We start from the raw sequence: 57671 nt of genomic DNA on the forward strand, positions 1-57671 counted from the left end.
AATACCCCGAAGAATTCTTATTTCCTACCTATAGCTTCCTTAATTTTCTCGGTTGCTATGTTATTGTTGGTAGGCCGCGCTGGTGCTAATAACGCTGTTTTGCGTTCCATATTTTCTTGCCAAGCACAGGGTTTAGGTGGAGCAATACCTACGATCGACATTTGGTATCAACAAGGAACAAACTTAAGCTTTATTCCGGCTGGAGAAGTAATTAAAAAAGTTTGGTTAAACGATCCATCACAAGTAACTATAGACTTTGATGGCCCAGTATGTATGCAGTTTGGTCAAGATTCTAATAGTAATGCAGGAGATTGTACAAACTCCTCAGCGAATGTAATTCAACTCAGACGAATTCAAAAACTCGATATTCCTGGGCTTCCTCCCACTAGCAATACACTTTTGACAGTTGTTACCGAAGGGCAAGGTAGAAATAAGCTGTATACTTTTCGAGTGATATATAAAACAGATAACCCTGAATATCACACTTTAGCAGTTTTTGCCGATCCTTCTGGTCAGGAAGGAGCTTGTGCTACAGTTTCACAATAAACTTTTAGCAAAAAGCACCCGACAGTTTCCTTCTACAGCGTTGCAGAACAATGGGATGAATTGGGTCAAGCTCTTGAGGCAGGTGAGGCAGCACTTCTCTGCGAGACGCTGCGCGTAGCTTGCTTCCTAAAAGGGGTACGACTACCCTCAGCGACCGGGAGTAGGGAGGGAATTTTGCAAGTTGCTAAATCATCCCACTTTCTCTGCAATGCCCCTTCTACAAAAAGCGCCGATGCCCACGCATATCTGCATTGTGGCGTTTCAAAAGCCTTGCTCAAATTCTTTACTTAGACAAAAGTGTTAGAAAGCATCTAAGTCTTTAGGCAGTTTTCTTTCTTTATAAAGCACGGTTAGGATCAGGCGTAGGTAGTGCTGTAGTTCAATCAATTGAAAAACCCCATAACTCAACTGATTTAACTGACTCATGCATTAAGCTAATCGTCATTTAAATTACACCATTTTCATGGTAATAAAACCTGCAAACCCTCTCCCTTGCTCCCCTGCAATCTCAATGTGCAAATTAAATCTTTAACAGCTTATCAGCCTATATGTTTATAAATCTTTAAGTGAAAACTAACCGAAAATTCTAAATTCGTGTAAATATAAAGAAAAGCTTAAGAGGTTACAGACTCATGGTCACTACCAAAATGATGCAACAGCTTTGGGCTGTAATCGAGTCTACCCAGGTCAACACCCTGCTGCATTTTGACGATGCGGCTTTAGTACAATTGCTCCTCCAGCAGCTAAAAGCGAAGCAGGCTATTGATCCTCAGGCAGATAGCACCCTAAATACTTACATAAAATCTAAACTGCCCCTTATTCGTGATACAGCTGAAGGACGATTATCCTTCGGGCAAGGCGGCAATCAATAGTACGAGAAATCATCAAATGATTGCTCGCCAAGCATACGCTCAGAGTTCAAACAGTGGAATATTATGAATAACTGGCTAGTAATTGCCCTAGTAGCTTATCTAATTGGAGCAGCGATTGAAGGGGTGAGTACAGCCAGTCAGCTATCTCATTCAGTGCCAGAATTAGCTAAAAGTACACAAGCTCACCCTTCAGAGTCTGCCACTGAGTCTAGTTCAACTTGGCGAATTGTGGCTGCGATCGCCTCAGTAAGTATATGTGGAGCTTTTTGGTGGCCTTGCCGCCTTTTCCACCGTTTAATTAAAGGCAAGGTTAATTCGTAAGCTTAATCCTCATCTGTAGAATAAAACTGTTGGGCATAAAAACGGGCATAGCGTCCTTCCTGAGACAGGAGGGAGGTATGAGTACCAGCTTCAACCAACTGTCCTTGTTCTAGTACGAGAATGCAGTCAGCCCTACGAACGCTGCTCAAGCGATGGGCGATAATAAACACGGTACGGTTTTGCATCACTCGCTCGATCGCTTCTTGAACTAGTGCTTCTGACTCCGAATCTAAGGCAGAAGTAGCTTCATCTAGGATGAGAATTCGAGGATCGTTGACGATCGCTCTGGCGATCGCTAATCTTTGGCGTTGTCCTCCCGATAGGTTAACTCCACGTTCGCCTACCCAGGTATGATAACCCTGGGAAAACTGGGTGATAAAGGAGTGAGCATTGGCAATCTTTGCTGCTTCTTCAATTGCTGCCAAATCTAATTCTTCCTGACCATAGCCAATATTTTGGGCGATCGTTCCCGAAAAAAGGGTAACATCTTGGGGAACAATGCCAATTTGACGGCGCAGGCTAGTGAGTGTAACGTCGCGGATATCAATATTATCAACCAGAATTTGACCCCTCTGAGGGTCATAAAAGCGAAGTAAAAGGTTAATTAATGTCGATTTGCCCGCACCAGAAGAACCAACTAAAGCAATGACATCACCAGGAGAAGCTTGCAGACAAAGATCCTTGAGTACCGGCTGGCTGGGATTGTAGGCGAAATCGACATGACGATATTCTACCTTGCCCATAACTCTTGGCATTTCCTTTGCATTCGATTTTTCGCTGAGGCTAGGCTGCTTCGCCATCAGTTCAAAGATGCGTTCGACGGAAGCTTCAGTCTGTTTGTACTCGTTGTAATTGCTAATCATCATGTCGATTGGCTGAATCAGTAAAGCCACAGCAGCTAAGAAACTGATAAACCCTTGAGATGTCAGCTGATTCTGAGAAATCTGCCATCCTCCCAATAAAAATAGCAGCATAATACTAACTGCTTCCAAAAACCCAACAACAGGAAACTGAATGGATTTGAGTTGTTGAGTGCGATACTGAGCCTGACGATTGTGTTCTGCTTCCTGATTGAATCGCTTCACTTCATACTCTTGTGCCGCAAAAGCCTGAACCACACGAATACCGCCAAATACTTCTGTTAGCAGCGCTGACAAATTGGAAACCTGATTTTGACTCTGACGAGATAGCACGAGTAATCGCTGACCAAATCCTCCGATCAACCAAGCCATCAAAGGAGCCAAAATCAAACCTGTAAGCGTGAGCGGCCAATTCAGGTAGAGCATATAAAGCGGAATCACAATTAACTGCAAGAGATTGGAAAGAAACTGATGGGATAACTTGTCAACAATCTCCCCTACCCGGTCGATATCTTCAGTTAGGCGATAAGTGAGGTCTCCCGTCTGTGTGGTTTCAAAGTAATCCAATCCGAGTTTGTGCAGGTGAGCGTAAACTTGCTTACGCAAGTTTAAAACCATTTCCAGAGCAGCAGCTATCATAAAGACATTCTGCCCGTATTGACAAAACCCTCGAACCAAAAATACTAAAGTGGCTAGTCCGAGCCAGTAGGCAATCTGGGTAACATTTCCCTGACCAAGAAACAAAGCGACCTTACCTGCTAAATAGGGTATTGCTAGGGTGAACAATACAAACCCTAAAATACAAGCTAATCCCCGAACTAACCGCGGCCATTGGGGCCAGAGATAAGGCAACAGTTGCCAGTAGCTAGAGCGGACTTTCATAGTTCAATTCTGTATGCTTATATTGTGCTAGCGCTGCAAAGTATCCCTTCCATGATTTATCCAACAATCTCAAAACTTGTTGTGCAACCTTGGCAGATAAACTTTTGTACTCTTGAAATTTGGCAGTAGCAGTAATTTCTACTAAGTTTCTCCTAAATAGGTTAGCAGAAGGCGGGCAATTCTCTCAGATGCACCGGGCAAGCCAAATCGCTCACGGCCATTTACTTTGCACTTAGCGAGGTAGTCTGAATCTTGTAAAGTCTCGACTACTCGTCGAGCTGCTTGCTTGAGAATCTCAGGGGTTGCTGGCTTGGTGCCGATGGTTTGGACATTTGTGCCCAACAGCCGTGTTTGCGCCTCTGCAAATTGATAAGTAAATTGAGGGCCCTCTCCGGGAATCTGGATGATAGGTTTCCCGATCGCTACAGCTAGCTCCACTGCCAACCCTGCCATACCAATGACGAGAGTAGAGTTACATAGGATGTCGCTGAAGGCATCTGAATAACATCTCACTTCCACAATCGGTGATTCGTCAGGAGAATTTCCTGGAGGAGAATAAGTGAGTATGCCTTCAGTTAGCTGCCAACCTTGGCTTTTGGCGATGTCGTCTAGTTGCTTCATCAAATCCGGTATCAAGGCTGCGCGAAACTGTAATCCTGATTCAGGCATCACCTTGGCGATTTCTACCACTAGTTGCAACTGCAAACAAAAATTTCGCGCGGCTTCAGGCATCCGTGACCCTGGTAGGAGAGCGATCGCTCTCTCGTCCGGTTTCAGGTGCAAGTCTTTGCCAGTAGGGACGAGCCAATCTAAAGCCGGAATGCCAGCCAATTGAGCTTTAGTTAAACCTTGCCGTTGGAGGTCATAAGCCGTATAGGATTCTTTGGTGAAAACTGCCAGACATCTGGAAGAATTAAGGTCGTGCCACAGAAGCGGATTGAGCCGTAACCGCCCTTCGTAGAGTGCAGAAAGACAAGAGATAAAGGAGACGAAGGGGCGCTTTGTTAAGTAAGCAAATGTCTGGGAGACAAAATCCCCAGTAGCCATAATCAAATCGCAGTCGGGAGCATACTGCAACACTGCTTGTAACTGTCGCCACGTTAACCCAATCAATCCCGATTGAAAATCTTTGAGCATATAGAGGCGCTTCATATAAAAGAATCCTCCAGAGGGCATTGTTTGCGTCGGGCCAATAATGGGAATGTTCAAGTTGCGGTAAGCTTTTCCTTCCCCCACAATCGGCATTGCTGCCATCTCCAGAGAAGGACACAATTGGCGCAGGGTCTGAATAACATAAGAGGTATGGTTGTCCTCTCCGTGGCCGTTACTGATAAATAAGATTCGCTTAGAGGGCATCTTGGGATTTGGATAGGTCTAAAATACTTGGTAATTGGAGACTGGATTTAAAGCTACCGTGAGCCGTTGATTGACCTTTTTCAACCCGCAAAAAATAGACTACTTTCTTATAGCACTATGCGTTGTGCCTTATTACAAGATTATGAAGATTATTCCGTCTGTCTGAGCAAATTCTTTAATATACAACCAAATACTAGAGAAACTGTTGGGTTAGATGGCAAAGTCCTTAAAGGTTCATATCAGATTAAATCTTGTTGCTTAGTCTAAACTCCAGAAGAGATACCAAACTCACCCAACGGCCTGCTCAGGGCATCGTTTGGGGCGAAGTATGTAGCAAAAACTCTTTATCAATTTGCAGTTGGTCAATTATGTAGTTTGTTCTGGTGTCGCTACATTTTGCCCAATCTTTGGCTCAGTACCAGCAAGCAGCCGTTCAATATTAGTGCGATGGCGCAAAATCACATATAATCCACCGGCAATCCCAAACAGAATATATGGTAAAGGTTGATGCAAAAGTACCATGAAAATGGAAACAGCGATCGCACCTGCAATTGAACTCAAAGAGACAATCCGCGATATTGCTACGACAACAGCAAACACACCTGCTGTTGCTAAACCTACCTGCCAACTCATAGCCAACAAAATCCCCAAGCTGATGGCAACGGATTTACCACCAGTAAAGCCCAAAAAAATTGATTTACTATGTCCCAAGATGGCAGCTAACCCAGCTAAAGTTATTAACCAAGGTTGCCACACTTGTGCATCTACCGTTGGAGGGATATAATTTTGAATTGGGTTAAAATTGAATAACCAGTAAACTAGAGCGATCGCTAATACTCCCTTTAAAGAATCAAGTACTAAAACGAATGCTCCTGGCCCTTTTCCCAAAGTTCTTAGTACATTAGTTGCTCCAGTAGAACCTGAACCAACTTCTCGAATATCAATACCTTTTAACTGCTTCACAGCAATGTAGCCAGTGGGAAAAGAACCCAACAGGTAAGCTATAACCACAATTGCTCCGCACAGAGTTAACCAAATAGCCATAATATTCAAAATTCAAAATTTAAAAAAGTCAAGAGTAATACCTCTTGACCAATGACTAATGACCAATGATTAATGACTTATTTAAAAGTCATCATCATAGTTTCTCATGATTTTGGGGTCAGGGGCAAAGGCTAACCACAGGGGGAATTGCAGCAGTGACAAACTGATTTGCTCCTCTGAATCGTCAATGATAATTAAGGGCAGTTGATTAGCTTTCGTCAATCGGTCTGCCTTCTGAGCTAGAGCATCAGACGCCTCAAATAGTACCACGCCCCGGTCTGGGCCGAAATCTGGGCGACCGATTCCCAGACAATCTTGCAAGCCGCGCCGCCATTCACCCAATCGCTCAGGTGTATTAGCTAAGACTAAAGTACGGACGCGATCGCCATATAGCTTGTGTAATATCGAAATTGCAGCTGAGGCAATTAAAATATTTTGTAAGCGGCTACCCATTGTCCGCAAACCACCCCGTCCCCCTTGGGTAAAAAACCAGTTAGAGATTCGTTCTGCGTGAATTGGTTCAAAGGTACGGCGTAGTTGCCAGGCTGGTCCGTAGTAATCTGGTTTATTGCGGTATTGGTCAATTAGGCGGCGAATTTGCTTAGTAGTATCTTGAAACTGCTGTTGGGCAAATTGCGGTATTCCAGGTTGGGTTTCAACTGGTTTAGCCTCTTTTTCTTTTACAAATGGTTTTTCTCGTTCTACCACAGTTGGCGTCAGTTGCAACTGTTCAGCCGCAACGGCTAAATCTTGTAAGCTACCAGTGAGATAGTCTTTAAAACCCTGCACCCGAATTGCCAAGTCTTGGGATGTTCCAGCAAAAGTGGTTCGCATCTCGTTGCGAATACGTTCTTGACGGCGTTCTAGTTGTTCTACAGAAATTTGCAGGGTTTGTTTGCGTTGTTCTAACTGCACTAGCGATTCTTGCACCAGTCGCCCCAGTGAGGTTTGAGTTTCACTCACTTGTGCTTGAAGGTTTTGGTAAGAAGCTTGCAGCTTGGCTATTTCTTCCTTGAGAGACGCTTCAGCGCTCTGCAACTCTGCCACTCGCTGCTCTGCTTGTGTATATAAAGAATGGTTTTCTGAACCCAGTGCGGTATTATTTTCCGGTTGCGACTGCGCTACAAACTCGCTATTTGAATTTTCTGTTAGCTCTAGTGTAGAATCTACCACTTCTGCATTGGAAATGAGTGGCTCAAAAGTTGTGTAATCCTCTGATGAGCTAATGGCTCCTGTTTCTCCCACTGACTCAACAGATGGATTGACTGGATGTTCAACTGCATTGTTCTGTTCTTGTTTTTCTGCCAACCGCTCATCAATTGGTTCTGGGGTTTGAGATGCCTCTGGGTTCATAAACAATAGTGTAATTCCTATGACGCGAATAAATAGCTTTCAGAAATATTACAATTGACCTGCCATAAAAGTCCTGAGTTATGAGTGCTGAGTTATAAGTCTAGAGCGAAACGACTCAGCACAGATGGAACTTAGAACTAAATACGCGGACAACGTTGTTCTAAGCAACTTTTCAAGGTATTGGGATCAAATAAAATCGGCAAAAAGTGAATACTTTTAATTTCTTTAAAGTAAAACAGGATGGGGACTTCATTCCAGAAGATCCGCCAGTTTTGCCATTCCTGGTAGGGAAAACGCCGAATCAATTTTTCGCCTCTGTAAATATCTAAATCGGTGGCGGTAAATTGCAAACGCAGCGTTAACGCCTGAAACATGAGAAACAAACCAAACAGTGTAAAAACAGAGCCTACCAACGGTTGTACCAACAGTAGTGGAATAGCGGCAATCACCAACACTATAGGTATATTGTAACTAGGCTTGAGTTCCACAGTTGATGTGGAGTTAGGAGCAAATGAACTGGTCACAGTCTTAAATCCTGCTTTATTTACTAGGCATCTCTCCTATTTTAGGAGTCAGGAGTTAGAAGTTAAGAGTTAGGAGTGAGGAGTTTTAACTGATAACTCATAACTCCTAATTCCTCACTTTTACATCCCTAGAAATGCACTGCCAGTCCCCTGAAACATTAACCAAGAAAGAAAAAAGTTGAAAACAAATATAATTAGCAAGGCAGTCACAACAGCAGTTGTGGTTGACTGTCCTACGCCTTTAGCTCCTCCTGTTGTCGTCAACCCCCAACTGCAACCAATTACGGCGATTAAAATGCCAAAGCAACACGCCTTAATCATGGCGCTAACAATATCCCAGATACCAAGAAAGTTACGGGCTGAGTCTAGGAATACCGTATCAGACAGGTTGTAGATATTTGTCGCAATTATTAATCCCCCAAACATCCCTGTTACCAAAGACAGGAGGGTTAAAATTGGTAGCATTAAACAGCAGGCAAGAACGCGGGGGATAACCAGGTAATCGATTGGATCTGTTCTCAACATCAACATGGCATCGATTTGTTCTGTGACTCGCATGGTACCGATTTCGGCTGCAAAGGCAGAACCGACTCGCCCAGCCAAAATCACTGCTGTCAGCACGGGAGATAGTTCTCGTGTCAACGCGACAGAAAGCACTCCGCCGATAATGTTTCCTGCGCCAAAGTTGATAAATTCCCGCGCCACCTGAATGGTAAACACTGCACCAACAAAAATAGCTGTCAATAGGGCAATAAATAGGGAATCTGGCCCAACTGCTGCCATTTGTTGCAAGGTGTTGCGCCGATGGATTTTGCCCCTCAATAGGTGAACTAGTACTTGCCCACCCAGAAAAATCGCCGCCAGCAGCCGCTGACTCCATTCTCCTAAACTGGATTTGGATGTAGTCTGGTTCAATGTTCTGTAGCTAACTCGGTAACTGCCTTAAGAATAGCGGAAGTCAACCCCTTGGGGGAATTCAAAATTCAAAATTCAAAATTACAATTCCCATCCCCCAGTCTCCAATCCCCAATGGGGCTAAATATTAACTTAGATTAAAGATGCTCTCAGAAAATGAAGCTGTTATTGAACGTGCTGCCAACCAATAAATAAGTGTTACTCTTGGCTATAACCTTTATTTTGCAAAGGTTTTGCAGATTCAAATTCTTTTTGATAACCCCAGCATGTGCTGTAACGGGTAGCCGTTTATTTTAATGAAAACTTAAGATTTTTGACAGATTGGTTGTTCAAGAGCGATCGCACGTATTGTAGAAAATGACGAACTGCTATCTAGCTCTTGTCATATCTACTCACGGAGTTTGTCTTAAATGACTATTTTCAGTAACTTTCTCCGCTCTTTACTACTCACAATCATTTTTAGTTTTGTTGCTCCCATATTCCTAGTTGGCGGTGGACTGCTCCTTTTACCCCTCATCGGTTACTTCCCAGGTTTACAAGAGTTAACTGAAGCGATCGCTACTCAGATTATGCATTTTCTCGCCACCTTTGGCAGTGGAACTCCCCTCCGGGGATTATTTGTGATTAGTTTTACCTGTAGTTTCGTCGGGGCACTGTTTGATATGTACGTTTATTATCGGTGCCAAATTTTACGAATTAATTCCTAAACAGTAGAAATAGCTTTGTCAGGCGCTAATGGGCTGTACAACATAGGGAAACGCAATATCCCAAAAGTCAAAATACTACTGGTCTTAAGCTAAGTAGAAATTAGTGTTGCTGAATGAATTTTTTAATTAAATATTTATTAATTATTAGTTATTAGTTATTGATTACTGGCAACTAGTACAGGTGCGCGACTGTAGTAAATCAATCCTCAAAAAGTCAAAAATTTGATAATACCAAGGGTTGTAGGATTTTGAACCCTGTAGAACAACTAAAATAGTGTGTGCTAAATCATTATGCTGAACGCTAAACTAGAGTTTGGCATTTTGGGCTAGCTGTAATTTTTAAGGACTTGATTAGTATTCATTGAGAATATCAAATAAAACCCACTGCAAAATATAAAAATTTCCTTAAAATTCTGATGCTCAGAATGTCTGCTTATGTTTCTTAACAGAGCAAAGCAGGTCGTCTGACTGCTGGGCATCTTATATTAAGTTTATTACGAGGTATGTTGACAGCTCATGATTTGGCCGTTTAAGCCCAAGTTTAGAAAACAAATTGCGCGGATTGAAATTACTGGTGCGATCGCCGGTGCTACCCGCAAACGCGTCCTAGAAGCCCTGAAAACTGTAGAAGAAAAAAAGTTTCCGGCATTATTGCTCCGGATCGATAGCCCTGGTGGTACAGTCGGAGATTCCCAAGAAATCTACAGCGCCCTGAAGCGTTTGCGCGAAAAAATTAAAATCGTCGCTAGTTTTGGGAATATCTCGGCTTCTGGAGGAGTCTACATCGGCATGGGAGCCGAACACATCGTAGCTAACCCAGGAACGATTACGGGTAGTATTGGTGTGATTTTGCGTGGGAATAACTTGGAACGCTTGCTAGAAAAAATTGGTGTTTCTTTCCAGGTAATTAAGTCTGGCCCTTACAAAGACATATTGTCTTTTGATCGGCAACTGACTCAACCAGAAGAAAACATCCTGCAAGAGTTGATTGACACAAGTTATCAGCAGTTTGTCCAAACGGTAGCTGATGGTCGTTCTTTAACAGTAGAAGCTGTGAAAAGTTTCGCCGATGGCCGGATTTTTACTGGACAGCAAGCCCTAGAGTTGGGTGTTGTAGATCGCCTGGGCACAGAAGAAGATGCCCGTCGCTGGACAGCAGAACTAGTCGGACTTGATCCAGAAAAAACTCTCTGCTATACCCTAGAAGAACGTAAACCCTTATTGAGTCGCCTTTTACCAGGGAGTCGTCAGTTTTCATCAGGAATTCGATCTGGAATTGATTGGCTCGAATTTGAAGTGTCTACTAGTGGTTTACCGTTGTGGTTATATCGACCTTAATATGAGTTAGGAGATAAGAGTGAGGAGTTAGAAGTTAAAACTCTCAATTTGTCACTCTTAACTCCTAATTCCTAACTTTTTTGTTTTAAGGAGGATTTGGGCGTGGAGTGGCAAATGCGGGCTATTCGCGGAGCAACAACCGTTTCAGAAAATACCGTTGAGGCAATGCGAGAGGTAGTGACAGAACTGCTAGATGAATTAGAAAACCGGAATCAATTCCAGCCGAAGGACATGATTAGTGTGACTTTCTCAGTGACACGCGATTTAGATGCTATTTTTCCAGCTGCGATCGCTAGATCGCGTCCTGGTTGGGATAATGTGGCCATGTTGGATGTGCAGCAAATGCACGTCGAAGGCAGCTTACAGTGCTGCATTCGGTTCTTAATCCACGCTTATCTGCCAGCTTCCGCCTCAATTCATCATATTTATTTACGCAATGCTGCTAGCTTGCGTCCCGACTGGAGTTTGCCCCAGTCTTTACAAACATCACAGCCAGTAGTGAAGTCAAAAGTGTAAATATACTTAGAATAAAATATATGTAATAAACAGCACAAAAATATCATTGTGTGCTGATGTGTTTGTTCAACCTGCTGCTGGTAGGAAAATATTACTAGTTTGTCATAGTAATTTGGAGTCATTGGTGAGGCGATCGCGGCCAAAATCAAGATGTTGAGTTGTGAAGGGAGTTTGAAATGAATTATCAAAAAGAACTCACTGCAATGCTTGTTCCATTCTATTTAGGGGAGCAACAAGATTCAAAAGGTCGCACAATTCAAGAGATGTGGACTTGGGATTTTGAAGAATTGGAGTGTGTCCATGATTATATTCAGTGGTTGTTCCCTTTGCCTGAGCGAAGTGCATTCAATCGTGATGCACCCATTGTTGATGAGAAAGTAATTCAAGCATTTCAAAGCAACCCACACCTACGTCAAAATTTGCTGCGTTCCTTCACAGTCATGCTTAAATTTTATGGGTTGCAACGCCATCAGAGTAATGACGGAAAAATAGTTGTCAGCCAGTCAGAAAACTATCCGAATCGTAAGCGTGAATGGGTCTGTATATTTGACCACAATTATCTTCGCATCACCCGTATATTAAAATGCTTAATGACATTTGGATTGGAGAATGAAGCCCAAGCATTTTATGAATGCTTGCAGCAAATCTACCAGGAGAATAGCGATCGCATTGGAAGTGAAACATTTCAGTATTGGACAATTGCAGTCAAACCCAATGCGACAATGTAACAATAATGATACTGTTCAGCGATCGCCCTTTGCAAAGGGGAATAAAATATATGCGGAGATTTCTGAGACAACGAGAGTTAGGATCGGAAGGTAGGCTGTAGCTGACAAGCTAAGTATATGACATCCACATCGCGTGTTATTTATAGTGACCCCGATATATTGGGGGGAACCCCTGTTTTTGTTGGCACTCGTGTGCCGATAAAAACCTTGCTCGATTATCTAAAAGCGGGTGACTCACTAGATGAGTTTTTAGATCACTTTCCTAGTGTCAGCCGTCAGCAAGCAATCGCCACTCTCGAATTAGCAAAGGAAATGCTAACGGTCTATGCGAATTCTGCTTGATGAGTGTGTTCCACGACCCTTAAGGCGTGAACTCACTGATTATGAGGTACGCACAGTTGTGGAAATGGGATGGTCGGGCAAAAAGAATGGCGAACTGTTGCAACTGATGATCCAGGAGAATTTCACAATTCTCCTCACAACAGACCAAAACTTACGATATCAGCAAAACTTGCAACAGGCTGGAGTTGCAGTCGTTGTTCTAGTAGCATCTAGTAATCGCCTACCTGATTTGCTTCCATTGATACCCAGTGTTCGTAGTGTCCTAGCAACGATCACTCCAGGTGTAGTTGTTGAAATCAGAGATTTTTGACGCGAGCTTAATACAACAACTCTATTCTTTTTGATGATGAAACCGAATTCCTAAAAAGATGTCATAAACAAACTCAAAAAAGTCCTTTTTCTGTAATAATCCTGAAGTTTGATAACAGCCTTTTTGATCTAAAAGTGGCTTCATGACATAATATGCAGGCTGATAATTATACCAAGGAATAGAAGGCCACAAATGATGAATTAAGTGGTAATTCTGCCCCATGATCAAAATATTAAGAACTTGGTTTGGGTAGACACGAGCATTTTTCCAGCGATCGCGCTCTGCAAAAGGACGATGCGGTAAATAATCAAAAAATAATCCCAGTGCTATCCCCACCACAAAAGCTGGTATAAACCAAAAATTCAGAATGTAACCCAAAAAGTGGTATTGCACCGATATATAAACAATTACACCGACAATTAAACGGCTAATGAACCATTCTAATAGCTCATATTTCCGCCACAGTCGCCGTTGAAAGAAAAACACCTCATGGTATAAAAACCGCACTGCAATCAGCCAGAGTGGACCACCCGTAGAAACATAATGATCTGGGTCGTCTTCGGGATGATTGACATGACCATGATGCTGTAAATGCACCCGCGTAAACACTGGAAAAGCAAAAGCTAGCATTAATGCACTGCCATGTCCTAACATCGCATTCATTACCCGGTTGCGATGGGCAGATTGGTGACAAGCGTCATGAATTACCGTCCCAGCACAATGCAAAGCAATAGTGTTAAGGCTAAAGCACAGCCAGTGCGGCCATTCCCAAAGCCAGTAACCAAAGTTAGATAACACTAGCATTGTTACAGCTACCAAAAACAGCAGTAGCGTGGGATTAAAATCACCAGGAGGCGCTAAAAATTCCTTTGGCGGGATTGTCAGTGGCTTTTTTGCCTCCGATGCGATCATCTCTAACATTGACTCCTTCTTAATCAAACATTACAAATATACGATAAAGATTAGGAAAGAATAAATTTATGTAAAGTTTTGTATAGCAAGATTTATCTACAGCTTTAAATATCAGTAGATGAATAACGCTATGATTCCAAACAAAGCCTAATCTTTACTAATAATTGGGATATGACAATCGGCAAGGAGTTAAAGGGATAAACTCCTTAGTGAGGAGGATGGATACAAGATTGTTGTAATATATCAAGTCTATCCCACAGAACCCACTCTCCCAAGAAACACTCTCTAGCTGCTTATATCTATTGGTATAGCAGTAACTGAAAAGGAGATGCCACTTAAGTTACGATGACTTCCCAGATAGCTCCCTAACTTCAGCCCTTATGCAATTAAGAGATTCTCTGCGCCGGACAAAAATTGTCGCTACTATTGGCCCCGCTACTAGTAGTCCTGAAATGCTCAAGGCGATTATTGAAGCGGGAGCCACGACGCTACGACTCAATTTCTCCCACGGAACTCATGCCGACCATCAGCGTAGTATTCGCTTAATTCGGCAAACGGCTTTTGAACTAAATCAACCAGTGGCTATTCTCCAAGACTTGCAGGGTCCAAAAATTCGCTTGGGGAAGTTTGACAACGGGTCTATAGTTGTGGCAAAAGGCGATCGCTTCACCTTGACAAATCGCCCGGTGGTAGGTACGCAAGAAATTAGCTGCGTCACCTACGATTATTTAGCCGAAGAAGTTCCAGTTGGCGCAAAAATCCTGCTTGATGATGGACGAGTAGAAATGGTTGTGGAGGAAATTAACCGGGACAAAGGTGATTTGCATTGTCGCATCACTGTACCTGGTAAACTTTCTAACAACAAAGGCGTGAATTTTCCCGGTGTTTACCTGTCAGTTAAAGCAATGACCGACAAAGACCGAGAAGATCTTATGTTTGGTCTAGATCAGGGTGTAGATTGGGTGGCACTTTCCTTTGTCCGCAATCCGCAGGATTTGATCGAAATTAAAGAGTTAATTTCCAGTACAGGCAAGCAAGTGCCGGTAGTTGCCAAAATTGAAAAGCACGAGGCCATAGAACAAATGGAGGCAGTTCTGGCTTTGTGTGATGGTGTAATGGTTGCTAGAGGCGACTTAGGTGTGGAACTACCAGCAGAGGATGTCCCAGTACTGCAAAAGCGGCTAATTGCTACAGCAAATCGCTTGGGGATTCCCATCATCACCGCCACCCAGATGTTAGACAGCATGGTGAGCAATCCCCGTCCCACTCGCGCTGAAGTATCGGATGTAGCAAATGCGATTTTAGATGGCACGGATGCGGTAATGCTCTCTAATGAAACCGCTGTGGGTAGCTTCCCTGTAGAAGCAGTGGCGACGATGGCGCGAATTGCCGAGCGTATGGAGCAGGAAGAAGCCCAACACTTAAACTTACGTTCTTTGAGAGATTCCCGGCGCTCCATTCCCAATGCGATTAGTCAAGCTGTAGGGCAAATTGCCGAACAACTAGGCGCAGCAGCAATCATGACCCTAACGCAAACTGGGGCAACAGCTCGCAATGTATCTAAGTTCCGTCCCCAAACACCGATTTTGGCAGTGACACCCCATGTGAATGTGGCGCGGCAGCTACAGATGGTGTGGGGAGTAAAACCGCTATTGGTGCTAGGATTACCTTCGACTGGTCAGACATTTCAAGCTGCGATCAACGTGGCTCAAGAGCTTAAATTACTGTCTGAGGGAGATTTAGTAGTAATGACTGCTGGCACACTCCAAGGAATTTCCGGCTCCACAGATTTGATTAAAGTCGAGGTGGTGACGGCAATACTAGGTCACGGAATTGGGCTGGGACAAGGTTCAGTGAGTGGTCGCGCACGAGTAGCTAATACTGGCATGGATGTTAGTAACTTTAATCCTGGAGACATATTAGTTGCACCTCGCACTAGTGCTGATTTTGTTGAAGCAATTCGTAAAGCTGCCGGAATTATTACGGAAGAAGAAAGTCTCACAAGTCACGCAGCAATCATCGGCTTGCGTCTCGGTGTGCCAGTTATTGTCGGCGTGAAGCAGGCAACGCAGGCGATTCGGGATGGGGCGATCATAACACTGGATCTGCAACGGGGTTTGATTTACTCTGGGGCGGTGAGAACGCATTAGGATTGGTGAAGAAGCAGGGGGGCAGGGAGCAGGGGGGGCAGGGAGCAGGGGGCAGGGGGCAAGGGGGAGAATTAATAACCAATACCTCATGCCCAATGCCCAATGCCCCATGCCCAATCCCTTTATCAAACAGTTGCGATCGCTACCCCAAGCCATCCAGCAAAGTTTTGCTGCTGTGTGGAGTCAGGATGCTCAACAGGCTTTACCTGATATCGAGTGGGACGTGGTGAGGCGAGGGTAATGGAATAGGTACGCAGTTCGTCTTGGTGAAAAACTGTGACTTTGATTGCATCACTTGGTTGGTAATCTTTGAGGCGATCGCTTAAGCCACCTGCTGTTACCTTAATCCCATCAATTGCTAACAACTCATCACCTGCATCAATTCCCCCTATTTGTGCAGGTGAACCCGCCTCCACAAACTTAATCATCTCGCGCCCATGCTCTGTATTTATTCTTACGCCCAGGTAAGGTTCTTCCTGCTGTTCAGCTACTAACTGCAAGCCAAAAGTTTCTAAATACTGATTAAAAGGCAAATCATCAATGCCATCAATATAACGTTTAAAGAAATCAGTCAAATCGATTCCGGCAACAGATTCTATAACTTCTTGCAACTGTTCTGGGGTATAGCCAATTTCATCTTGTCCAAATTGCTGCCACATTTTCAACATCACGTCATCGAGGGAACGTTGATTGTCATGAGTAGAGCGAATCAACAAATCCAGCAATAACGATACCATTTCTCCCTTTAAATAGTATGAGATTTGGGAATTACCGCTATTGGCATCCGGGCGATAGAGTTTTATCCAGGCATCAAAACTCGACTCGGAAACGGGTTGTACCTTGCGCCCCGGTGTCATTTCATATCTGGTAATTTCCTTGCTCAATTTATTCAAATAAGACTGAACATCATAAATTTCCGCCCGCAAAGGAATTAACAAGTCATAGTAACTAGTAGTACCCTCACAAAACCATAATGATGGTGTGTAATTTTCTTGGTCGTAATCAAAAACCTCTAATGCTTTTGGGCGAATTCGCTTAACATTCCATAAGTGAAAGAACTCGTGTGCTACCAATTGCATAAAGCGATCGTACTTTTCCTGAGCGCGAAATCCAAAACGCTGGTAAATTAGGGAGCAAGAGTCTTTATGTTCCAAACCGCCAAAAGCCTGGCTAAATAAATGTAGTAGAAACACGTATCGTTCATACGGCAAACCGCCGAACATCTGCGCTTCTACCTGAATAATTTTTTGAATATCAGCAATCATCTGGTGGGCTTCGAAATTTCCTTGCCCCCAAATTGCCAATTCATGGGGTTTTCCCAAAACCTCAAAATTATACAATTGGTGGCGACCAATCTCAAACGGAGTATCAACAAGAGTATCAAAATTGGCAGCCAAGAAAATATTTGTTTTCTCACCAACAGGTGGCAAGGCAGTAGTTACCTGCCATTCTGGGCGTGGTGGTACAATAGTGACGCGAATTGGTTGGTTTTCCCAGCCCGTTATTCTAAAAAATAGTGCCGCACCGTTCAAATAACCGTGGGTAGCATCTAAGTGATTTGTCCGTACCGATAGTTCATTCGCAAAAACACGGTAGCGTACAGTTAATTCTGAAATACCCTTTTTATCTATCTGCCAGTGATTTTTACTGATCTTCCGCCAAGGTAAAGGTATATCCTCTGTAAAAGCCACAAAATCCTGTAAATTCTTAGCATATTCACGGACTAAGTAGGAACCGGGTGTCCACACAGGCAATTTTAAATCGAGAATCGGTGAGGGGTAATCGACAAGGTGTAAAGTCACCTCAAACAGATGGGTTTCTGGTTGGGACATTGTCACCAGATAATGAATGGTTGGCCCGGTTTCCTGGACGTAGGCGTTGGGACGAGTTGCTGTTGCTTCAGTCATCTTGTGTGCTGAGTTAATACTCAATGGTTAATGGGATTGGTTATTTCTCCTATCATGACAAATTCGCCTTTTAACTTTTGGCTTCAACGAAGAGGCAGTTATTGAAGGGGGCAAGGAGAAATGACCCCTTCAATAACTGCTGTGGAATCAAAGGAAAAAAATGGGTCTAAATCCCCCACTTCTACTAAATGGCTCTCGTAAAGAGCCGGAAGCTAGCCCAACAGACGGGATCGAATCCCCACTTGAAGCATCCCCCTTGTTCCCTGCTCCCTTGCCTCTTTTTCAAATCGAGACGGCGGCTGTTTGCTGCGGCTGATAGTCAGAACCAAGTTTGCTGGCACAAAACCCAGTATCTCGTACTTGATTTGGTTCAATTGTTTTTCCCCAGTCCAAAGGAGTCACTACATACTCTATAGCTCCTTGCTGCTTAAAATCTGCGTTCCAAAAGTTATTAATCTTAGCTTGATTCATGTTAAATGCCAGTTGCCAGTTATTAACCTTGGTATTACCCTGATTTGTAATTTTGAAGCTGACACAAAATCCGGTTTCCCAGTTAGAACTGATTTCAGTAGTGACTTTTAGTTGGACAGTACTAATAGTAGATGGGGAGATAGAAGGAGTAGGAGTTGGGGAAACAGGAGGATTACTAGGTTGATCTAGAGGTTGAACTTGTACTGGTGGGAGCAGTTGGGACAGTAATTGCTGCTTGGGTAGATCAACACTTTGCCAATCATCTAATAAAATTCCGCCTGTATCACTACTATTAGGATTCCAACTCCAGTAAGTAAAGCTCAAGTTATTTTTTTGAATGTATTTTACCAACTCATTTTGCCAAATACCTTCTTTGGAATTTAAGTCTACTTGCCGTCCCCCAAACTCCCCAATCAAGATGGGAGCGATATTCTGACTAGCGATATAGTTAAATCCTATCTGCCAGCGATCAATCAGATTGTTAGGAAAGTTAGAGTCAGAAAAGTAGGGCTGATTGTACACCCCAGCGCCGTACTCATGAGGAGAATAGACTAGCTTATTAGAACGAGATAAACGTACTGGGTATTTTTTTACACCTTCTAGATTTCCACCATACCAATGCTGTGGCAATTTTTGACCGGGGACATTCTTTTCCACTCCTTCAACGACAATCAGCCAATTAGGATTAACGCCCAGAATCGCATTGCCTGCACGTTCTGCTGCTAATCGCCAGTCAGTACTTATATTGTTATCACCCCAGCTAGCTTTTCCGTAAGGTTCATTTTTTAAGTCTGCGCCAATAACGTTAGTTTGATTCTTGTATCGGATTGCTAACATTTTCCAAGTATCGATCCAGTCTGCTTCCGTAAAGCCGTCTCCATACCACAATTCTGGAATTTGTTGGTCGTTGAGGCGGTGGCTGTCGAGCAAGATTAGCAATCCTTGACGTTCCGCTTCCTGAATAACTAAGTCCATTACCTCCAAGGGGGTTTTACCTTGAAGTTCTTGGTTACTGCCAATTCCAAAGTTAATGCCACTTACATTAAGCGATCGCAATGCTGCCACAGAATAAGGTAACCGGATGACGTTATATCCTAAGCTTTTAATCTGAGCCAGCATTTCTTTATAGTCTCGTTGCCATAGACCGTGAGGCACGTGCGTATCAGTTTCCATACCAAACCAATTAACACCTCTGAGCAATACAACCTTGCCTTTTGCATCCACAATGGTTCTACCAATTGTTGAAAGTGGTAGCTCTATTGGCGTTGTAGCCCTAGCAGCATCTAGCTGAATACTAGCAGGTTCCTTAGTGAAAATAATTGCTAAAAATACTACTACACTTAAGGAAAATATGAGTAATTGTTTATGTAATCTCAATGTTTTTGGTTTATTTTTATAATTAACTTGCATACTATTATTACTTTTTTTATCACAATATCAAAGTTGAATCAGCATAAAAAACATATGATGCTTTTTATGAGTAAGAGAACTTTACAGGATGCTTACATAAAAAGCATTTTTGTAAATATAATTTTTAGCCGACGGTAAATCTTTGTAGTCTGATTACAATGCATTTATTTGACAGTTATTTGTATTACTGAATTAACCTTCATGCATTTGACCATCCCAGTAATCTTAGAGCAATACTTAACTACTATTGTTTCTGTATCCATAAAAATTGGGTAGTAAAAGTTAAGAACGCTGAAAAGTTTGGCTAGCAATACGTATAAACTTCTAATCATGTTTTGCATTAGTTGCTTAATTTACAAAAAGTTTACGTAGTTTACTGAGTTCTTCATCAGTTTCCTATTGAAACTATTTGGTATAGAGAATAGTTTAGATACTAAGGCAGTACACATATTGAGTGACCGTGAAAACTCTATACAAAATAGATGTTATGAGCGGTAATTATATCTGCTGGAATCTATCCATAGTCTTTTATTTAACAAAAGCTTTCTGATATGACACTTTCTGCACTGCAAAAATTTTTACTACCACCTGCGATCGCTTCTCTAAGTGTATTTTCTTTGATGTCATTGCCCCTTGCTACACTAGGCGATAAACAAATAGCTATCAAATTTCAGGAAGAACCTATTTTTTATGGCAAGCTTAGAGATATTGCTATTCCTTATGTAGTTTTTGCAACAGCACTTAGTGTAGGGTCTGGGATTTCAGCACTAGCTTTCTGTGGTTGGCGAAATTCTTCTTCCAAATCAGCAAAAATTCAGCAGGAACTGTCTAACTTAGAACAACATCTACAGCAGAAAGAGGCATTACTAAAAGAATGGGAAGTTTCCGAGCCTCGACTACAAATTTCTGGCTTGAACGCTTTTTTAGATGACAAATTGCCTTTTGACCAAGTTCTTAACTCAAAAAATGCAATAACTTCATCTCAACCTATTGGAGCGCAAATCCCAACGCCAGGGCACACACAACCAGTAAATACTGCACCAAAGGTTGCAACTCAAAAAAATACCACTACCGCTATCGGAGATATTGCTGCTACTTCTGCGTTTGCATCTGCCCAAACTTTCCTTGGCTATGCTCAAGAGAATCCCAACAATATCAAAGAAATTACTGCTGGTGAAGTTAATCAAACAGCAATTATGCCATCAGAATTTGAAGATTTGCAAAAACAAATCAAAGAGATGATGTTACAAATGCAAGCAATGCAGGACAATTTGCAACTAACGTCTGAACCAACAAATGCTAAAGTAGAATCCCCAGCTAAATTTCAGGTTTACTATAATACTGTCCTTTAAAATCTACTCAAATCTGTTTATCAGAAAGCAAAAGCTGAAGATAAACAGGTTTAATTCCCCTTTGTGTGATGAGAAATAACTAAAACAAGCAAAAGCTTAAAGAAGCAGAGGAAAATATTTAAACCACTCAATAGCAAGCATATAGCATTCCTAAATCATTTATTTGCCAAAATAACCTGAGTTCGGGATAAGCTGAAACCCTTATTACAGCGTTGCTTGATTCTGAGATATGTCAACGTGTTTGCGTTGTTTCCGTCAACTAACGCTGAATAAATCTTCTTAACCCGAACTGACGTAAAATAAATCAACCACAGAGGCGCAGAGAACGCAGAGTGAAGAATCGGAGATTTTTAGGATTCCTATAGAAGTACAGAGCAATTGACTTTAGGTATAAATTTTACCTCTGCTCTTTCGTGAAGCTTCCGAAATTGCACAAATCTCTTAATGAGGACAAAGCACTTTTCTCCAGAAACAATGCCATTGAATTGGTGTTTATTAGGTAATTAATATCTGGATGCCAGCGCTCATATTGAGGCTGGTATTCCAGTTTTTATCTATCAAAAGGGAGTGTTTGCGTAAGCAAATATGGGTTGAGGTTCAGACTGTATTCCACCAAAGTGAGAACCGCTATAGAATAGACAGGATTATTTATCAGTTTGATGATCATCTTATAGCGGTTCCCATTCAAATGCGGTATAACATTATATTCCAAGGTGTAGGGAAAATGCCGTGCCCCTACGGGTGTACCTCACGTAAACGAGAACCGTTATAATTTTCACCTGAGAAACTCTGAAGGAGTTACATAGGCATTCGTTTGCCTGTTTTTAATCGGTGGAGGTAAGGTAGTTTTAGAAGTTATGGATTGCGGCGGAATTTGATATCGGTTTCCCCAACCACCATTCAGGTCTTCCGGTTGCGGACGAGGTGGTATTGTTTTCCCCGTAGGTAGAGGTATTGTTAAGGTTTGGCTAACTTGTAAATACTTTTCACCTTCGTTAGTAAAGCGAATCAACTTGCTTTCAAGCGTGTCAAACTGTTGATTTTCTAACTTTAACTTTTGAGAGTTTTGATTATCTGGCTGTTCCCACTTACTAGCAGGATCGAAAATAGCTACAAATGTAACACCATCTTCTGGAAAGAGTCGTATTTGTGCTGGATTTGCTTGCCAAACTTCTTGAAAATGACCATCGGGTGAAACTTGCCACAGATTTAGTGCAGCCTCCCATTGTCCCTGTTTCACTTCCACAATTTGACGAGCCAGAATTGAACGGTTAGTATTCGCGTCTGAATTCAGTAAAGCTTCTGTTTGTCGTGATATTGGACGCAAATAACGCACAGCGGCCACTGTAATCTTGCTAGACTCCGGCAGATTAGTACTTCCGACGATATTGTATACACCTTTACTTGATATAGGTTGTACATCTCCAATTTTCATCTCTACCTTTTCTTGTGCTTTTTGAACACACCCATAACTGGTAGTTAAAAGCATTAGGCAAATGCCTGCCTGGAGATTAGTAGTAGATAGAGCTTTAAATCTGGGCAAAAAAGCCTTTAAATCAATAATATTCATAATAAATGGCAAATTTTTTGGTTTGTTTGCAAACTTTAGCTCAGGTTTTTACCTATTATGCCCACTTTTATTTTAAAAACAACAACTTTTATCGACTCTTAATTAATTAATTGAAAATTAAGAATTTTATTGGATCTAGTGGTTAATACTCATTAAGTTTGCTAAAGTAGCGACATTCAATAACCTAAATATGTAGTTGTTACCCAACTAGGCTGATGAGGCAAACAGTACTCGATTGTTATAAATTTACTTTTTCAAGCCAGTACCATAAAGTTTATCCAGTGCTTTGCATTGTCGTCTCGATTTGCTGGGTACTGGCAGTGAGCGAAAAGTCTTCAGCTCAAGTTAACCCATCTCAGCTACAAACTATCGACTACCAATTGGGTTTAGCAGAACCGCTACCAGCGCCTAAATTACCCGTCAAGAAAAGTCAATCGCAGTTAGGATCGCAGACATTGCCTCCTCCACGCGTAACGACTGGTGTAGCAACTGCACCGATCGCTAATCCAGTGTCCAAAGTTGTAGAACCCAAACGAGTCAACGACCTCCAACAGTTGGAGAGTGTCTTTATCCAGCAACAGGTAACTGGAAAAGCCCCGGCAGCAGCACGTAGTTCTGTTGCACCACGAGTGGCAGCAGGTGGGGACACTTCTGACGTGAATTTAGGATTGCAGGGACAGGTGAATGGCCCAAAGCCATCAAGTAGTTCAGCACCACTGCCACCACTCGCCAACTCGGCTGCAACGCAAGAATTCACTGCACCAGCAGCACCAACTTTTAATCAAGTACTCGGTTCTCAAACAGCGCCCCTGCCACCACTTCCCAACTCGGCTGCAACGCAAGAATTCACTGCACCAGCAGCACCAACTTTTAATCAACAATTACTCGATCCACAGACAACACCATCAGTTCCTACTACAGCTCCCACTCCAGTACCAGTTACCCAATCGGTAACTACTCAACAACGCCGTCAACTCGATAGCAGTAGTTTAAGGGAACCCTCTTTACAATTCCAAGGAGTTTATATCACCCAAGGCGGTGACACCTCGGCGCGGGCGAGACTTAGTGGCATCTATCCACTGTCTCCTCAAGCTTTGGTTGGAGCAACTCTGGACTTAACAAGCCAAGGCAGCAGCTTGGATGACTCCCGAAATGAGGGTTTGAACATTAACGAGCTTTATTTGGCAACTTCACTAGGAGGAGTACCTAATCTGCGGTTTGTGATCGGTCAAATAGATTTAACGTCTTATTTTGATCGCAACAGCTTTGCTAAAGATGGAGCTAGTCAATTCTTTAATCCGGTGTTTCAAACCAACCCAGCACTCGCGGCGACAGGGATTAGTTCACGCACCGGTTTGTTAGCCGATTGGAGTGTCACTGACAATATTGAAGCGAAAGCGGCAGTCTTTTCATCAGCAGATAAAACCGGTGACTTCTCTTTAGATGGATTTGCTGGCGAAATCGGCATCCGTTACGGCAATGCGATTATTCGTGGTACTTATGCCAGCGATCGCGATGCTGGTGTCCGTGATAGCTTTCTTGAAAGCTTTAGCATTGCCAGAGGTAACAATCAATTTGGTCCTGATGAAAACGATCGCGAAGAAGCATACGGTGTCAATGCCGAAGTCTTTATTCCTAATCTGAAATTAGGTTTGTTTGGGCGCTATGGTCGTTACGAAAATCGCACTTTAGGAGAGGGTGCAAATACTTACGTTTTGGGAGCTAGTTTTTTGGATCTGTTTACCCCAGATGACCGACTAGGAATAGCTTATGGGCGCGCTCTCTCTAACGATCGCCTGCGTCGTGGAGAGCGTCCCGATGTATTGGAAATGTTCTATGATTTTAAATTTATTTCCAATCTACGGGTAGGCTTTTCGGTTCAAGCACGTGATGATTTCTCAGAAACAGTCTTCGGTATCAGGGTGAAATCAGAATTTGATGTGACTCCCACAGGGAGAATTACCCAATGAGTCAAAATAATAAGGAAAAAGCTAAAAAAATTCAATATCGTTCTCTTTTTATTTGTTCATTTTTCCTTTTTACTTACTTGCTAACCGTGCCACCCTTGGACAGCATTGCCCCTGCTCAAGCACAGAACTTATCAGCATCGGCACAAAAAGGTTTTGCATTTTTAAAAAAAGGCTTTATCAATGATGCGATCGCAGCCTTCCAACAAGCCCTCAAAAGTCAACCGCAATCTTCGCAAGTTAGGTTGGGATTAGCGATCGCCTATCGTCGAGCCGGACGTATCCCCGAAGCTTGGAGTGCTTATCAACAAGTACTGGCAATAGACTCCAACAACCAACTAGCTTTAAAGACAGTTGGTCTATTGGCTACTTATCGTACTGAGTGGAACTTAAAAGGGATTGAGGCTCTGACAACTTTATTAGAGTTAAATCCCAATGACTTAGAAGGTCGTGGTTACCGTGCTCTACTGTACTCCTATCAAGGACAATTAAGCGAGTCTTTGGCAGACTACCAAATAGCACTGAACAACAACCCCACACCAGAAACAGTCATTGGTGCAGCTCAAACTTATAGTTACAGTGGGGATTTTCCTAAAGCACTAGAGTTGTTTAACCGCTATCGCTCCGCTGGCAAAGCCATTACAGGCTATGCAGCAGTAGCCTATGGTCGCACCTTACGAGAAACAGGCAATCCTGCGGGGGCAGTACAGGTATTAGAAGCGCAATTGCAGCGCTCCAATAAACTTGACCAGATAGAGTTTGAAACTCGTAAAGAACTGGCTGTAGCATATCTTGTCAATCAACAACAAGCTCAAGCATTGGCGGTTTTAGATGTATTACAGGGAAGGCCAGAGGCGATTTTGCCCTTAGCACGATCGCTCAATGAAATTCGCAAGTACACCAATAACCCCACCCTCACCCAACAAGTTTTCAATCTCTACCGTCAAGCACTCCAAACCGATCCCAATCCTTCCCCCAAACTACTGCGCGAAGTCGCTGATGTCTTTACTGGGTTCCCCGAAGGACGACAAACAGCGCTGCAACTGTATCGACGGGTGGCGTTAGAATTTCCCAACGATCAAAGTTTGCTGGTGCAGCAATTAGCTTTAGAAAATCAGCTAGGTTTAATCGGTAAAAATGACTTAAAACAGCGTTTGGCGACTGCAATACAATCAGTACCGAGCGATCGCGTAGAGTTGCAACAACTAGCTAATGCCTTAGTAAACATTGATGCTCCCGACCCAGAATTTTTACCTGTGTACCAAAATCTCTTACAAATGGGGGTTAACGTCCCGTTTTTGAATTTCCGGGTAGCGCAGATGCATGTGCAGCGCCAAGATTTAAATGGTGCAAGGCAAGCCCTGGCAGCTTATACAGCTACCCCGGCAGGTGCTAAAGACCTTGCACCCCAATTATTAGCAGCAGAAATTGAGCGTCGTGAGGGTAGCCTTGAAGCGAGTGCCCAACGTTATCAAGCTGTGCTTGGTAGCAAGCCAAATAGTAGCGATATTATTGATGCTGCTTTTGGCGGACTAGCTGGAGTGCGACTGCAACAAAAGCGTTTTGATGAGGCTGTAACAGTTTATGATCAATTGATAGCCCGCAATCCTCAAAATTTATCGATTCAACTAGGGCGTGCTAGTATCGCCTATCAAGCCAAGCGAATCTCCCAACCAGAAGCAGAGGCAGTTCTCAATAATTGGTTAGCAACACAACCTGCAACCAATACTCCTCCAGAACTATACAGTTTGTTAGGGGCGCTGCCTACAGATCCGCAAAAAGAAGCTTTATATAGTTATCTGCTAGAAGTTGACCCTAGTTCTATACCACTACAACTGCGCCTGTTACAAGTGATAGCGAAACGCAATCCGGCTCAAGCGCAAGCGCGAATGAAGCAGTTGATTGCTCGCATTCCCAACACTCCTGACTCATACCAGTTGCAGGCAGAGTTAGCTCGATCTGTAGGTGATTTCAATTTGGCTAGCAATACCTATGAAAATATTTTGGCGCAGCAACCAGATAACATCGATGCTCTAGCGGCTTTGGGCGGAATTCGCTTTGAACAACGCCGCTTTGAATCGGCACAGGAGATTTATGCTCAAGTGTTGGCACAAAAACCGGAAGACAAAGGCACACGCCGCGCCCTTGCTGGATTGAATGCAATTTTAGATCAGCCTTTAACAGCACTAGCGCAGCTAGAACAATTGCAATTAGAAGCAGCCGCAGAAGGAGGAAGCGATAGCGATGCAGCTCGGCAAATACAGCAAATCCAAACAGACTTTCTGCTACGACGGGGATTTCAACCCCCTTGGGAAGACTATCGACGCCGAAACAGAAATTAGCGATCGCTTAAATTTCTTCATGAAAGTTAATTTTAAACAACTACAAGGGAACAATAAGGGCAAAGAGATGATACTCTCCCGCTCTCCCCATCAGCTAATGTTTTACAAATCAAATTGTTCTTAGGATGTGGCACTTCCCAAGAGTGGCAGCTATTGCCAGCCTGGTTGGTTTATCTGCCTGTGTCTCTAGTTACTCGGCAGCACCCAAAACACCGGATGGGCAAACTCCGGTGAAAAATATCCCCACTGAAGGTAGTAGTCAAAATCTCACTGGATTATTAGCTGATCTCCCTAAATCTACCCCTAACCGGGATTTACTAGCCCAAAGTTGGGATAGCTACCGCCAAAGATTTATTCAGTCAGATGGGCGGGTGATTGATTACGAAGCAAGCGATCGCTCAACTAGTGAAGGTCAAGCTTATGCTTTGCTCAGAGCAGTACTGATTAATGATCCGGCAACCTTTGCCCTGACTTTAAACTGGTCTGAAAATAACCTCCAGCGCCAAGCGGGTGGTAAACGCACAGATAGTTTGTGGGCTTGGAAGTGGGGGCGAAAAGAAGATGGTAACTGGGGTGTCATCGACAGTAACTTTGCCAGTGATGGAGATACAGATGCGATTACTGCCTTGATTTTTGCATCACGGCGTTGGAATCGTCCCGAATACCTGGAACTGGCAAAAGTTAAACTGCAAGATTTGTGGAACTTGTCCACCATTTCAGAACCACAAGGTAAGCGCTACCTGTTACCAGGGCCTGTAGCTGCATTTGTCCCGAATGCATCTACCCTTTACCTGAATCCTTCTTATTTTGCACCCTATGCTTTTCGTATCTTTGCACAAGTTGATCCCCAACATGATTGGTTGAGTTTGGTAGACAGCAGCTATCAAGTGCTAGAAGATTCCGCAAAGCTTTCTAGCGTAGGTTTACCCAGTGATTGGGTAGCTCTAAATACCAAAACAGGAGAATGCCAAACCCTACCAGCATCTAGTACTCTGAAGAGTTTGTATAGCTTTGATTCTTATCGAGTTTGGTGGCGTTTGTCATTGGATGCTGCCTGGTTCAACTCACCCCAAGCGCAGCGCTATCTAGTGACATCCACTCAGCACCTGCAAAAACTATGGAGTAAACAATCGAGTCTACCAGCAACTATCGATCTCCAAGGGAAAGCATTAGTGGATTACGAAGCTACATCCCAATACGCTATGTTATACGCCGCCATGCAGTTGGTGAAACCAGCGATCGCTCAAGAACTGCTTGTGAAAAAGATAATACCTCAATACAAGCAAGGAATTTGGGGAGACGACTCTGCTTATTACACCCAGAATTTGGCTTGGTTAGGATTGCTACCTCCGAAGACAATTCCCCAGCGACTGCTTAAATGACATCCTCTGACCTTGAGTTAGAGCAAAGGCTTCCCAAATACCTTTTACTCCCGTTGATTTCCTTAAAAAATCCGATGGGATGATTTTTAAATTCTAAAAGCAACAAAATACTTGTGCTTCTTACGTAAAAACTTTGAGTAAATTAACACTAAAATCACACTCTATTATGAAGCAATTGTTTCATCTTTCCCAAATTAATAAAAAAGCAATTATTGTTACTACTTCTTGCTTTTTTTTGTTCCCTAGTTCATTATTGAGCGCTCAAGCTCAAACCAAAAGCGATCTGCAACAGCAAGTAACTTTGTTAGCTCAAGCAACGACATCAGGAAATAATAGTAAAGCAAACTTAGAAGCTGCTAATGCCAAGAACCTATCAACTTACACCCTAGAATTTAATCGTAGTCCGATTGTGGGCAACCGGATGCGCTTGCGCGGCGTTTACTCAGAAGGTCGTCTTGCCTTTACCCGTCCTCGTGGCTGGAAACTAGATCGGGGTAAGGTACAAGCTTTAATCCGTTTTCAACATTCGCCAGCACTATATGCCAATCGCTCTAACCTGACCGTGCTAGTCAATGGCACGAGTGTTGGTAGCGTACCCCTTAATCGCAAAGAGTCCCAAGTAGGTCAAGTACTGTTCAATATCCCACCAAAGCTGCTGCAAGACTATAACGAACTCATTTTGGTGGCACAGCAGAATAACACCATCGAATGTAGTGACCTTAGTAGCCCCGACTTGTGGACAGAGATTCTACCAGATTCCAAATTAATCTTGAACTATGAACGGCAACCGATTCCCCTGAATTTCAGCCGCTATCCTTATCCTTTCTTTGACGAACTCGGCTTAGAAACTAACCAAATTGCTTACTTGCAACCGAGCCAAGTTGATCAATCCTGGCTGACAGCAGCAGCTCGCTTACAAGCCGCATTGGGGAGAATCGCAGATTTTCGCCCGATTCAAACTAGCTTAGTGTCTGATGTCGCAAACCTGAAGGCAAGCGATCGCTTGGTCATCATTGGTACTCCCAACGAACAACCAACCTTAAATACTTGGAAGAATTTGCCCCTGAAAGTCGTCAGCAATCAAATTCTCGATCGTGATAACAACCCCGTACCAGATGAAACAGGGGTATTGATTATAACTAAAGCTGAAAAGAGCGGGGTTCCAGTTTTAATTGCTACTGGTAACAGTGCAAAAGCCGTGGAAAAAGCAACCCAATTTTTATCACAGCCAGACTTGCGGAAAATGGGGACTGGTCAGGTGGTTTTTGTCAGTACTCTCAAGGAAGGTTCGACACCAGGACTCCGCCAATGGCCTCGTTATTTGCCAGAACAAAATTCTTTTAAACTGGGCGATATCAAAACCCAGGTCAATGGTGAGCCGTTTAGTGATGTAACTGTGCGTGGGATCGGAGCGCCACCAATTGAAATTGATTTTCGCGCTTTACCAGATGATCGGTTTGTTCGGGGTAGTTCCATGAATCTGGTGTACAGCTATGGACCGCAGGTTAATCCGCGAACTTCTGCGATCGAAGTTTTACTGGATGGAGTTTTCATTGGTGGGGCACGTCTTGATTCTGAGTCGGGAGAAACTCGCAAAAACCTGAAAGTCAATTTGCCGGAAAACTTGATCAAACCCAACTCGAAACTGCAAGTTTTCTTGCGGATGAATCCTAGAGAACCGTTTGATAAACAGAACTGTCTTCAGCCACCAGATCAACAACTAACAGGTACGGTGCATTCTGATACTAGCTTCGACCTGAAGCGAGAAATCTCTACACAACTACCAGATTTGAACCTGCTGAAATTCGGTTTCCCCTTTGCTGCACCACAGGATTTGTCCCAGACAGCGATCATTGTACCACAAACCCCCTCGAAAACAGATGTGTTGACCTTGTTAGCTTTTAGCGAACGCTTAGGAAGGCTCAGTCAAGCAGATGCGGTCAAACTAAATGTTTATACACCGGATGCTTTACCAACAAAAGCCCGCAAAAATGACCATTTGGTAGGAATTGGAACGCGAGAAGACTTTCCTTTCCCTGAAGTATTTAATTCCACTGGCTTTAACTTGAGTCAGGCATTTTCCCGCTCCTCTACCAATGCTGTGGTTCAGACGCCACAGGATACACAAGGCATGATTAAGCAAATTATCTCTCCTTGGAACAGCGATCGCGTCGTTCTAGCTTTAACATCTCAAACCGAAACTGGTTTAGAGCGAGTGCGGCAAGTCCTCAATCAAGATCCGTGGTTCTTCCAACTCAAAAAGGATACGGTGCTAATTAGTAGCGATCAAAAAGACCTGGTTTCCTACGATGCTGATGCCTATCAACTACAGTTTTTCCAAAGCGCCCCAAGTACTCGTCGTTGGGAAAATACCACTCTTCTCAGTAAGGCATCACGCTTTTTACAAGAAAATTGGCTATTGCTACCTATAGGCATTTTCACCGTGTCTCTGGTTCTTTACGGGATTCTTCAGTTGTATATCAAGCGCTTGAGTGCTGACAAAAAGTAGACACTTTCGGTTAGGTATCGCCAATTTTAAATTTAAATTTCAAAATTTAGATCCAAAATGACTTCTTCCCCACCTACATCGCCCCGGAAATCACGCGATCGCCAGGGCTTAAAATTGAGCAATTGGTTGATTGATATTACCCCCCGATTTTTTGATCGCACTCTTCAAAGGGTGGGTGTAAAACAGTTTAAGTGGTTTATCCTACTGCTGTTGTTGCTCTCAGTGCCACTGATTGTTACCCCGATAGAAGTTTGGCAGCAGGGATTAGTAGCAGTGTTTCTCGTACTACTCGGTCAACTACTTATACACGCAGAGTTTCAAGAGTCTTCTTCAGAAATCAGCCATTATTATCACCTGTTTATGCTGTGGCTGAGTATGGTAACAACGCTACGTTATTTATACTACCGCACCAGCTATACCCTCAACTTTGATGGTTGGCTCAACAGCATCGCTTGCGTATTCTTATTCGCCGCCGAACTTTATGCCATCCTTACCTTGGTATTGGCATACTTCCAAACCTTGAAAATTCAAGAACGCCAACCAGTTAATCTCACAAACATTCCGGTTGAGGAATGGTTCAAAGTTGATATCTACATCCCTACTTACAACGAAGACGTGGAGATTGTTCGCAAGACGGCTGTGGCAGCCTTAGCCTGTGATTATGCTCCTGATAAAAAAAAGGTTTATGTTCTTGATGATGGTCGTCCAGAAAAGTATAAAGAGAACGACCCACGCCGAGAACAGTTTAGCAAAAGACGGGAACAGCTACGGCAAATGTGCCAAGAACTAGGCTGTATACACATGACGCGGGACAATAACGACCACGCTAAGGCTGGTAATATCAATACCGCTTTTTACAAAACTGATGGCGATTTAGTGTTGATTTTGGACTGTGACCACATTCCATCGCGGCAAATTCTCTTGCATACAATGGGTTTTTTCTTCGATCCCAAAGTATCGTTTGTCCAAACTCCCCACTGGTTCTATAATCCCGATCCCTTCGAGCGTAATTTGGTCACTAAAGGTAGAATCCCCGCAGGCAATGAACTGTTTTATAAGGTGCTGCAAAAAGGTAACGATTTTTGGAATGCCGCCTTTTTCTGCGGTTCCGCAGCATTAATTCGCAAATCCCACGCTTTAGAAGTTGGGGGAATTGCGGTGGAAACGGTGACGGAAGATTGTCACACTGCCTTGCGATTGCATTCGCTGGGTTACAAGTCTGTATACTACGACAAAATTATGGTGGCTGGTTTAGCGCCAGAAACGTTTTCTTCTTACGTGGGACAACAAGTGCGTTGGGCAAGGGGGATGGCGCAGATTCTGCGATTAGAAAACCCAATTTTTAATCCGAAGCTGAACCTGACATTTGCACAACGGATTTGTTACTTTAGTGCGACTTCGCACTTTTTGTATGGCTATCCTCGACTAATATATGCGATCGCTCCCACACTATTTTTATTATTTGGCGTTAACTCTGTCCAAGGTTTGGGTTTAGAAACTCTAGCCTACGCCTTACCCCATATTCTCCTCTCTCTTTTTACTAACTACATCATTTACAAAAACGTTCGTTTCTCCTTCTGGAATGAAATTTTTGAATTTGCGATGGCTTTCCAGGCTGGATGGGTGACGATGTTGGCGCTGTTTAATCCCAAGCTGGGTTCATTTAACGTTACCGACAAAGGAACGTCTATAACCAAACGTACCTTTGATTGGGAATCAATGCGTGGTCTTTTGGTGGTGACAGCACTTGTAGTCTCTTCCTTGCTAGCTGTTCCCTATTGGCTGCTGCTACATCCTGAAGATTGGCAAGCGGTCTTAGTCAACACCATGTGGTCTGTTTTTAATCTGGTTTTGCTGACAGCTGCTTTGCTGGTTGGCTTTGAACAACCACAAGTACGTACTGCCCACCGTTTAAAGCGTCGCCTCCCCATCTTAATTACCAGTAACGGTCAAACAATCATGGGCAAAACGATAAATATTTCAGAAACTGGGGCATTAATTTCTTTGGAAACTTGGCCCAATTTACTGGATGAAGTAGAGGTTGAGGTGATGGGAGATTATACTGCTAGTGCCTCTTTGACAGCGCAGATTGTCCGAGTTTCTCCTATTAATGATACAGAAACGCTTTTGGCTGTTGATTTTGTGAAGCTCAACAATGCTCAACGCGATGCTTTAACTCTAGTTTTATATTCTGATGTCCGAGAGTGGTATTCTCAGAAAGGCCATTATGTAGACCGACCCTTCGCTTCCCTGGGATTTTTAGCCACCAGTCTGACTCGTGCCTTGCGTGACGTAAAACAAACTAGCCGTAAAAAGGTACGCAAGCAGGTAAATAGCCATAGCCGACTCTACTGGGATGGTAACTTCTTTTTTGCAGTAGCTACAGAGTTAGGAACAACGGGTTTGCGCTTGGAAATAGAGGATACAAAAGCCGTGTCTTCTCACAAAATGTTAGGACAACAGGATTTGCACACGATGCGAACTGTTAAACCATTAGTTGGTTTACTGTTAAATGAGGATGAGGATAATCTCTCATCTAATCGATTTGTTGCCGAAATTTATGCAGTAGAAGAACAGGCAAATGGCAAAATTGCGCTTGAGTTAAATTTTCCAGAAAAATTCAAAGAACGCCAAGACACCAAAATTAAACAACTGTTGGAGGTTCTGTAGCAGAAATACTTGACTAGATTTTGACTAGCGCAAGCTTCATTTTAGTTTAGATGTTGCTTGCGCTTGGGAGTGTTTTAAATTGCAAAAGTCAATTCAATACAGTTTAGGGCTAGCCCTTTCAAGGTGACTAATAAAATCTCTTTTTTTCTCTCTCTGTCCTCTGCGTCTGCGCGGTTAAAAAGGCTTTTATTTAACCACAAAGGTACAGATAACACAGAGTTAAGAGATTAAAGAGTAGTTTATTGAATAAAATGATTCAATTAAAAACCTTTAGTAATCACACTTTGCCAGCCAAGTTTGTCAACTGTTTGAAGTTTACGAGATAAATAATGTTGTTGGCGCTGTCAATTTTGATCCACCCTTTCTCATGCAGCTTTTCCATAATTTTGGTAGTTTCTTCAACACCAATTTCTGTTACCTCTGCCAAGTCTTTGAAGGGAATGTTAAAAATTTCCTTTCCAAAATTCGATTCTTGACCATAGCTTTCGCCTAAAGTGACAAGGGTATGGGCGAGTTTGACTGCTGGTGGTGAAGACCGCATTTGTAAGCGTAAGTTAATTTGCCGCAATCGCCGCACCATAAGTTGTAACATCCGGTGATGTAACTGCGGGTCTTTGAACAATATTTGAATAAAACGCTCTCTGGATATACTCAGCAAATTCACGGACGAAAGGGCAATGACATCGGTTGAGCGTGGAGATTCATCCAAAATTGCCATTTCTCCAAAGAAATCGCCCCGACCAAAAATTGCCAGAGCTACTGAATCTTCCGCGACGGTACGCCGGACTTTAACCCAACCAGAAACAAGGAAGTAAACGGCGTTACCCCAGGCATCTTCCATCACAACGGCTCGCCCAGATGGGTATTCATGTTTAACTGCAACGTTGAGCAGCCATTCCAAAGTCTGTGGGGTGGCTGTACTCATTAAGGGGAAAAGTTCACTAAAAACCTCAGTCTGCATGAAATATTTATAAAAAATGGATTCAAGAGCAGGAAACTAACTTTGTCATTATAAATTTGTTTAAACCGTAATCTTATTTAGAATACGGCAGCAAAATCTGTACCTATTTGAGTTGAACTCTCAGGTTAATCGGTCTAGAGTTCGATTACAACATAACAATTCTGTATAAAATTGGAATCAGCGATTTCACTTACAGAATTATGATTTAAGGTTTGTTGGGTAGGCACTTTTCACTGCCAGTATTTGGATTTGTTGGTCTAAATTTTCTACTAGTTGATTCAGAGCAACTAAAGCCTCTAATTGCTGAGAGTCGAGTTTAGGATTCATAAAAAACCGTTGTTGTAGCTCATGTAACTTGAAGCTTAGTTGCTGAGAAATTACTAGGGCATCGTGGCCTAGACGCGTCAATTGTTGTTGTTGATAGAACTTTAATGCTGCTCCTCGCAAGACTTGGAGTGTTGCCTCTTCACCGTAAATTCCCGGTATGACTCGCAAGCGTAATAACAAGCGGTTTTCTTGATATACGTATTCCTTCTCTACCTGTTTTGGTTCTACAAGTGTGGTAACAGGCAAGGAAGCAAACCGCTTTAATTCATTAAGTACTCCTTGGAAAACAGAAAGCGGCAGTTTGTCTAAGATAGACTGCAAAACTCCATTGTCACTCCACAGTATCCTGCCTTCATAAGCTTGTCTTTCTAAGTACAGCCGACCAATTCCCCCAGCCAGAATTCGCCCTAGCAATTCTTCTAATAATTTCTTAGGTGCTAGTGTTGGTAGTACCTCAATAGGATTAAATAGTTCGGGAACTTGCGTGGGCAAAATAGGTAAATTATTTTGTGGTGCTGCAACGGATGTTTCCGGCTCTTGACTCCTCATAGTTTGAGATGATTTATCTAACTCTGGGATAGGAGGCAAGTCTACTCGCTGCCCAGAATGTTGACGCTTTTGTGTTTCAAAGACCATCAATATTGGTTGCTGATTTGACTCAGAGTCGGCATCTATGGAGAAAATAGGTTTGTCAGCAATGCTAGCTGCACTATTTGTTGGGGAAAAATCTGGCGTTGGCTGATGCACAAGTTTTACATCTAGCTGGGATGTATTCTTATGGTTGAGGTAGGCTGACAGTATTCTGCGGTGAGCATCGGCTGCGATCGCCTCAATAACCATTGTGCAATTGATATAAGATAAAATGCGACCTACATAATCTAGCGCCTCGCTATCTTGTGGATGAACCATACCTAGCAAGAGGTTTTTTTCTTCTAATCCAAAAGGCAAAATTTGGTGGTAGAGACAAGCTTCAAAGGATAGAAGACTATCAATCAGGTGGAATATTTGCGCGCGTTCCCCTCCTTCCTCCCACTTAGTTTGAATGGCAGTTAGCATTTGCTGTCCATTTGCTGCGGTATCATTTAGTTCACCTTTTGAAGACAACATAGGTTTGATTGCTTAGTGTTTACTTATATAATATTTTGCCTTTAATTTAGTAGGTAGTTAATAAAGATACTTTGTTAGATTGTTAAAATTTAAATTATATCTACTTAAGTAGACGTAAGTAGAGATTAATTTCAGATGTAGATTTGGAAAAGGCAGAGGGCACAAGGCTGGAAGTATTAATCAAAACTTTAGTTGTGGATATAAAGCGTAATAGTATAAAAAATATATTGAGATACGTAGCATGAGACACAAGACCTCCAAGATCAATCCCATGCTTTTAAGGGTAAGTTTCTTCTGTTTTCTGAAGTTTTACTCTAGTTACTAAGATACGAGGAGATGAAAAGACAAAGAGAAGGAACTTGCTATGAATTGTTCCCTGCTCCCCATCTCCTACTTTGATACACTGCCTTGAGCAACTAAATGCCTCACAAGCTACTCCTGGGTTCTTAAAGCTTGGGCTACAAGATAAATTTTTGTCCATTCACCTAGCACTTGATGGGTTTTGAGTTTTAATTGTTGGGCTATTGCTTCTATTGAGTTATCCGCTCTCCGCAAATCTAGAATCTGCCGCCCCAGAGGAGTCAATTTTTCATCAAGTTGCTGCCATTGGTTTTGAGTTAAACCCAAGTTATGTTCTTGCAAGGAAATTGAGAGCCAGCTATCTACTAGTTCTGGTTTACCTTTGAGGGCAAAAACACGCACAGCGTGGTAACTAATTTTTTCTCGTAGACGGTATACTTCTTTAGTCTGCTTATTTAATCTCTGGGCGATTTCTTCCTGGGATTTACCTTGCAAATACAGTCGTAGCCACTCTACTGCATCTGTCCCTAGATTTTCTTGCAAATAATTTTCAAATTCTTTTTGTACTGACTGACGCAGTGTTTGTTGTTCTTCTAGCTGTTGTGTTTCTTGATATTCTGCGATCGCCTGAGTATCTACTAAATTAACTCGATTATCACTGTCGTCTGTGAGAACTTCTTCCGACACCAGTCGAATTAAGTCACGCCCCGGTACTTGGGTTAAGCCACCGCGTTGAGTGCGACGCAAGTAGTTTACAAATCGATAAGCTAATAAGGGTTGATTGCGTACTGGTCGTAGACAATATTCTTCCACACTGGCAAATAGCAGAGCATCCCCCAATCGTCTATCGGTTGTATATTTGGCAATATCAGCCATTTGCTGTTGCATCTGGCTATCGCTTTGCAGTAATTCTTGAAGTACCTCTTGCAACACATCCATGACGCTGCGCTGGCGATCGCGGCTTAGGGCAACCCAAGTCTGAATTTTATTCCGCAATGTGACTAAACTCCCCAATCGCGTTATCAAGTTCCGATAAGCACGTTCTCGCCCTAGCCCCAAATAGCGTTGACGTAAAATTCTCCAGCGATATTCCATTGCTTGCTTGGCGATATCGAGTTCCTTCGGATTAAACAGATCAAAGCGTTTTGAGTCAGATCCCAATAGCCAGAGAATAATACTTTGCCTAGCAGCTTCATTTTGGTCTGGGCATTCCGCAGCCAAGCGCTTTCGCCAATCTAAAGCCAGTTGTTCCACATCCCTTGTCATAGTGAGATTGCGCTCCTCGAAACTCAATTTTGAAGTTTGCATCACAACCCCCATTCGTCCCACCTAATTGTTTAATTGGCAACTTGCCAGGATTTCATGAGTTTCATGAAAATAACTCAGTGATTCCACTTTAATTACGTCTTAATTCACTAGATTTATGCAGAAATTTTTATATTTATGTTTTGCTTACAATTTCCAAATGCCCAAAACCCATACCTATGAAGTTTTCAAGGCGATTTTTGTAATTTATACTTTTTGTAAAGTTATAAAAAAGCGTTGGGAAAATCCACTCTTTTTAAAGATGGGATGAGAGACGCACCGACCCCGTTGACGGTTGACGGTTAACAGTCTTTTGTGTTATCCCATCCCGTTTTTAGGGTAGGATGAGCTTAAGTTAAATTTAATAATATATTTTTAAGTCTATTAAGCGTATATACGTAGAAATCGCTCTTTCGGTTAGTAGGGACTGATAAGTAAATTTATTCTTTTTAAACTAGCTTTACGCACAAATGTGTTTCTAAATATTGGCAAGTTATTTTAAAAGTTTTATATTCCCAAAAATGAATAGTCAACAGTCAATATTGATTTTGACTATTGACTTTGACTATTGCTTTCCCTCTGCTTCAAAATTTAACTTCTGCAAAATCTAAAAACAGAAAGAATGCAATCGTCTAAAGTTTTGATAGTCAGAAGTCTGACAAGAAACTTTTCTTTAAATTCATTTATGGTAATTTTTTGTTTTGAATTCCCCCGCAGCAGGTTGAATCTATCGACTGTTTGATCTCACAATGGGATTTTCTACAGATTCTCGATACCCTTGGACTTGTTCTGTATAAGCAATTGGTAGAACAGCTTCAACGTTTTCATGGGGACGAGGAATAATCACCCAAGATTCTAATGTACCGCCATAAACATTTTCTGCGGCTTCAACGCCAGCAGCCATAGCGGCTTTTACTTCAGAAACATCGCCACGAATATTAACTGTAAACCGAGCGCTACCTACTCTGATATAACCAACGAGGGTAACTCGACCAGCTTTTACCATAGCATCTGCTGCTGCTAGCACCGCAGGGAAACCTTTCGTTTCAAGTGCTCCAACTGCCTGTAATGACATTATTAATCTCCTGTATGAATAAACGTGGGGGCTACAAATTAATTGTACGAAGCTTCGCTACAGATTTTGATAGCAAAATTGCTTAGAACATGCGGAAAGGTTCTGATTCTTCAGTGAAATGGATTGGTAATATGGTTTCCACATTTTCCGGAGGATTGGGAACGATGTAATGAGTGATTACTGTACCAACCTTCACTTGCTCTCCAGCAGCGATTCCAGCTTCAACAGCTCTATTTACTTCAGAAACATGTCCCCGGACAGCGACTAACAAACGAGCGCTTTCCGCTTGACCATAATACACAATTGTGACTGCGGCAGCTTTGACCATTGCATCTGCTGCTGCTAAGACACTAGGAAAACCTAAAGTTTCAATTACGCCAACGGCCATTGGCATGGCATTAGCTCCTGGATTAAGGGATAAGCGATATTAATTGTACGTGGCTTTAGTCCCAATTTTGACATTTTGGTAAACTTTCTTTGATGCCCTAATTATTGGGGGAGTGGGGAATCGGGAGTGGGGAATGGGGAGTTAGAATGTTTTGATAGCCGCTAGTCTCTGTTTTATATATTACAAATAATACCTCAGCGTGTTAGTTTGTATAATTTTGTTGTTTACAAAATCAGCGATGTATAGAAGCAAGCTGGTACGATAAACTGAAATTTATGTTTCCGAATTTTCTTCCTAAAGCAGTTGGGCAACTGACAGAATCTGCCTCGATCGCACTAGCTCAAAGTATTCAAACTGCTGCGATCGCCACTCCTTTAATTAATCAACCAGTTACCACAACCTATGTCAAGCAAGGGAGTGGTGGAACTCCTATTTTATTAATTCACGGTTTTGACAGTTCTGTATTAGAATTTCGGCGGCTTTTGCCACTGCTTTCTGGAGATAATGAAACGTGGGCAGTGGATTTGTTGGGTTTTGGCTTTACAGATAGACTCTCAGGAATTCCCTATAGCCCAACTGCGATTAAAACCCATCTTTATTATTTCTGGAAAAGTCTGATTAACCAACCTGTAATTTTGGTGGGCGCTTCGATGGGGGGTGCGACTGCAATTGATTTGGCGCTGACTTACCCGGAAGTTGTAAAAAAGCTGGTGTTAATTGACAGTGCGGGCTTGGCGGGTGGTTCACCATTAAGTAAATTAATGTTTCCCCCGTTGGATTATTTAGCAACTCAATTTTTGAGCAATCTGAAAGTGCGCGATCGCGTTTCCCGCATTGGATATAAAAATCAAAGTCTTGCCTCTGTCGATGCGCTATGTTGTGGAGCATTACACCTACAAATGCCCAGTTGGAATCAAGCATTGATTACTTTCACTAAAAGTGGTGGTTACAGTGCTTTTAGATTTAAGAAAGTATCACAAATTAGACAACAAACGCTAATTTTATGGGGCGACTCCGATAAAATTTTGGGTATTAGGGATGCCATGAGGTTTAAAAGAGCAATTACACAGAGTAAACTCCTCTGGATTCCGGATTGTGGCCATCTTCCACACCTGGAACAACCACAAATTACCGCGCAGCATATTTTAGATTTCCGAGTTTGATTGTAGTTCAAACCCAAGAAACCTGATGCATCTATTGCAACTGATTAGGTACATTTAGAGAGAACGTGTTGAAACAGCAACCCCTACGTATCAAAGTAGCATAAATATCAATAATTCTCCTGTAACGCTGAACTGTAAAGTTTTTGATTTATTGCTAATGGTTTCTGTCAAAGCTACTATTTTTCTCTTTAATAGTGTTACTCTCACATAATTTTAGGGAACTCTGTAGCTAGAGCGATCGCAAACCTGTCTTTCAAACAGACAGGAGTTCATTAGAGTAGATTTAAAAATTTACTAGAAAATCAGTTTATAGAGAAGCTATGAGAATAGAGAGAAATAATAGCTTGGATACCTTAAAAGCATTAAGCATTGCTTTTGTTTTTATCTGGCATTTACGACCGTTTCAATTTCTTATAAATGATTCTACCGATATTATTGTATTTGTTATTGCTAATATTTTGAGGGATTTGGAACTGCAATTATCTTTAACAGCCGTTCCAATATTTTATATTGTTTCTCTTTTATTATTTTTTCAAAAATCATCTGGTGTAAAATACTTAAAAAAAAGAATTACTAAGCTAATTAAAATTTATTTATTTTGGGTAATTGTTCAAAATGTATTTTTTATTATAGCTACGAGAGAATTCCCTAGTTTTTTATGACAAATTATTATAGGTTTAGAACCAAGCTTGCCAATTGTTGGTGATTCAGTTTTCTATTTTTTATTTAATCTAATTTGCTTGACAATTTTAGCCTTTTTATATGAACTCATAAAATCAGATTCTTTAAAAAGAATTGTATCTTGTACAGTAATAATATTTTGTTTATTTTATTTTGAAACCTGTTGCTTACTAAATTTGAGCATTCCTTATCATTGGCTAATAAATTTCGTTATTTACATTCCCATAGCTTTTTACTTAGTTAAATTTCCTGAAAAATTGTTAAATTTGAAATTTTATTACCTAATTGCATTTATATTGTTTTCGTTCCATGACATTTATTTACGTACAGCTGGGTATTACTCAAGCATTTATGGAAGAATTGCCATTATTTTTGGAGCCATAACTATTTTCTGTTATGTTTATTCTCGAAAAGAAATAAATGAGAATTTACTAGTACAAAAATTATCTAAATACTCTCTTGGTTTATTTTCATTACATAAATATTGGCAATACTTATTCTTCTTGCTAGTTAAACATTATCAAATTGGCATAAATACAGGACTTTTTGGAACTCCTTTGAGTAAAATATTTATAATTGAAGGATTTTTTGTTGTATTTTTTACTATTTTTTCAATTTATTTATTGAGGTTAACTTCTTTAAAGCAGTTTATCACTTAGAAAGTAGGCTTTATCTGATTGACTGAGTCTAGTATATTGTGGCAGAAGTTTGTCTAACTTTGACAAGGGGTAAAATCCCCTTGTCTGGTTAATCGTAGCTGGATTTGCACCAAGCTGTACTAGTCAAGTAACCACATCTCATTAGAAGTCTCAGGATACTCATTTGGTTGATTTTGTGGTTGATTTTGAGCTAGTGCTTGCGATGACCGATGTGATTTTTTGTAGTTAAGTGGATTGTAGTGGTCTTTTACTGGTTTTATAGCACTAGTTTCTTTTACAACACTACCAGCATACTCATCTGGTTGATTTTGAGCTAGTCTTTCTGATGAAAGATGTGATTTTTTGTAGTTATATGGGTTGTAGTGTTCTTTTACGGGTTTTATAGCACTAGTTTCTTTTAGAGCTACAGCAAGTTTAGAATTATCTTCTGCTGTTTGTTTTAAAGCATTAATTTCTTCTATAAGCTTGGAATTAGCTTCTGCTAGTTGCAGTGCTGTTTTTTTTGTTTCGTCAAGTTCTTTTGCTACTTGTTGCGCTAATGATTTTTGTTCAGATACTAATGTTTTTTGTCTAGATAACTTTGATTGCAAATCAGCAATTTCCTGCTCTAAAGATGCTTCCTTTTTATGGCTTTCTTCTAAATTAGTTGTCAACTCTTTAACAATTACTTCTAATTCAGCCTTAGTTGGGGTTGTGCGTTTAGTAGAATTTGGTTCAGGTGTTTGCGCTGAGGATTCATCATCAGATGAAGCCTGTTGTTCGGCAATTTCTTCTGCTGTAATTTCAATAGCAGATTCGCCTTCTGGGGGTGTAAATTTTTGCGCCTCTTCTTGTAGTAAGTCAGAGAGACTTTGTTTCCTAGCCATTATTATTTTCTCCAATCACGCTGTAATTCATCAGCTGCACGGCGGTAGTCTAACTCCGCCTCCCGTGCATTACTTCCTCGCCATTGACTAATCGCTACACCCTCAAGTGCCGCTCGTTCATGAGCCTTATAAGCACGGATAAAGGTATTACAAGCAGGAATACCTAATCGAGTCAGAGTGTTTTTTGCTTCTAGCGCTTCCCCCATACTGCGCGTATCAACTTTGGTAAGCAGTACCCGATGGGGAGTTCCCACGGGAATGACGGCTTCCTTAACTGTTTCCACGAGGATAGCTAAATCCATTGCGGCTGGGGGTGTAGGCAAAACTAGATAATCTGCGATCGCAACTACCGCCACTAATGCTTCAGAGCGCAGCGCGGGAGGCGTATCTACTACTACTAAATCGTAACCTGTTATCTTTTGTAAATCACCTAAAAGTGTGGGATCTGTTTCTTGAGATAAATCAAATCCCATTCCCTGCTGACTGCGCCCAAACCACCAACTGGCAGAACCTTGAATATCTGCGTCAATCAGCAATACCTTTTTTTTCTTCGCAAAGTTTGCAGCCAGATTGACTGCGGTAGTCGTTTTACCGACTCCTCCTTTACCGTTGAGAATAGCGATGATTTTTGGCACTGCTTGCTTCCGATGCGGCCTTATACCATTTTAGATTTTGAAAAAGGTAGTGATAATCGCTTTAGGCGCTCCATTTGTCGAAATCATTTTTCAAATTGCTATTACAAGAATATACCGCTTTATGTGACCCTCAAAAACATGAAAACTCGTAACAATAAAATTCAGAAGCCATTAATTCCCCAAACTCTGATGACAGCAACTTACAATCTGCCTGATGGGCCTCAAATGCCGCGCTGGCTACGGATGATCAAATTTATTAATCAGCCACTGAAATATGCGGATGATTTTGCCAAAATCTATGGTGACACCTTTACCATCAAGAGTAGTCGTGAAGATAATCATATTGTGTACTTTAGTCAACCCCAAGCGCTGGAGCAGATTTTTACTGCTGATTCCAGCTATTTTGAGGTTGGTAGGGGGAACATAGGACTAAAATTTTTACTTGGCGATCGCTCTTTTATGTTAGCGGATGGCGATCGCCACCAGCGTCAACGGCAACTACTAGCTCCTCCATTTCATGGTGAAAGGATGCGTGCTTATGGTCAGGATATTCAAACAATAACCCGACAGGTGAGTAATAAATGGCAAATTGGCAAACCTTTTAAGATCCGCGAGTCGATGCAAGAAATTACCTTGCGTGTTATCTTACGGGTTGTATTTGGTTTGGATGAAGGAGAGCTTTTTGAGGAACTTAGGCGATTGCTAAGTGACTTACTAGACTTCATTACTTCGCCCCTAATGTCCAGCACCTTGTTTTTCAGATTCATGCAAAAAGATTTTGGTGCGTGGAGTCCCTGGGGTCAGATTCTGCAACAACGGCAAAAAATTGATCAACTTATTTATACTCTGCTGCGAGAACGTCGGGCTGAATCTGATCAGAATCGCCAAGATATCCTAAGTTTGATGATGGCTGCTCGTTACGACGATGGCCAAGAGATGTCAGATGAAGAATTACACGATGAGTTAATGACACTGCTAGTAGCGGGACATGAAACTACCGCTTCTGCATTAACATGGGCTTTTTACTGGATTGACCATTCTCCAGAGGTGCATGAGAAGTTACTACGGGAACTCAACACCATTGGAGTTAACCCCGATTTGAGTAGTGTGGCTAAATTGCCCTATTTGACAGCAGTGTGCCAAGAAACATTGCGAATTTACCCAATTGCCATGAATGCTTTCGTGCGGATTGTGAAGGCTCCGATTAAAATTATGGGTTACGAACTGCCAAAGGGAACGGCAATAGTCCCCAGCATTTATTTAGCGCATCATCGGGAAGAAATCTACCCACAATCCAAGCAGTTTAAACCAGAACGCTTTTTAGAACGACAATATTCACTATACGAATATTTACCCTTTGGTGGCAGTAATCGTCGCTGTATTGGGTTAGCATTTGCCCAGTATGAAATGAAAATCGTCTTGGCAACTATTTTGTCAGAATTTCAACTATCGCTAGTGAACAAGCGTCCTGTCCGTCCTGTGCGCCGTGGGTTAACTATAGCCGCACCGGCCGGAATGCGGATGGTTGCTACACCTCAAGTTAAGCGTGCGAATACACCAGTGTTAGTCTAGCTGACATTTTGCACCATTTTCAACAACCGCTTCAGAATTTATTCTGAGAAGGTGTTACGCATTTAACTTGAACATTTAGATAAAGGCTGATGACCGATGATTGATGACTGATAACCGTTAACAGTTAACGACTATACAATTTAGGCACGCATCAGCTTAAAAGGATGTTTGAAAAGTCCTCATCTTGGTAGCAAAACGTTTTAGATCCCCCTAAATCCCCCTTAAAAAGGGGGACTCTGATTCCGGTTCCCCCCTTAAAAAGGGGGGTTAGGGGGGATCAATAAGTGCCTAAAATCACAGCCAACCACTTTTCAAACAACCTCTAACTTGTCTGTACACCGTAGCCCATAAAAATTGTAGAGACGCTTTTACCAATTGGCGTCTCTACAAAACTGTTTATTGGGGTACTAATCAAAATCCCTGTACGAATAGATAACAGACTAGTTAAAAAGGAATAGCTCTGAGAAAGCCACCAGCTAAGTTGAGCGCGAAGAAAGCTAAGATTGGAGAAAAATCCATACCGCCTAATGGGGGAATAATTGAGCGGAATAGATTCAAATAAGGGTCGGTTATCTGGGCTAAAGCAGCAAATGGCTGATTATACCAGTTGATTTGCGGAAACCAGGTCAATAAAACCCGGATAATTAGCAAATAGCTGTAAAAGGTGACAAAAGTAATTAGTGTCGTAATCAGTAAACTCATCGATAGCTTTTCCTACTACTAAGTGTCAAACGCGGTCTTATCTTTAATAATTTTAATTTAGTCCATGTAATGGTGTTTGCGGATTTAGCACTTACCACACTTGACATTTTCACCACGCCTGAACATACCTCAGGAGTCTTTAGTGAGGGAGCGATCATTGCTTGCTTGGGGTGAACCGCCATTAACATTTCCCAGTTGCTTTCGCACTTCATCAATTGTGGCATTTAGCTGGGCAATTTTATCTTCTAGCGATCGCCTAGCCGTTTCTATGCCAATGCTCTCGCTTTCTGAGGCTTTCATCTGACGTCGCTTTGCTGCTACTTTCTTCGCTTCGATTTGACTATCCGTCAGTTCTGTATCCTCCTCTGCTAGCAACTCTAGATCGCGTCGAGAAGCAATCACTGCTCCTATGACACCGCCAAATACGCCACCAACAAATGCCCCTGCTAAAAAACCACTGGCAAAACCATCTCGCTGACTCATATATTTACCGCCTTCAACAAACCTTGCAACTTTATACAGTACTTATGCTATTTGCTTGCCCTAGCTGCATACTAGCTTAAGTCCCAAAGATGCGATCACCTGCATCTCCCAATCCCGGTACAATATACCCCTTGCTGTTAAGTGTTTCGTCAATGGTAGCGGTGTAAATTATTAGACCTGGATAAGCTGCACTCAGTTTTTGTAAAGCTGGTGGAGCTGCTACTACGCAAACAATCCGGGTCAGACTTGGATCAGCACCCCGTTGTGTCAATTCTGCCATTGTCGCCATGATCGACCCTCCTGTTGCCAACATTGGATCGGTAATTAACACTCGTGTTTGAGGGTCAAATTTTTCTGGTAACTTGTTCAGATAACAATGAGGTTGCAGCGTTTCTTCGTCTCGCGCCAAGCCAAAATGGTAAATCGAAGCTAAAGGCAGTAAAGTCTGTGCTCCCTCAAGTAATCCTAGTCCAGCCCGCAGAATCGGCACTACTGCTACTGGGATCTGCGGATCAATGACGGTTGCCGGACAGATATCTAAGGGACTTTGCACCACTGTTTCTTGGGTTGGTAACCAGTCTCGCGCAGCTTCATAAGTCAGCCATCTTCCTAACTCAGTCATGGCACTGCGAAATAATACTGAAGGAGTGCCTGCATCACGGGCAACTGCCAGCCAGTGTTTGATCAGGGGATGGGGTGGAACATAAACGCGCAATTGTAGCGTCATAGCCAGAAATAGGGGCTTTTTGATTGTATAAGAACTGAAACACCATAATACTCTTTCCTGCATCCGGCTGACAGCTAATAATTGACGCTCTCAAATTTATTGATAAAAATTTTCATTAATAGTTGACATTTATTCTCAATCAAGGCTATATTGTTATACAGTGTTCTCCTCTCTTTTAAGGATCGGCAGACGGGATTAGTCAGCAGTAGCAGGCTCGTCCCTCTTTTTTGTCATGGGGCATTGGGCATGAGGGAGAATAACTAATGACTATGACTAATGACTAAAATGCAAGATATTGATGCGATCGTAATTGGGTCTGGGATTGGCGGATTAGTAACAGCAACTCAGTTAGCAGCGAAAGGAGCGAAAGTGCTGGTACTAGAACGTTATTTAATTCCAGGTGGTAGCGCCGGTTATTTTGAACGCCAAGGGTATCGATTCGATGTTGGCGCATCGATGATTTTTGGGTTGGGACAAAATGGTACTACTAACTTACTCACGCGCGCTCTGTCATCTGTGAATGTTAGCCAAGAAGCGATCGCAGATCCGGTACAGATTCACTATCATCTACCCCAAGGTCTAGACCTGAAGGTTGACCGGGTTTATGAAAAATTTTTACAAAATCTTACTGCTCATTTTCCTCATGAAAAACAGGGGATTCGTCGCTTTTATGACGAATGTCAAAAAGTATTCAAGTGTCTCAACAGCATGGATTTGCTGTCGCTGGAAGAACCCCGGTATTTACTGCGAGTATTTTTCCAACATCCTTTGGCGTGTCTCGGTTTAGTTAAGTATCTGCCCCAAAATGCGGGGGATTTCGCAAGACGCTATATTAAAGACCCGGAATTATTAAAATTTATCGATATGGAGTGTTATTGTTGGTCGGTGGTTCCATCAGACATGACACCAATGATTAATGCTGGGATGGTCTTTTCTGACAGGCATTATGGCGGAGTTAACTATCCTAAAGGCGGAGTGGGACAAATTGCCCAAAAACTGGTGGAAGGTCTAGAGAAGGCTGGAGGTAAGATTCAATACCAAGCTAAAGTCACGAAAATTCTTACAGAACACGGGAAAGCGATTGGTGTGCAACTGGCGAATGGTGAAGTATATCACGGTAAACGCATAGTTTCTAATGCTACACGATGGGATACATTTGAGCAATTACTACCAGCAGAAGATATGCCATATAATGAGAAAAAGTGGCAACAAAATTATCAAAAATCTCCAAGCTTCTTAAGTTTGCATATCGGGGTAAAGGAGTCAGTTCTACCTGCGGGGACAGAGTGCCACCACATTTTGCTGGAAGATTGGGAAAAGATGACAGCAGCAGAAGGCACAGTTTTCGTTTCGATTCCCACATTGCTTGACCCAGATTTAGCACCAAGTGGATATCACATCATTCATACCTTCACGCCTCACTGGATTGATGATTGGCAAGAACTTTCTCCGAGTGAGTATGAAGCGAAGAAAGAAGAGGTGGCTTGGCGAATTATTGATCGCCTAGAAAAGATTTTTCCCGGATTAGATGCCGGATTAGATTATTTAGAGGTGGGGACACCCCGCACCCATCGCCGCTTTTTGGGTCGTCAGGATGGCACTTATGGGCCAATTCCCCGGCGCAAGTTACGAGGGTTATTGAAGATGCCCTTTAATCGCACAGCTATTCCAGGACTTTATTGTGTAGGCGATAGTACCTTTCCGGGTCAAGGATTGAATGCAGTAGCTTTTTCTGGGTTTGCTTGTGCCCATCGCATTGCCGTAGATTTAGGATTTTAGGACTTACGCTGTGAGTAATTCTCGCAGCAATAATTTCAAGGTGACTCATAAAATATCTTATTTTTTCTCAGCACTCTTGTGCCTCTGCGGCTAAATAAATTACTTTTAAATCGCAGAGGCGTAGAAAACATAAAGTAAAGAGGAATTTATTGACTATGATTTAGATCATTGTAATTTTATTAGCAGCTTTCATAGCTTTTTCTCTAGCCTCTTGGACATTAGCATCTTTTGCTAAAGCTACGCCCATTCGCCGATATGGATGAGCATTAGGTTTACCAAATAATCTAATATCTACATCTTTTTCTGACAAAGCATCGGCTACGCCATCAAAACTAATAGAATCAGATTTTTGTGATGCTAAAATTACCGCACTAGCTGAGGCTCCTAGCTGTTCTATATGAGGAATTGGCAAACCTAAAATAGCTCTTAAATGTAGTTCAAACTCATTGAGATTTTGTGATATTAATGTCACCATTCCCGTATCGTGAGGTCTGGGAGAAAGTTCAGAAAAAATCACTTCGTCTTTGGTAATGAAAAATTCAACACCAAAAATTCCGGCTCCTCCTAAAGCATCGGTGACTTTTATAGCTATTTCTTGAGCTTTTAATATCTTGTCTTCAGAAATTAGTGCGGGTTGCCACGACTCCTGATAATCGCCTCTTTCTTGACGATGACCAATAGGAGAACAGAAAATAGTGGGTGCATTCCACTGTTTAATTGTCAGTAAAGTTATCTCAATTTCAAAATTAATAAATTCTTCTACGATGACCTTTTGACTGTCTCCTCTAGAATTAGCGATCGCATAATTCCAAGCTTTCTCAACCTCGCTCTTATCCTGCACTACAGACTGACCTTTCCCTGATGATGACATCACTGGTTTAACAACATTAGGAAATCCGATTTTATCCGAAACTGCAATAAATTCTTCTAAAGTTATTGCGTAACCATATTTAGCCGTTCTGATGCCCAATTCTTGATGTGCCAGTTCCCGAATTCTGTCGCGGTTCATTGTATAGTTAGTAGCAGCCGCAGTCGGTATAACTGTAATCCCTCGCTGCTCAAATTCCAAAAGTTTTTCTGTTCTAATTGCTTCAATTTCTGGTATGATAATATCTGGCTGATGTTTTTTCACTACAGCTTCTAAATCATCAGCACTGAGCATAGAAATAACTTCATAGGCATCAGCAACTTGCATAGCTGGAGCATTAGCGTAGCGATCAACGGCAATCACATAATTACCAAGACGTTGAGCAGCGATCGCAAATTCTTTGCCCAGTTCTCCTGAACCTAGCAACATCAATTTTTGGGGCAACTTAATACTCATTAACTTATCCAGGTCAATCTCAATTTAATAATCTTATAATTTTGTGTGTTTTAATTATCATCTCTTCAAGAATTAAATCTAGCTCCGCGTAATTGTAAATCTTGACGTTGCATCTGAGTTAAACCAGTACCTACACCAAGATGACACTTATCTACTAGAGCCTCTAACCAAATAGTCTCATTCAAAGTCGCACCTCGTAAATCTGCATTTCTCAAATCGGCTTTCGTAAAATTTGCAAATAACAGGTCTGCATTTATTAAGCTGGTACCTTGCAGATTTGCTCCAGACAGATTTCCCCGAATAAAGTTTGCGCCATCTAAAATTAAACCAGATAAATCTGCTCCTATAAGATTCGGAAATTTTAGCTGACTTGGATATTGAAAAAACCTCATCATACAGATAATATTTGCTTCATTTAGTCGTATTTTTGTTAGAAAATCATAACGAGCTATACCAAGTTGCTTAAGAATTTGTAGACGCTGTGAAGAACTTTGTTCTAAAAACTGAATGGCTGTATGTCGTAGGTCTTGAGTTGGCAGATTTAGCATTATTGTCAAATTGTAATGATACTTATGCTAATGAAAAGTTTAACCTTAATGCAAGAACCCCGACTTTTCAAAGAAGTCGAGGTTCTAATAGATAATTACTTACCTAGTACAGCGCGACAGAAATAAACAACCTATTCCGAATCAACGAAAAGCATACGCTGTATTCATCTTGACTTTTGACTTCCGCCTTGCGGCACTAGCGTCTTGCTAATAGTGCCTTTGTTGCAGATTCGCCTGCTAATCTCACCTGTTTTGTTAACTGGAAGTTTAACAACGCTAGAACACTCAACTCAGCTAGGAATGCCATAAAAATTGTTGTTGCTCCAGAGTATTGTATCGCTGCCCAAGGAAAAGTTGAAAACAGCCATACAGTAGGATATTCCCACGAGGATATGCCAAGAAATCCTAGAATTATAGGTGGTAAGAATGATACCACGCCTATAGTACCTATTGCCCAGAAAGAACGTTTGGGAGTTTTCAGCAAAAGTATTAATTGGGCAATTGTAGCGTAAATCATGATTATGCTGACAGACAAAGCTACAGCTAAAACTACTTTCAACCCGCCAATATTACTATTTAGCCAATTGTCTGTATATAAAACAGATGTAATTAAAATCCAGACTAGCAAAGGGATAATAACAATTGTCAGATTAATAGCGATCGCCACAAGTGCAGGGCTTTTTTCAGCCCAAATTAGATCCTGCCAAACACTCTTGCGGCTAGAAACTTCCTGATGTCGATATCTTGCCCAATCTTGTACATCTTGACGATGAGGGGAAAGAATAGCAATCAGACTGAAAATTAACCCCAAGTTGTATATTGCCAGAAAAATTAAATTTGGCTCAAACTGTCCGTAAAAGTTGGAACTATTTTGCCAATTTTGTAAGCTAAATCCCCAGATCATCACCTGGCAAAAAGCTACTAATAAATAACTTTGTCCCTTGCTGATGATTGAAGCTTGAGGATTACGAAAGCAACGTTTTAAAGCTTGTAATATTCCATAACTGTACAATCCTAAGTTTAACAAATGGAAACTAACAAGACTAACAACATTTTTTCCTAATGGTAAAAAGAAAAACTCCAAGTTTTTCACTTGAGAGCCATTATATACACGTGCCAAGTTAGGAAAAAGATAATTGATTGTATCCCAAGGGGCGAAAAGCCTTAACCAAGCAGTTGAATTATTTAAACCGTTGCTATTAGAATACGATGCAAATCCTATTGTTATGAACAAGAAAAGCAAAACTGCACCGCTACCTAACCAAGGTTGAAAACCGCTAAACCAACGGCTCACTAAGCCAAATGCTAACGCGGTGCTGTAGAAGAAAATACAGCTAGCTGCAAGAATTGCGTAGTAACTCAAAATGTAACTAAAGGTAATTCCGGCGGAATTTCCAGCCCACAAGTGTAAAGGAATTGCTGCTAAGACAACGAGATAAATTAAACTCGGAACCCCTACCAACTTCCCAGTCAATATACTTGTTTCTGATTGAGGACTGAGACGGATAAAATTCAGCGTGCCGCGAGTTTCTTCTTTAACTAAATCATTGATGAGCAAATAAGTTCCTGCAACTAAGAGGGTAAATACAAAAATTACACTCAAAGAGAGGAATATATATTCCCAGTGATCTCGCCACCACAACTGCCAATCAATTTCATTTGCCGGACAAAAGTTCTTTGAGAGAAAATAATTAAAATCATCAATTTTAGATTGATTTGATTGCTGGTAAAGCTGGTTTTGCCGCAGTTCATATAATTTGCCCAAACGACAGTATGTAGCAGTTAGCGAGTATTCATCATTAGGAAACTCACGTAACTGATATAAAAAAACTACTATTTGTACAAGTAGAGATGTTGCAACTGCGATCGCGACATTAAAAAATTTCAGTCGTCCTTTGAGTTCGCGGAATAGTTGCGGATTCCAATCGCCGATTTTGTCTATTAAATTGACCATCATAGGAAAAAATTCTCCAAAAATGGGGAGTGATATTTATTGACGAATTAAGATGCTTGTTTGTGACCTAATTTTAAGAAAATAGTTTCTAAGTCTTCTTGTGTGCAGTGAAAATCAGTCAGAGGAATGCCTGCTTTAATGAGCGATCGCAACAACTCAGCACTATCTTCATCTTTGCCCGAAAAATTCACCCGCACACTATTTTTTCCTGATATCACCTCCCACTCTTCTACTAAATGATGATGTTTCAATTCCCTTAACAGTGATTCTAGGTTCCCTAGAGTTGATATCACAATTTGCTGGTGGGCAAGACGTTGATAAAGTTGCTGTAAAGAGGTACTTTCTACCAAAAAGCCAAGTTCCATAATTCCCACAGAAGTACACAGTTCAGCTAAATCACTGAGAACGTGGGAAGAAATGATTACAGTCATCCCAGCTTCTTGTAAAGCCTTGATGATTTCACGAAAGTGCATCCTAGCAATAGGATCAAGCCCAGAAACAGGTTCATCCAGTAGTAGTAAAATCGGTTCGTGGATAATGGTTCGCGCTAAACTTAAGCGCTGTTTCATTCCCCGCGACAGTGTAGAAATGCGACTATTGCGTTTATTACCAAGTTGGATTAGTTCTAAAACTTCATGTAAACGTTGAGTGCGGCGTGGTTCTCGTAAACGATAGAGACGCGCAAAATAATCTAGGTAGTCCCAGACTGTCAAATCTTCATATAGCGGGTAGTCATCAGGTAAGTAGCCTAGACGACGCTTAAGTTTGGGATTACTCTTGTCAGGGAGTAGGCGATCGCCATTAATATAAATCTCACCCGTTGTTGGTTCCTCAGCAGTTGCCAACATTCGGATGAGAGTTGTTTTACCCGCGCCATTCGGCCCAATTAGTCCATATACTTCCCCCGCCTGGATTTCTAAATCAACATCATTGACAGCAACGTATCTGTCGAATTGCTTAGTTAGTCCACGGGTGCAAATTGCTAATTCTTTTACCATCGCTGCTGGGGTGCGGCTTGTGATTAACAGTTAACGTAACCTTTTTCTACAACTTTTGTCAGGCTGGTTTCGGAAATTGAAACTGGCTTTATCTAGAGCTGCTTTGAGTCATGGGCATTATTTACGCCACTTCATCAAAGCTTTAAATAATACCAAATATTAACTTTTGTTACGGGGAATACTAAAGCTAAAAATCTCTAGGTCTTCTTAGTCAGCCCTCTCAATATTGACAAATAAGATATTTTATGATGTTGCTTCACGGGATAGCATCTTGAGTTGCTTTGTATAGCTTGAGCTTTCGAGCGGTGGAACAGTGGGGATGTTTGCCATCAACCGTCAGTGGTGGTCGCTTCTTTTTGGGACTTCTGGGATGCTTGCGAAACGATTTAAGATGTACTTTGGTGGCTAGATGTTGGAGAACGTTTACCATCTGATTGAGGTTAAAGTCTTCAAAGCATTGCCAATGAACCGGAGGAATAGCAATCATCATGCCGCGATAGATGGAGTGAATATCATCCACCAGATAAAAATCAGAGAGTCCTGCGTCAATTTTGTCTATTCCATGTACACTGCCCAGTACAGCTTTGAGTGTAGCTAAAAGGTTGTAGACTGACAGTGCCATGCAATAGGAGAACAAGGCGGCTTTGGGATAAGCTAAGGTTTCAATCTCCCCATGAAAGTTTTGGGTGACAGTTTGAAATAAAGTTTCCACACTCCAGCGTCCTTGATAAAGTTCTGCCACTAAAATTCCATTTGCGTCTGCGGGTGGTAAGTTGGTCAAAATGGCAATTTCCCATTCTTGGTCACGGGTAGGACGATTTAACTTGACTAAAATACGGCGTAAGCGTTCAGTCCGTCCCTCATAGACAATCTCGATCTGTTGTTCAAACACAGTTCCTGTTTCACACAACCCGACAGGATGTAACTCGCACAAAGGCTTGTATCCCGAGCCCCCGTGTTGACGAATCACAAAAAAAGCGGACTGTTGCATAATGCTGGAAAGAAGTCCGGCAGTACAGAAATTACGGTCGGCAATCCATACCTGTTGAGGTTGCACTTGTGCCAAAATCTGAGCAAACAAGGAGCGTTCTTGGGCATGACCGTCTTCACAGGGAATGACATCAAGCAGCAGTTTCATCTCTGGGTCGAGAATGGCGATCGCTTTTCCTGGTAACGGTTTGGCTGCATGGGGACGAAGCGCTGCTAGTCGGCGCTCAGTACCTGCCAAACAACTGCCATCTACAATCCGTTGCTGATACTGCTTTGACAGAGGACTGGGGCGTTCCACATTCAAGCCCTGGAGCAACTCAATCAGTTCGGATGCTGTCTCATGTACTAATGCCCTACTTACAGACAGTTCTACCCGTTGCAGTTTGTTGTATAGTGCCGTGGTGCTCACACTCACCTCTACTGCCTTTTTTTGATAGGCGGCATGGACTGATGGATACATTCCACACACCACTAAACTCATCAAATCTACAAGAGTTGAAAACAATAACTCTTGTTCGTATTGACGTTCGCTGTAAGTCTTGAATATCTGATTCATCCGTTCAGAGTTAAAAATGTGTTCCATCAGTCCTCGCATCATCACGCTGATGGGACTGGCTTCTACAAATGCTTCAAACACCGGAGACAGCATCGGTTTTTGAGTATATTTATAAGTTTACCTTCTTAGAAAATTCATATAATGTGCTATTTGTCAATATTGAGAGGGCTGGTTTTCTACTCTTACTTGCAGCATGGCGCTGTATTTTGCTCCTAAGCGCAACATTCTGTCATCAGTTGTTAAAAAGATATCGGCATTTCCGACTTCTGCACAAGCAATATGAGATGCATCAAAGGTTTTTAATCCGAGAGCAACAACTTCTTTAGCACTGGACTTAACCTGTTCTTTAGCCATAATTTTAGTGCTTGCTAAAGCAGCCCAAGCCATCATTTGTCGTTTTCTTTCTCCGTCTGGTGTCTGTTCCAACTCATCATCTATAACTTCACTTCCCAGTAATTGCCATTCGCCACTCTGACAACGAGCCAAAATTAGCCGTACCGCCTCAGCTTCTAAAAAAATCCCTTCTTGTGTCTGGTCATCAAAAGGGCGATTCAGACAACATACATCTAAATAAATTAAAAACTCCATCGGTACATTTTGCTAGGTATGATATTTAATCTGCAAGCATTTACCTAGTAATAATCAACTATGACCCAGAACTACCGCATTACTCTACTCCCCGGCGATGGCATTGGCCCCGAAATTATGGCAGTGGCGGTAGACGTGCTGAAAGTCGTAGGGAAGAAATTTGATCTGAAGTTTGAATTTCAAGAAGCCCTCATCGGTGGTGCAGCAATTGATGCTACAGGCGAACCCCTACCATCTGCCACTCTAGATACCTGCCGTAACAGTGATGCTGTGTTACTTGCTGCCATTGGTGGTTATAAGTGGGATTCCCTGCCATCCAATTCACGCCCAGAAGCAGGTTTGCTAGGACTACGTGCAGGTTTAGGATTATTTGCCAATTTGCGCCCAGCCAAAATTTTGCCCCAGCTAATCGATGCCTCGACTTTGAAACGCGAAGTTGTGGAAGGCGTGGATATTATGGTGGTGCGTGAACTCACTGGTGGGATTTACTTTGGTAAACCTAAAGGGATTTTTGCCACAGAAACTGGTGAAAAACGCGGTGTAAATACAATGGTTTACACCGAGTCTGAAATTGAACGTATTGGGCGGGTGGCGTTTGAAGCGGCAAAAAAACGTGGCGGAAAACTTTGTTCGGTGGATAAGGCGAATGTATTAGAAGTATCTCAGTTGTGGCGCGATCGCATCACCCAACTTAGTACGGAATATCCAGATATTGAACTCTCTCATTTATATGTAGATAATGCTGCTATGCAGTTAGTACGCGCTCCCAAGCAATTCGACACCATAGTTACAGGCAACTTGTTTGGCGATATTCTCTCTGATGCTGCTGCCATGCTTACAGGTAGTATTGGGATGTTACCGTCAGCTAGTTTGGGTGCTTCTGGACCTGGTGTATTTGAACCAGTTCATGGTTCCGCCCCAGATATTGCTGGACTTGATAAAGCTAATCCTCTCGCACAGGTTTTGAGTGCAGCGATGATGTTGCGCTATGGTTTAGACCAGCCAAAAGCAGCAGATAACATTGAAGAAGCCGTATTGCAAGTTTTAGAACAAGGCGATCGCACCGGGGATATAATTTCTCCAGGAAAAAACCTTTTAGGTTGCCGCGCTATGGGCGATGCACTGATTTTAGCTCTTGAAGGAAAATAATTAAATCATGCAACTTGGGCAATTTGGCAACCTTTGCTATAAGTTTCGGGTAGACTAAAGGGAAATCTAGCAATCTAATAACAGTCGATAGTGTACGCATTACGACAAGGTCAAGTAAATTTTACCGCCCCAAAAAACCAATCGCCTTTGATTGATCCCGCCGTAATCAGAGCCGCTGGGCAGATATACTATATTCACTGTGAAGTACATCCCGAAATAGCTGGGCAACCTTCCGGTGTAGCAATTAATCGTGTGACTCTTCGAGGTAAGGTTATTTTTACTAACCAACCAGTTCTTTTACCTCAAGAATGTTTTGTGCCCTTAAGTCAAATTGAATCGCATATGTATTAGTCATTGGTCGTTGGTCATTAGTCATTAGTCATTAGTCATTGGTTAAGAGTAAATATTAATTAACTCTCGACAAAGGACAAAAGATAAACGACAAATGACACAGGATAAATGACAAAGGACAAATGACTGTATGGACATTTTGTTCGCCGTCCTGGCGAGTGTAATAGTCTTTGCTTTGGGTGCATCTATTGGCAGCTTTATCAACGTTATTGTTTATCGGCTACCTGCTGGGTTGTCAATTCTTTGGCCGCCTTCTCGTTGTCCCCGTTGTTTAAACCAGCTAAAAGCTTATGACAATGTACCAGTATTCGGCTGGATTTCGTTAAGAGGGCGGTGTCGATATTGCAAAAGCAAAATTTCTGTCCGTTATCCTGTGGTAGAAGGGGTAGCTGGCATAATTTTTTTATCGGTTTTCTTGGTATTCCAAGTTTCGACTTTAACAATAGGCTATTGGGCTTTTTGTAGTTGGTTATTGGCGCTATCGCTCATTGACCTAGATACAATGACCCTACCCAATCCACTTACTCAGTCGGGTTTAGTGATAGGAATTTTATTCCAAATGATGGTTGGTTATCTACCAGAGGGTAGTTCTGTGGCATTAGTCAATCACTTTATGATGGCTACAGTAGGAGCAGTATTGGGTTTATGGCTATTTGATGCGATCGCCCTATTGGGTTCAATTGCATTTGGCAAAACTGCAATGGGTGCGGGTGACGCTAAGTTAGCAGCCATGATGGGAGCCTGGTTAGGCTGGAAATATTTGCTCTTGGCTAGTTTTATTGCCTGTGCGTTGGGAGCGTTAATTGGCAGTGGTGTCATTATGCGTAGAAGCAAAGCCACGAGTCACAAGGCATCGCCACAAAGGTTAGGACAAAAGATGCCTTTTGGGCCTTTTCTGGCTTTAGGATCTGTAATTACTTTATTTAGCGGCGAAGCCATTTTGTCTAGCTACCTGCGGTTATTTTTTCCAGCGTCTTAAACTTGAGTGGAGAGTGGGGAAGACGCAGGGGGCATGGGGAGCAGGAGAAGAAGCAAGGGAGCAAGAGAGAAGAGTTTTCCCCTCTGCCCCCCGCACCCCGCCCCTCTGCCTCTTTCCGATGCCTCATGCCCATTCATAATAAATATTTATAATCCGTGACTGTAACCAGCATTACCCCATCTGCACTTCATATTTTGATAGTATTCAGGTTGTGACTTGTATTACCCTCGTTAACTACCCCGTAGTCT

The 57671-nt window shown here is 42.1% G+C and carries 49 protein-coding genes (1 of these 49 only partly in view); 23 read left to right on the plus strand and 26 right to left on the minus strand.

Going from position 1 to position 57671, the window contains the following annotated elements:
• The 3 genes from H6G26_RS12700 to H6G26_RS12710 form a co-directional block, all read left to right on the plus strand.
• Nucleotides 1-546, plus strand: the 3' portion of a protein-coding gene (locus H6G26_RS12700) for a hypothetical protein (RefSeq protein WP_190729603.1). The gene continues 27 nt to the left of window position 1, outside the view; only the last 546 of its 573 coding nucleotides appear in the window; its start codon lies beyond the left edge, outside the window; the stop codon is at nt 544-546.
• A gap of 632 nt (nt 547-1178) precedes the next feature.
• Entirely contained in the window at nt 1179-1418 is a 240-nt protein-coding gene (locus H6G26_RS12705; protein ID WP_190729604.1) for a hypothetical protein, read from the plus strand.
• A gap of 63 nt (nt 1419-1481) precedes the next feature.
• Nucleotides 1482-1739, plus strand: a complete 258-nt coding sequence (locus H6G26_RS12710; protein ID WP_190729605.1) for a hypothetical protein — start codon at nt 1482-1484, stop codon at nt 1737-1739.
• Nucleotides 1740-1741: 2 nt separating this feature from the next.
• Here H6G26_RS12710 and H6G26_RS12715 read toward each other — a convergent pair whose 3' ends face one another.
• The 6 genes from H6G26_RS12715 to H6G26_RS12740 all read right to left on the minus strand — a co-directional run bounded on the left by H6G26_RS12715 (nt 1742) and on the right by H6G26_RS12740 (nt 8673).
• A complete protein-coding gene (locus H6G26_RS12715) occupies nt 1742-3481 on the minus strand; it encodes an ABC transporter ATP-binding protein (RefSeq protein ID WP_190729606.1) in 1740 nt (579 codons plus the stop codon).
• Between the two features lie 141 nt (nt 3482-3622).
• Nucleotides 3623-4837 carry a lipid-A-disaccharide synthase-related protein gene (locus H6G26_RS12720; RefSeq protein WP_190729607.1) on the minus strand — a complete coding sequence of 405 codons (1215 nt, stop codon included), beginning with the start codon at nt 4835-4837 and terminating at the stop codon, nt 3623-3625.
• A 366-nt stretch (nt 4838-5203) separates the two neighbouring features.
• Nucleotides 5204-5881 carry a glycerol-3-phosphate 1-O-acyltransferase PlsY gene (gene plsY / locus H6G26_RS12725; RefSeq protein WP_190729608.1) on the minus strand — a complete coding sequence of 226 codons (678 nt, stop codon included), beginning with the start codon at nt 5879-5881 and terminating at the stop codon, nt 5204-5206.
• Between the two features lie 81 nt (nt 5882-5962).
• Nucleotides 5963-7234, minus strand: a complete 1272-nt coding sequence (locus H6G26_RS12730; RefSeq protein ID WP_190729609.1) for a DUF3086 domain-containing protein — start codon at nt 7232-7234, stop codon at nt 5963-5965.
• Nucleotides 7235-7371: 137 nt separating this feature from the next.
• On the minus strand, nt 7372-7758 hold the full coding sequence (locus H6G26_RS12735; protein WP_190729610.1) for a DUF3119 family protein: 387 nt from the start codon (nt 7756-7758) through the stop codon (nt 7372-7374).
• A gap of 120 nt (nt 7759-7878) precedes the next feature.
• Nucleotides 7879-8673 carry an MlaE family lipid ABC transporter permease subunit gene (locus H6G26_RS12740; protein ID WP_190729611.1) on the minus strand — a complete coding sequence of 265 codons (795 nt, stop codon included), beginning with the start codon at nt 8671-8673 and terminating at the stop codon, nt 7879-7881.
• 410 nt (nt 8674-9083) lie between these two features.
• On the opposite strand from H6G26_RS12740, the gene H6G26_RS12745 reads away from it, so the two are divergent.
• From H6G26_RS12745 to H6G26_RS12770, 6 genes are all read left to right on the plus strand, one after another.
• Entirely contained in the window at nt 9084-9380 is a 297-nt protein-coding gene (locus H6G26_RS12745; protein ID WP_190729612.1) for a hypothetical protein, read from the plus strand.
• Between the two features lie 516 nt (nt 9381-9896).
• A complete protein-coding gene (sppA, locus tag H6G26_RS12750) occupies nt 9897-10718 on the plus strand; it encodes a signal peptide peptidase SppA (protein ID WP_190729613.1) in 822 nt (273 codons plus the stop codon).
• Nucleotides 10719-10832: 114 nt separating this feature from the next.
• Nucleotides 10833-11234, plus strand: coding sequence for a chorismate mutase (aroH, locus tag H6G26_RS12755; protein ID WP_199326832.1), 402 nt, complete (start codon nt 10833-10835; stop codon nt 11232-11234).
• Nucleotides 11235-11410: 176 nt separating this feature from the next.
• The gene (locus H6G26_RS12760; RefSeq protein ID WP_190729615.1) at nt 11411-11962 is read left to right on the plus strand and encodes an opioid growth factor receptor-related protein; all 552 of its coding nucleotides are present in this window, start codon (nt 11411-11413) and stop codon (nt 11960-11962) included.
• A 117-nt stretch (nt 11963-12079) separates the two neighbouring features.
• Complete coding sequence (locus H6G26_RS12765; RefSeq protein ID WP_190729616.1) at nt 12080-12304, plus strand: DUF433 domain-containing protein; 225 nt, start codon at nt 12080-12082, stop codon at nt 12302-12304.
• Nucleotides 12288-12614, plus strand: a complete 327-nt coding sequence (locus H6G26_RS12770; RefSeq protein ID WP_190729617.1) for a DUF5615 family PIN-like protein — start codon at nt 12288-12290, stop codon at nt 12612-12614. Before H6G26_RS12765 ends, H6G26_RS12770 begins: the two co-directional genes overlap by 17 nt.
• Nucleotides 12615-12635: 21 nt before the next feature.
• Here H6G26_RS12770 and crtR read toward each other — a convergent pair whose 3' ends face one another.
• Nucleotides 12636-13526 carry a beta-carotene hydroxylase gene (gene crtR, locus H6G26_RS12775; protein ID WP_190729666.1) on the minus strand — a complete coding sequence of 297 codons (891 nt, stop codon included), beginning with the start codon at nt 13524-13526 and terminating at the stop codon, nt 12636-12638.
• Between the two features lie 380 nt (nt 13527-13906).
• Between crtR and pyk the strand changes: the two genes are divergently transcribed.
• Nucleotides 13907-15676 (plus strand): pyruvate kinase, encoded by a 1770-nt coding sequence (gene pyk, locus H6G26_RS12780; RefSeq protein ID WP_190729618.1) that lies wholly within the window; start codon nt 13907-13909, stop codon nt 15674-15676.
• A gap of 125 nt (nt 15677-15801) precedes the next feature.
• On the opposite strand, the gene H6G26_RS12785 is transcribed toward pyk, so the two are convergent.
• Both H6G26_RS12785 and H6G26_RS12790 read right to left on the minus strand, forming a co-directional pair.
• A complete protein-coding gene (locus H6G26_RS12785; protein WP_190729619.1) occupies nt 15802-17583 on the minus strand; it encodes a M61 family metallopeptidase in 1782 nt (593 codons plus the stop codon).
• 282 nt (nt 17584-17865) lie between these two features.
• Complete coding sequence (locus tag H6G26_RS12790; RefSeq protein ID WP_190729620.1) at nt 17866-19464, minus strand: cellulase family glycosylhydrolase; 1599 nt, start codon at nt 19462-19464, stop codon at nt 17866-17868.
• Between the two features lie 551 nt (nt 19465-20015).
• Between H6G26_RS12790 and H6G26_RS12795 the strand changes: the two genes are divergently transcribed.
• Nucleotides 20016-20816 carry a hypothetical protein gene (locus H6G26_RS12795; protein ID WP_190729621.1) on the plus strand — a complete coding sequence of 267 codons (801 nt, stop codon included), beginning with the start codon at nt 20016-20018 and terminating at the stop codon, nt 20814-20816.
• A 775-nt stretch (nt 20817-21591) separates the two neighbouring features.
• Here H6G26_RS12795 and H6G26_RS12800 read toward each other — a convergent pair.
• A complete protein-coding gene (locus H6G26_RS12800; RefSeq protein WP_190729622.1) occupies nt 21592-22386 on the minus strand; it encodes a hypothetical protein in 795 nt (264 codons plus the stop codon).
• Between the two features lie 320 nt (nt 22387-22706).
• Here H6G26_RS12800 and H6G26_RS12805 point away from each other — a divergent pair, with 320 nt between their 5' ends.
• From H6G26_RS12805 to bcsA, 5 genes are all read left to right on the plus strand, one after another.
• The gene (locus H6G26_RS12805; RefSeq protein ID WP_347242461.1) at nt 22707-24356 is read left to right on the plus strand and encodes a porin; all 1650 of its coding nucleotides are present in this window, start codon (nt 22707-22709) and stop codon (nt 24354-24356) included.
• Complete coding sequence (locus H6G26_RS12810; protein ID WP_190729624.1) at nt 24353-26695, plus strand: tetratricopeptide repeat protein; 2343 nt, start codon at nt 24353-24355, stop codon at nt 26693-26695. Before H6G26_RS12805 ends, H6G26_RS12810 begins: the two co-directional genes overlap by 4 nt.
• Before the next feature lie 125 nt (nt 26696-26820).
• The gene (locus tag H6G26_RS12815) at nt 26821-28077 is read left to right on the plus strand and encodes a glycosyl hydrolase family 8 (protein WP_190729625.1); all 1257 of its coding nucleotides are present in this window, start codon (nt 26821-26823) and stop codon (nt 28075-28077) included.
• Nucleotides 28078-28243: 166 nt separating this feature from the next.
• A complete protein-coding gene (locus H6G26_RS12820) occupies nt 28244-30586 on the plus strand; it encodes a cellulose biosynthesis cyclic di-GMP-binding regulatory protein BcsB (RefSeq protein ID WP_190729626.1) in 2343 nt (780 codons plus the stop codon).
• Between the two features lie 57 nt (nt 30587-30643).
• Nucleotides 30644-33256, plus strand: a complete 2613-nt coding sequence (bcsA, locus tag H6G26_RS12825) for a UDP-forming cellulose synthase catalytic subunit (RefSeq protein WP_190729627.1) — start codon at nt 30644-30646, stop codon at nt 33254-33256.
• Between the two features lie 277 nt (nt 33257-33533).
• Here the strand turns inward: bcsA and H6G26_RS12830 are convergent, their stop codons facing one another.
• The 5 genes from H6G26_RS12830 to H6G26_RS12850 form a co-directional block, all read right to left on the minus strand.
• On the minus strand, nt 33534-34217 hold the full coding sequence (locus H6G26_RS12830; RefSeq protein WP_190729628.1) for a Crp/Fnr family transcriptional regulator: 684 nt from the start codon (nt 34215-34217) through the stop codon (nt 33534-33536).
• A gap of 198 nt (nt 34218-34415) precedes the next feature.
• Nucleotides 34416-35651: a pilus assembly protein PilB gene (locus H6G26_RS12835; RefSeq protein WP_190729629.1), complete on the minus strand. Its 1236-nt coding sequence runs from the start codon at nt 35649-35651 to the stop codon at nt 34416-34418.
• A gap of 432 nt (nt 35652-36083) precedes the next feature.
• The gene (locus tag H6G26_RS12840) at nt 36084-37271 is read right to left on the minus strand and encodes a HetZ-related protein 2 (protein WP_190729630.1); all 1188 of its coding nucleotides are present in this window, start codon (nt 37269-37271) and stop codon (nt 36084-36086) included.
• Nucleotides 37272-37983: 712 nt separating this feature from the next.
• Complete coding sequence (locus H6G26_RS12845) at nt 37984-38331, minus strand: carbon dioxide-concentrating mechanism protein CcmK (RefSeq protein WP_109011757.1); 348 nt, start codon at nt 38329-38331, stop codon at nt 37984-37986.
• 82 nt (nt 38332-38413) lie between these two features.
• Complete coding sequence (locus tag H6G26_RS12850) at nt 38414-38725, minus strand: BMC domain-containing protein (RefSeq protein WP_190729631.1); 312 nt, start codon at nt 38723-38725, stop codon at nt 38414-38416.
• A gap of 269 nt (nt 38726-38994) precedes the next feature.
• Here H6G26_RS12850 and H6G26_RS12855 point away from each other — a divergent pair, with 269 nt between their 5' ends.
• A complete protein-coding gene (locus H6G26_RS12855; RefSeq protein ID WP_190729632.1) occupies nt 38995-39882 on the plus strand; it encodes an alpha/beta hydrolase in 888 nt (295 codons plus the stop codon).
• A 320-nt stretch (nt 39883-40202) separates the two neighbouring features.
• Entirely contained in the window at nt 40203-40544 is a 342-nt protein-coding gene (locus H6G26_RS12860; RefSeq protein WP_190729633.1) for an acyltransferase family protein, read from the plus strand.
• 797 nt (nt 40545-41341) lie between these two features.
• Here the strand turns inward: H6G26_RS12860 and H6G26_RS12865 are convergent.
• Both H6G26_RS12865 and H6G26_RS12870 read right to left on the minus strand, forming a co-directional pair.
• Entirely contained in the window at nt 41342-42088 is a 747-nt protein-coding gene (locus H6G26_RS12865) for a hypothetical protein (RefSeq protein ID WP_190729634.1), read from the minus strand.
• Nucleotides 42089-42090: 2 nt separating this feature from the next.
• On the minus strand, nt 42091-42723 hold the full coding sequence (locus tag H6G26_RS12870; RefSeq protein WP_190729635.1) for a ParA family protein: 633 nt from the start codon (nt 42721-42723) through the stop codon (nt 42091-42093).
• A 189-nt stretch (nt 42724-42912) separates the two neighbouring features.
• On the opposite strand from H6G26_RS12870, the gene H6G26_RS12875 reads away from it, so the two are divergent.
• A complete protein-coding gene (locus H6G26_RS12875) occupies nt 42913-44295 on the plus strand; it encodes a cytochrome P450 (RefSeq protein ID WP_190729667.1) in 1383 nt (460 codons plus the stop codon).
• Between the two features lie 444 nt (nt 44296-44739).
• Here the strand turns inward: H6G26_RS12875 and H6G26_RS12880 are convergent, their stop codons facing one another.
• From H6G26_RS12880 to upp, 3 genes are all read right to left on the minus strand, one after another.
• Nucleotides 44740-44997, minus strand: coding sequence for a YggT family protein (locus H6G26_RS12880; protein WP_190729636.1), 258 nt, complete (start codon nt 44995-44997; stop codon nt 44740-44742).
• Between the two features lie 129 nt (nt 44998-45126).
• Nucleotides 45127-45480 (minus strand): hypothetical protein, encoded by a 354-nt coding sequence (locus H6G26_RS12885; RefSeq protein ID WP_190729637.1) that lies wholly within the window; start codon nt 45478-45480, stop codon nt 45127-45129.
• Between the two features lie 76 nt (nt 45481-45556).
• Nucleotides 45557-46207 carry a uracil phosphoribosyltransferase gene (gene upp, locus H6G26_RS12890; protein WP_190729638.1) on the minus strand — a complete coding sequence of 217 codons (651 nt, stop codon included), beginning with the start codon at nt 46205-46207 and terminating at the stop codon, nt 45557-45559.
• 276 nt (nt 46208-46483) lie between these two features.
• On the opposite strand from upp, the gene crtH reads away from it, so the two are divergent.
• Complete coding sequence (gene crtH, locus H6G26_RS12895) at nt 46484-47986, plus strand: carotenoid isomerase (RefSeq protein WP_190729639.1); 1503 nt, start codon at nt 46484-46486, stop codon at nt 47984-47986.
• A 160-nt stretch (nt 47987-48146) separates the two neighbouring features.
• On the opposite strand, the gene purT is transcribed toward crtH, so the two are convergent.
• The 6 genes from purT to H6G26_RS12925 all read right to left on the minus strand — a co-directional run bounded on the left by purT (nt 48147) and on the right by H6G26_RS12925 (nt 54944).
• On the minus strand, nt 48147-49310 hold the full coding sequence (purT, locus tag H6G26_RS12900; protein WP_190729640.1) for a formate-dependent phosphoribosylglycinamide formyltransferase: 1164 nt from the start codon (nt 49308-49310) through the stop codon (nt 48147-48149).
• A gap of 65 nt (nt 49311-49375) precedes the next feature.
• Nucleotides 49376-49858, minus strand: coding sequence for a pentapeptide repeat-containing protein (locus H6G26_RS12905; RefSeq protein ID WP_190729641.1), 483 nt, complete (start codon nt 49856-49858; stop codon nt 49376-49378).
• A gap of 196 nt (nt 49859-50054) precedes the next feature.
• Nucleotides 50055-51815, minus strand: a complete 1761-nt coding sequence (locus H6G26_RS12910; RefSeq protein ID WP_190729642.1) for an ABC transporter permease — start codon at nt 51813-51815, stop codon at nt 50055-50057.
• Nucleotides 51816-51859: 44 nt separating this feature from the next.
• Nucleotides 51860-52810, minus strand: a complete 951-nt coding sequence (locus H6G26_RS12915; protein WP_190729643.1) for an ABC transporter ATP-binding protein — start codon at nt 52808-52810, stop codon at nt 51860-51862.
• 256 nt (nt 52811-53066) lie between these two features.
• A complete protein-coding gene (locus H6G26_RS12920; protein WP_190729644.1) occupies nt 53067-54449 on the minus strand; it encodes a transposase in 1383 nt (460 codons plus the stop codon).
• A gap of 60 nt (nt 54450-54509) precedes the next feature.
• The gene (locus tag H6G26_RS12925; RefSeq protein WP_190729645.1) at nt 54510-54944 is read right to left on the minus strand and encodes a PIN domain-containing protein; all 435 of its coding nucleotides are present in this window, start codon (nt 54942-54944) and stop codon (nt 54510-54512) included.
• 60 nt (nt 54945-55004) lie between these two features.
• Here H6G26_RS12925 and leuB point away from each other — a divergent pair, with 60 nt between their 5' ends.
• The 3 genes from leuB to H6G26_RS12940 all read left to right on the plus strand — a co-directional run bounded on the left by leuB (nt 55005) and on the right by H6G26_RS12940 (nt 57423).
• Entirely contained in the window at nt 55005-56093 is a 1089-nt protein-coding gene (gene leuB, locus H6G26_RS12930) for a 3-isopropylmalate dehydrogenase (RefSeq protein WP_190729646.1), read from the plus strand.
• Nucleotides 56094-56183: 90 nt separating this feature from the next.
• A complete protein-coding gene (locus tag H6G26_RS42535; RefSeq protein ID WP_190729647.1) occupies nt 56184-56444 on the plus strand; it encodes a hypothetical protein in 261 nt (86 codons plus the stop codon).
• A 130-nt stretch (nt 56445-56574) separates the two neighbouring features.
• Nucleotides 56575-57423, plus strand: a complete 849-nt coding sequence (locus H6G26_RS12940; RefSeq protein ID WP_190729648.1) for an A24 family peptidase — start codon at nt 56575-56577, stop codon at nt 57421-57423.
• Nucleotides 57424-57671: the final 248 nt, after the last annotated feature.

It is taken from the genome of Nostoc sp. FACHB-888, assembly GCF_014696655.1.
GTDB lineage: Bacteria > Cyanobacteriota > Cyanobacteriia > Cyanobacteriales > Nostocaceae > Nostoc.

Coding starts and splice junctions, on each gene's coding strand:
- H6G26_RS12705 (WP_190729604.1), top strand. CDS start 1,179: ATGGTCACTACCAAAATGATGCAACAGCTTTGGGCTGTAATCGAGTCT.
- H6G26_RS12710 (WP_190729605.1), top strand. CDS start 1,482: ATGAATAACTGGCTAGTAATTGCCCTAGTAGCTTATCTAATTGGAGCA.
- H6G26_RS12715 (WP_190729606.1), bottom strand. CDS start 3,481: ATGAAAGTCCGCTCTAGCTACTGGCAACTGTTGCCTTATCTCTGGCCC.
- H6G26_RS12720 (WP_190729607.1), bottom strand. CDS start 4,837: ATGCCCTCTAAGCGAATCTTATTTATCAGTAACGGCCACGGAGAGGAC.
- plsY (WP_190729608.1), bottom strand. CDS start 5,881: ATGGCTATTTGGTTAACTCTGTGCGGAGCAATTGTGGTTATAGCTTAC.
- H6G26_RS12730 (WP_190729609.1), bottom strand. CDS start 7,234: ATGAACCCAGAGGCATCTCAAACCCCAGAACCAATTGATGAGCGGTTG.
- H6G26_RS12745 (WP_190729612.1), top strand. CDS start 9,084: ATGACTATTTTCAGTAACTTTCTCCGCTCTTTACTACTCACAATCATT.
- sppA (WP_190729613.1), top strand. CDS start 9,897: ATGATTTGGCCGTTTAAGCCCAAGTTTAGAAAACAAATTGCGCGGATT.
- aroH (WP_199326832.1), top strand. CDS start 10,833: ATGCGGGCTATTCGCGGAGCAACAACCGTTTCAGAAAATACCGTTGAG.
- H6G26_RS12760 (WP_190729615.1), top strand. CDS start 11,411: ATGAATTATCAAAAAGAACTCACTGCAATGCTTGTTCCATTCTATTTA.
- H6G26_RS12765 (WP_190729616.1), top strand. CDS start 12,080: ATGACATCCACATCGCGTGTTATTTATAGTGACCCCGATATATTGGGG.
- H6G26_RS12770 (WP_190729617.1), top strand. CDS start 12,288: ATGCGAATTCTGCTTGATGAGTGTGTTCCACGACCCTTAAGGCGTGAA.
- crtR (WP_190729666.1), bottom strand. CDS start 13,526: ATGATCGCATCGGAGGCAAAAAAGCCACTGACAATCCCGCCAAAGGAA.
- pyk (WP_190729618.1), top strand. CDS start 13,907: ATGCAATTAAGAGATTCTCTGCGCCGGACAAAAATTGTCGCTACTATT.
- H6G26_RS12785 (WP_190729619.1), bottom strand. CDS start 17,583: ATGACTGAAGCAACAGCAACTCGTCCCAACGCCTACGTCCAGGAAACC.
- H6G26_RS12790 (WP_190729620.1), bottom strand. CDS start 19,464: ATGCAAGTTAATTATAAAAATAAACCAAAAACATTGAGATTACATAAA.
- H6G26_RS12795 (WP_190729621.1), top strand. CDS start 20,016: ATGACACTTTCTGCACTGCAAAAATTTTTACTACCACCTGCGATCGCT.
- H6G26_RS12800 (WP_190729622.1), bottom strand. CDS start 22,386: ATGAATATTATTGATTTAAAGGCTTTTTTGCCCAGATTTAAAGCTCTA.
- H6G26_RS12810 (WP_190729624.1), top strand. CDS start 24,353: ATGAGTCAAAATAATAAGGAAAAAGCTAAAAAAATTCAATATCGTTCT.
- H6G26_RS12815 (WP_190729625.1), top strand. CDS start 26,821: ATGTGGCACTTCCCAAGAGTGGCAGCTATTGCCAGCCTGGTTGGTTTA.
- H6G26_RS12820 (WP_190729626.1), top strand. CDS start 28,244: ATGAAGCAATTGTTTCATCTTTCCCAAATTAATAAAAAAGCAATTATT.
- bcsA (WP_190729627.1), top strand. CDS start 30,644: ATGACTTCTTCCCCACCTACATCGCCCCGGAAATCACGCGATCGCCAG.
- H6G26_RS12830 (WP_190729628.1), bottom strand. CDS start 34,217: ATGCAGACTGAGGTTTTTAGTGAACTTTTCCCCTTAATGAGTACAGCC.
- H6G26_RS12835 (WP_190729629.1), bottom strand. CDS start 35,651: ATGTTGTCTTCAAAAGGTGAACTAAATGATACCGCAGCAAATGGACAG.
- H6G26_RS12840 (WP_190729630.1), bottom strand. CDS start 37,271: ATGGGGGTTGTGATGCAAACTTCAAAATTGAGTTTCGAGGAGCGCAAT.
- H6G26_RS12845 (WP_109011757.1), bottom strand. CDS start 38,331: ATGTCATTACAGGCAGTTGGAGCACTTGAAACGAAAGGTTTCCCTGCG.
- H6G26_RS12850 (WP_190729631.1), bottom strand. CDS start 38,725: ATGCCAATGGCCGTTGGCGTAATTGAAACTTTAGGTTTTCCTAGTGTC.
- H6G26_RS12855 (WP_190729632.1), top strand. CDS start 38,995: ATGTTTCCGAATTTTCTTCCTAAAGCAGTTGGGCAACTGACAGAATCT.
- H6G26_RS12860 (WP_190729633.1), top strand. CDS start 40,203: ATGAGAATAGAGAGAAATAATAGCTTGGATACCTTAAAAGCATTAAGC.
- H6G26_RS12865 (WP_190729634.1), bottom strand. CDS start 42,088: ATGGCTAGGAAACAAAGTCTCTCTGACTTACTACAAGAAGAGGCGCAA.
- H6G26_RS12875 (WP_190729667.1), top strand. CDS start 42,913: ATGACAGCAACTTACAATCTGCCTGATGGGCCTCAAATGCCGCGCTGG.
- H6G26_RS12880 (WP_190729636.1), bottom strand. CDS start 44,997: ATGAGTTTACTGATTACGACACTAATTACTTTTGTCACCTTTTACAGC.
- H6G26_RS12885 (WP_190729637.1), bottom strand. CDS start 45,480: ATGAGTCAGCGAGATGGTTTTGCCAGTGGTTTTTTAGCAGGGGCATTT.
- upp (WP_190729638.1), bottom strand. CDS start 46,207: ATGACGCTACAATTGCGCGTTTATGTTCCACCCCATCCCCTGATCAAA.
- crtH (WP_190729639.1), top strand. CDS start 46,484: ATGACTAAAATGCAAGATATTGATGCGATCGTAATTGGGTCTGGGATT.
- purT (WP_190729640.1), bottom strand. CDS start 49,310: ATGAGTATTAAGTTGCCCCAAAAATTGATGTTGCTAGGTTCAGGAGAA.
- H6G26_RS12905 (WP_190729641.1), bottom strand. CDS start 49,858: ATGCTAAATCTGCCAACTCAAGACCTACGACATACAGCCATTCAGTTT.
- H6G26_RS12910 (WP_190729642.1), bottom strand. CDS start 51,815: ATGATGGTCAATTTAATAGACAAAATCGGCGATTGGAATCCGCAACTA.
- H6G26_RS12915 (WP_190729643.1), bottom strand. CDS start 52,810: ATGGTAAAAGAATTAGCAATTTGCACCCGTGGACTAACTAAGCAATTC.
- H6G26_RS12920 (WP_190729644.1), bottom strand. CDS start 54,449: ATGCTGTCTCCGGTGTTTGAAGCATTTGTAGAAGCCAGTCCCATCAGC.
- H6G26_RS12925 (WP_190729645.1), bottom strand. CDS start 54,944: ATGGAGTTTTTAATTTATTTAGATGTATGTTGTCTGAATCGCCCTTTT.
- leuB (WP_190729646.1), top strand. CDS start 55,005: ATGACCCAGAACTACCGCATTACTCTACTCCCCGGCGATGGCATTGGC.
- H6G26_RS12940 (WP_190729648.1), top strand. CDS start 56,575: ATGGACATTTTGTTCGCCGTCCTGGCGAGTGTAATAGTCTTTGCTTTG.